48 protein-coding genes and 1 pseudogene (2 of these 49 cut by a window edge) are annotated in these 57,671 nt (G+C 53.7%); 22 read left to right on the top strand and 27 right to left on the bottom strand.

The genetic code is table 11. The features are described 5' to 3' along the window. The 5 genes from nirB to BZK42_RS13960 form a co-directional block, all read left to right on the top strand. Window positions 1–1,338, top strand: the 3' portion of a protein-coding gene (gene nirB, locus BZK42_RS13980) for an NADPH-nitrite reductase large subunit (protein ID WP_080859342.1). Its footprint begins 1,206 nt before the window's first position; 1,338 of the gene's 2,544 nt are visible here — the last part of the coding sequence; its start codon lies off the left edge, out of view; it ends in the stop codon at window positions 1,336–1,338. Beyond that, the gene (nirD, locus tag BZK42_RS13975; RefSeq protein ID WP_016154780.1) at window positions 1,335–1,661 is read left to right on the top strand and encodes a nitrite reductase small subunit NirD; all 327 of its coding nucleotides are present in this window, start codon (window positions 1,335–1,337) and stop codon (window positions 1,659–1,661) included. Before nirB ends, nirD begins: the two co-directional genes overlap by 4 nt. A gap of 139 nt (window positions 1,662–1,800) precedes the next feature. After that, entirely contained in the window at window positions 1,801–2,610 is an 810-nt protein-coding gene (nirC, locus tag BZK42_RS13970) for a nitrite transporter NirC (RefSeq protein WP_080859341.1), read from the top strand. Between the two features lie 11 nt (window positions 2,611–2,621). Further along, the gene (gene cysG, locus BZK42_RS13965) at window positions 2,622–3,995 is read left to right on the top strand and encodes a siroheme synthase CysG (RefSeq protein WP_016157628.1); all 1,374 of its coding nucleotides are present in this window, start codon (window positions 2,622–2,624) and stop codon (window positions 3,993–3,995) included. Between the two features lie 311 nt (window positions 3,996–4,306). Then, the gene (locus BZK42_RS13960; protein WP_016154783.1) at window positions 4,307–4,477 is read left to right on the top strand and encodes a YhfL family protein; all 171 of its coding nucleotides are present in this window, start codon (window positions 4,307–4,309) and stop codon (window positions 4,475–4,477) included. 77 nt (window positions 4,478–4,554) lie between these two features. Here the strand turns inward: BZK42_RS13960 and BZK42_RS29300 are convergent. From BZK42_RS29300 to BZK42_RS13895, 13 genes and pseudogenes are all read right to left on the bottom strand, one after another. Beyond that, a pseudogene (locus BZK42_RS29300) lies at window positions 4,555–4,632 on the bottom strand (hypothetical protein); the annotation flags it as partial. Between the two features lie 158 nt (window positions 4,633–4,790). After that, entirely contained in the window at window positions 4,791–5,795 is a 1,005-nt protein-coding gene (gene trpS / locus BZK42_RS13955) for a tryptophan--tRNA ligase (protein ID WP_016154784.1), read from the bottom strand. Then, window positions 5,788–6,546, bottom strand: a complete 759-nt coding sequence (gene gph / locus BZK42_RS13950) for a phosphoglycolate phosphatase (protein ID WP_016154785.1) — start codon at window positions 6,544–6,546, stop codon at window positions 5,788–5,790. The genes trpS and gph overlap by 8 nt, the downstream gene beginning before the upstream one ends. Next, window positions 6,539–7,216 carry a ribulose-phosphate 3-epimerase gene (gene rpe / locus BZK42_RS13945; RefSeq protein WP_003023561.1) on the bottom strand — a complete coding sequence of 226 codons (678 nt, stop codon included), beginning with the start codon at window positions 7,214–7,216 and terminating at the stop codon, window positions 6,539–6,541. The genes gph and rpe overlap by 8 nt, the downstream gene beginning before the upstream one ends. A 17-nt stretch (window positions 7,217–7,233) precedes the next feature. Further along, on the bottom strand, window positions 7,234–8,070 hold the full coding sequence (gene dam, locus BZK42_RS13940; protein WP_016154786.1) for an adenine-specific DNA-methyltransferase: 837 nt from the start codon (window positions 8,068–8,070) through the stop codon (window positions 7,234–7,236). A 117-nt stretch (window positions 8,071–8,187) separates the two neighbouring features. Then, window positions 8,188–9,474, bottom strand: coding sequence for a cell division protein DamX (gene damX, locus BZK42_RS13935; protein ID WP_075848121.1), 1,287 nt, complete (start codon window positions 9,472–9,474; stop codon window positions 8,188–8,190). A gap of 96 nt (window positions 9,475–9,570) precedes the next feature. Further along, a complete protein-coding gene (gene aroB, locus BZK42_RS13930) occupies window positions 9,571–10,659 on the bottom strand; it encodes a 3-dehydroquinate synthase (protein ID WP_016154788.1) in 1,089 nt (362 codons plus the stop codon). Between the two features lie 57 nt (window positions 10,660–10,716). Beyond that, window positions 10,717–11,238, bottom strand: coding sequence for a shikimate kinase AroK (gene aroK, locus BZK42_RS13925; RefSeq protein ID WP_003023552.1), 522 nt, complete (start codon window positions 11,236–11,238; stop codon window positions 10,717–10,719). Between the two features lie 404 nt (window positions 11,239–11,642). Then, window positions 11,643–12,890, bottom strand: coding sequence for a DNA uptake porin HofQ (hofQ, locus tag BZK42_RS13915; protein WP_016157631.1), 1,248 nt, complete (start codon window positions 12,888–12,890; stop codon window positions 11,643–11,645). After that, window positions 12,793–13,206 (bottom strand): HofP DNA utilization family protein, encoded by a 414-nt coding sequence (locus BZK42_RS13910; protein ID WP_016154790.1) that lies wholly within the window; start codon window positions 13,204–13,206, stop codon window positions 12,793–12,795. The genes hofQ and BZK42_RS13910 overlap by 98 nt, the downstream gene beginning before the upstream one ends. Further along, window positions 13,196–13,651: a HofO family protein gene (locus BZK42_RS13905; RefSeq protein ID WP_080859340.1), complete on the bottom strand. Its 456-nt coding sequence runs from the start codon at window positions 13,649–13,651 to the stop codon at window positions 13,196–13,198. Before BZK42_RS13905 ends, BZK42_RS13910 begins: the two co-directional genes overlap by 11 nt. Next, window positions 13,635–14,174 carry a PilN domain-containing protein gene (locus tag BZK42_RS13900; protein ID WP_080859348.1) on the bottom strand — a complete coding sequence of 180 codons (540 nt, stop codon included), beginning with the start codon at window positions 14,172–14,174 and terminating at the stop codon, window positions 13,635–13,637. The genes BZK42_RS13905 and BZK42_RS13900 overlap by 17 nt, the downstream gene beginning before the upstream one ends. Further along, window positions 14,174–14,953 carry a type IV pilus biogenesis protein PilM gene (locus tag BZK42_RS13895; RefSeq protein ID WP_080859339.1) on the bottom strand — a complete coding sequence of 260 codons (780 nt, stop codon included), beginning with the start codon at window positions 14,951–14,953 and terminating at the stop codon, window positions 14,174–14,176. Before BZK42_RS13895 ends, BZK42_RS13900 begins: the two co-directional genes overlap by 1 nt. A gap of 120 nt (window positions 14,954–15,073) precedes the next feature. On the opposite strand from BZK42_RS13895, the gene mrcA reads away from it, so the two are divergent. Next, the gene (gene mrcA / locus BZK42_RS13890; RefSeq protein WP_080859338.1) at window positions 15,074–17,626 is read left to right on the top strand and encodes a peptidoglycan glycosyltransferase/peptidoglycan DD-transpeptidase MrcA; all 2,553 of its coding nucleotides are present in this window, start codon (window positions 15,074–15,076) and stop codon (window positions 17,624–17,626) included. A gap of 58 nt (window positions 17,627–17,684) precedes the next feature. Here the strand turns inward: mrcA and nudE are convergent, their stop codons facing one another. Then, on the bottom strand, window positions 17,685–18,245 hold the full coding sequence (gene nudE / locus BZK42_RS13885; protein WP_016154795.1) for an ADP compounds hydrolase NudE: 561 nt from the start codon (window positions 18,243–18,245) through the stop codon (window positions 17,685–17,687). A 322-nt stretch (window positions 18,246–18,567) separates the two neighbouring features. Between nudE and igaA the strand changes: the two genes are divergently transcribed. The 4 genes from igaA (at window position 18,568) to hslO (ending at window position 22,749) form a co-directional block, all read left to right on the top strand. Next, on the top strand, window positions 18,568–20,703 hold the full coding sequence (gene igaA, locus BZK42_RS13880; RefSeq protein WP_080859337.1) for an intracellular growth attenuator protein IgaA: 2,136 nt from the start codon (window positions 18,568–18,570) through the stop codon (window positions 20,701–20,703). A gap of 62 nt (window positions 20,704–20,765) precedes the next feature. Beyond that, the gene (gene yrfG, locus BZK42_RS13875; RefSeq protein WP_016157638.1) at window positions 20,766–21,434 is read left to right on the top strand and encodes a GMP/IMP nucleotidase; all 669 of its coding nucleotides are present in this window, start codon (window positions 20,766–20,768) and stop codon (window positions 21,432–21,434) included. A gap of 10 nt (window positions 21,435–21,444) precedes the next feature. Continuing rightward, window positions 21,445–21,846: a ribosome-associated heat shock protein Hsp15 gene (gene hslR, locus BZK42_RS13870; RefSeq protein ID WP_016157639.1), complete on the top strand. Its 402-nt coding sequence runs from the start codon at window positions 21,445–21,447 to the stop codon at window positions 21,844–21,846. 24 nt (window positions 21,847–21,870) lie between these two features. After that, window positions 21,871–22,749 carry an Hsp33 family molecular chaperone HslO gene (gene hslO, locus BZK42_RS13865; protein ID WP_016157640.1) on the top strand — a complete coding sequence of 293 codons (879 nt, stop codon included), beginning with the start codon at window positions 21,871–21,873 and terminating at the stop codon, window positions 22,747–22,749. Between the two features lie 82 nt (window positions 22,750–22,831). Here hslO and BZK42_RS13860 read toward each other — a convergent pair whose 3' ends face one another. Further along, entirely contained in the window at window positions 22,832–24,550 is a 1,719-nt protein-coding gene (locus BZK42_RS13860) for a DUF4153 domain-containing protein (protein WP_080859336.1), read from the bottom strand. Window positions 24,551–24,928: 378 nt separating this feature from the next. Between BZK42_RS13860 and pckA the strand changes: the two genes are divergently transcribed. Beyond that, the gene (gene pckA / locus BZK42_RS13855) at window positions 24,929–26,551 is read left to right on the top strand and encodes a phosphoenolpyruvate carboxykinase (ATP) (protein ID WP_016154801.1); all 1,623 of its coding nucleotides are present in this window, start codon (window positions 24,929–24,931) and stop codon (window positions 26,549–26,551) included. A gap of 74 nt (window positions 26,552–26,625) precedes the next feature. Here the strand turns inward: pckA and envZ are convergent, their stop codons facing one another. Both envZ and ompR read right to left on the bottom strand, forming a co-directional pair. Beyond that, the gene (envZ, locus tag BZK42_RS13850) at window positions 26,626–27,978 is read right to left on the bottom strand and encodes a two-component system sensor histidine kinase EnvZ (protein WP_029139732.1); all 1,353 of its coding nucleotides are present in this window, start codon (window positions 27,976–27,978) and stop codon (window positions 26,626–26,628) included. After that, entirely contained in the window at window positions 27,975–28,694 is a 720-nt protein-coding gene (ompR, locus tag BZK42_RS13845) for an osmolarity response regulator transcription factor OmpR (protein ID WP_001157751.1), read from the bottom strand. Before ompR ends, envZ begins: the two co-directional genes overlap by 4 nt. 225 nt (window positions 28,695–28,919) lie before the next feature. Here ompR and greB point away from each other — a divergent pair, with 225 nt between their 5' ends. From greB to BZK42_RS13815, 6 genes are all read left to right on the top strand, one after another. Continuing rightward, on the top strand, window positions 28,920–29,393 hold the full coding sequence (greB, locus tag BZK42_RS13840) for a transcription elongation factor GreB (protein WP_016154802.1): 474 nt from the start codon (window positions 28,920–28,922) through the stop codon (window positions 29,391–29,393). A 98-nt stretch (window positions 29,394–29,491) separates the two neighbouring features. Beyond that, entirely contained in the window at window positions 29,492–31,825 is a 2,334-nt protein-coding gene (locus tag BZK42_RS13835) for a Tex family protein (protein WP_016154803.1), read from the top strand. 431 nt (window positions 31,826–32,256) lie between these two features. Further along, window positions 32,257–32,484, top strand: coding sequence for a ferrous iron transporter A (gene feoA / locus BZK42_RS13830; RefSeq protein ID WP_003023519.1), 228 nt, complete (start codon window positions 32,257–32,259; stop codon window positions 32,482–32,484). Between the two features lie 18 nt (window positions 32,485–32,502). Further along, window positions 32,503–34,821, top strand: a complete 2,319-nt coding sequence (feoB, locus tag BZK42_RS13825) for a Fe(2+) transporter permease subunit FeoB (protein WP_016157644.1) — start codon at window positions 32,503–32,505, stop codon at window positions 34,819–34,821. Window positions 34,822–34,832: 11 nt separating this feature from the next. Further along, complete coding sequence (gene feoC, locus BZK42_RS13820; protein WP_080859335.1) at window positions 34,833–35,069, top strand: [Fe-S]-dependent transcriptional repressor FeoC; 237 nt, start codon at window positions 34,833–34,835, stop codon at window positions 35,067–35,069. Between the two features lie 235 nt (window positions 35,070–35,304). Continuing rightward, entirely contained in the window at window positions 35,305–36,255 is a 951-nt protein-coding gene (locus BZK42_RS13815; RefSeq protein ID WP_080859334.1) for an Rpn family recombination-promoting nuclease/putative transposase, read from the top strand. Between the two features lie 44 nt (window positions 36,256–36,299). Here BZK42_RS13815 and bioH read toward each other — a convergent pair whose 3' ends face one another. Next, window positions 36,300–37,070 (bottom strand): pimeloyl-ACP methyl ester esterase BioH, encoded by a 771-nt coding sequence (gene bioH / locus BZK42_RS13810; RefSeq protein ID WP_016154806.1) that lies wholly within the window; start codon window positions 37,068–37,070, stop codon window positions 36,300–36,302. A 37-nt stretch (window positions 37,071–37,107) separates the two neighbouring features. Between bioH and gntX the strand changes: the two genes are divergently transcribed. The 3 genes from gntX to gntT all read left to right on the top strand — a co-directional run bounded on the left by gntX (window position 37,108) and on the right by gntT (window position 40,121). Beyond that, window positions 37,108–37,791 (top strand): DNA utilization protein GntX, encoded by a 684-nt coding sequence (gntX, locus tag BZK42_RS13805; protein WP_080859333.1) that lies wholly within the window; start codon window positions 37,108–37,110, stop codon window positions 37,789–37,791. Between the two features lie 58 nt (window positions 37,792–37,849). Next, window positions 37,850–38,425 carry a Fe-S biogenesis protein NfuA gene (nfuA, locus tag BZK42_RS13800; protein ID WP_003023509.1) on the top strand — a complete coding sequence of 192 codons (576 nt, stop codon included), beginning with the start codon at window positions 37,850–37,852 and terminating at the stop codon, window positions 38,423–38,425. A 379-nt stretch (window positions 38,426–38,804) separates the two neighbouring features. Next, window positions 38,805–40,121, top strand: coding sequence for a gluconate transporter (gntT, locus tag BZK42_RS13795; protein ID WP_003023507.1), 1,317 nt, complete (start codon window positions 38,805–38,807; stop codon window positions 40,119–40,121). An 80-nt stretch (window positions 40,122–40,201) separates the two neighbouring features. On the opposite strand, the gene malQ is transcribed toward gntT, so the two are convergent. Continuing rightward, window positions 40,202–42,289: a 4-alpha-glucanotransferase gene (gene malQ / locus BZK42_RS13790; RefSeq protein WP_047415957.1), complete on the bottom strand. Its 2,088-nt coding sequence runs from the start codon at window positions 42,287–42,289 to the stop codon at window positions 40,202–40,204. A 9-nt stretch (window positions 42,290–42,298) separates the two neighbouring features. After that, window positions 42,299–44,692 carry a maltodextrin phosphorylase gene (gene malP, locus BZK42_RS13785; protein ID WP_080859332.1) on the bottom strand — a complete coding sequence of 798 codons (2,394 nt, stop codon included), beginning with the start codon at window positions 44,690–44,692 and terminating at the stop codon, window positions 42,299–42,301. 629 nt (window positions 44,693–45,321) lie between these two features. Here malP and malT point away from each other — a divergent pair. Then, entirely contained in the window at window positions 45,322–48,027 is a 2,706-nt protein-coding gene (malT, locus tag BZK42_RS13780; protein WP_080859331.1) for an HTH-type transcriptional regulator MalT, read from the top strand. Window positions 48,028–48,068: 41 nt separating this feature from the next. On the opposite strand, the gene BZK42_RS13775 is transcribed toward malT, so the two are convergent. The 3 genes from BZK42_RS13775 to glpE form a co-directional block, all read right to left on the bottom strand. Continuing rightward, window positions 48,069–48,827, bottom strand: a complete 759-nt coding sequence (locus tag BZK42_RS13775) for a DeoR/GlpR family transcriptional regulator (protein WP_003023499.1) — start codon at window positions 48,825–48,827, stop codon at window positions 48,069–48,071. Between the two features lie 15 nt (window positions 48,828–48,842). Further along, window positions 48,843–49,673 carry a rhomboid family intramembrane serine protease GlpG gene (gene glpG, locus BZK42_RS13770; protein ID WP_080859330.1) on the bottom strand — a complete coding sequence of 277 codons (831 nt, stop codon included), beginning with the start codon at window positions 49,671–49,673 and terminating at the stop codon, window positions 48,843–48,845. Between the two features lie 169 nt (window positions 49,674–49,842). Next, window positions 49,843–50,169, bottom strand: coding sequence for a thiosulfate sulfurtransferase GlpE (glpE, locus tag BZK42_RS13765; RefSeq protein WP_016157651.1), 327 nt, complete (start codon window positions 50,167–50,169; stop codon window positions 49,843–49,845). A 198-nt stretch (window positions 50,170–50,367) separates the two neighbouring features. Between glpE and glpD the strand changes: the two genes are divergently transcribed. After that, window positions 50,368–51,876, top strand: a complete 1,509-nt coding sequence (gene glpD / locus BZK42_RS13760; protein WP_047358174.1) for a glycerol-3-phosphate dehydrogenase — start codon at window positions 50,368–50,370, stop codon at window positions 51,874–51,876. A gap of 108 nt (window positions 51,877–51,984) precedes the next feature. On the opposite strand, the gene glgP is transcribed toward glpD, so the two are convergent. The 4 genes in view from glgP to glgX are tightly spaced (at most 19 nt apart) and all read right to left on the bottom strand, a layout consistent with a single transcriptional unit that may run on beyond the window. After that, on the bottom strand, window positions 51,985–54,432 hold the full coding sequence (glgP, locus tag BZK42_RS13755; RefSeq protein ID WP_016154813.1) for a glycogen phosphorylase: 2,448 nt from the start codon (window positions 54,430–54,432) through the stop codon (window positions 51,985–51,987). Window positions 54,433–54,451: 19 nt separating this feature from the next. Continuing rightward, a complete protein-coding gene (gene glgA / locus BZK42_RS13750; protein WP_016154814.1) occupies window positions 54,452–55,885 on the bottom strand; it encodes a glycogen synthase GlgA in 1,434 nt (477 codons plus the stop codon). Then, window positions 55,885–57,180, bottom strand: a complete 1,296-nt coding sequence (gene glgC, locus BZK42_RS13745) for a glucose-1-phosphate adenylyltransferase (protein WP_016154815.1) — start codon at window positions 57,178–57,180, stop codon at window positions 55,885–55,887. The genes glgA and glgC overlap by 1 nt, the downstream gene beginning before the upstream one ends. A gap of 13 nt (window positions 57,181–57,193) precedes the next feature. Further along, a protein-coding gene (glgX, locus tag BZK42_RS13740) for a glycogen debranching protein GlgX (RefSeq protein WP_080859329.1) crosses the window boundary here: on the bottom strand, window positions 57,194–57,671 show its 3' portion. 1,499 nt of this gene lie beyond the right edge of the window; only the last 478 of its 1,977 coding nucleotides appear in the window; its start codon lies off the right edge, out of view; it ends in the stop codon at window positions 57,194–57,196.

Raw genomic sequence — 57,671 nt, 5'->3', positions numbered from 1 at the left:
CCAGCTCACGCGGGCAGCGGTAAGCCGTCTATCGGTGTCGATAAACTGCCGGACAGCGCGCAGATTTGCTCCTGCTTCGACGTCACCAAAGGCATGCTGATCGCCGCTATCAACAAAGGCTGCCACACCGTTGCGGCGCTGAAAGCTGAAACCAAAGCTGGTACCGGCTGCGGCGGGTGTATCCCGTTGGTAACGCAGGTCCTGAACGCTGAACTGGCGAAACAGGGGATCGAAGTTAACAACAACCTGTGTGAACACTTCCCGTACTCGCGTCAGGAACTGTTCCATCTGATCCGTGTAGAAGGAATTAAAACCTTCGAAGAGCTGCTGGCAAAACACGGGAAAGGCTACGGCTGTGAAGTGTGTAAACCAACCGTAGGTTCCCTGCTGGCCTCCTGCTGGAATGAGTACATCCTCAAACCACAGCACACGCCGCTGCAGGACACTAACGACAACTTCCTGGCGAACATCCAGAAAGACGGTACCTACTCCGTGATCCCGCGCTCCGCGGGCGGAGAAATTACTCCTGAAGGCCTGGTGGCCGTGGGCCGTATCGCGCGTGAATTTAACCTGTATACCAAAATCACCGGTTCTCAGCGTATCGGCCTGTTCGGCGCGCAAAAAGATGACCTGCCGGAAATCTGGCGTCAGCTGATTGAAGCGGGCTTTGAAACCGGTCACGCATACGCTAAAGCCCTGCGTATGGCGAAAACCTGCGTAGGCAGTACCTGGTGCCGTTATGGCGTCGGCGATAGCGTCGGATTCGGCGTGGAGCTGGAAAACCGCTACAAAGGCATTCGTACCCCGCACAAAATGAAATTCGGCGTCTCCGGCTGTACCCGTGAATGTGCGGAAGCTCAAGGCAAAGACGTGGGTATCATCGCCACTGAGAAAGGCTGGAACTTGTACGTTTGCGGTAACGGCGGGATGAAACCTCGTCATGCAGACCTGCTGGCAGCGGATATCGACCGCGAAACGCTGCTCAAATACCTTGATCGTTTCATGATGTTCTACATCCGTACCGCCGACAAACTGACCCGAACCGCACCATGGTTAGACAACCTGGAAGGCGGTATCGAATATCTGAAATCGGTCATCATCGACGACAAACTGGGGCTGAACCAGCACCTGGAAGAAGAGATGGCCCGTCTGCGTGAAGCGGTGGTCTGCGAGTGGACAGAGACGGTTAACACCCCATCCGCACAGGTTCGCTTCAAACACTTTATCAACAGCGATCAACGCGATCCGAATGTCCAGGTTTTTCCTGAACGTGAACAACATCGTCCGGCCACGCCCTATGAGCGTATCCCGGTGACTCTGGTGGAGGAAAACGCATGAGCCAGTGGAAAAACATCTGCAAAATCGATGACATTCTGCCTGCAACAGGCGTCTGCGCCCTGTTAGGTAGCGAGCAAGTTGCGATTTTCCGCCCGTATCACAGCGACCAGGTGTTTGCGATCAGCAACATCGACCCGTTCTTCGAGTCCAGCGTGCTTTCTCGTGGGCTGATTGCTGAACATCAGGGCGAATTGTGGGTCGCCAGCCCGCTGAAAAAACAGCGCTTTCGCTTAAGCGATGGTCTGTGCATGGAAGACGAACAGTTCTCCGTGAAACATTACGAAGCCCGAGTGAAAGACGGCACGGTGCAACTGCGCGGTTAATAACTTTTTGGGAGGCGCAACGCCTCCCCTTTTTTGACGTATTTGTAGGTCTTTTATTTGTAGGCCTGATAAGCGTAGCGCTATCCGGCCTACGGTTACGATTTCTTTTTATTGTTTGTACTTCAAGGATAATCAACACATGTTCACAGACACTATTAATAAGTGTGCGGCTAACGCTGCGCGCATCGCACGCCTCTCGGCTAATAACCCGCTCGGATTCTGGGTCAGTTCGGCAATGGCGGGGGCCTACGTCGGTCTCGGCATCATTCTTATTTTCACCCTCGGTAATCTGCTCGACCCGTCCGTTCGTCCTCTGGTAATGGGTGCAACCTTTGGTATTGCCTTAACGCTGGTTATTATCGCCGGTTCTGAACTGTTCACCGGACACACGATGTTCCTGACGCTTGGCGTTAAAGCGGGCACCATCAGTCACGGTCAGATGTGGGCAATCCTGCCAAAAACCTGGCTGGGTAACCTGGTCGGATCCGTGTTTGTCGCTCTGCTTTACAGTTGGGGCGGCGGTAGCCTGCTGCCGGTCGATACCAGCATCGTCCATTCGGTGGCGTTGGCGAAAACCACCGCGCCAGCAACGGTGCTGTTCTTTAAAGGCGCACTGTGTAACTGGTTGGTTTGTCTGGCAATCTGGATGGCAATTCGTACCGAGGGCGCAGCAAAATTCCTCGCTATCTGGTGGTGTCTGCTGGCGTTTATCGCTTCCGGTTACGAGCACTCGGTTGCCAACATGACGCTGTTTGCCCTCTCCTGGTTCGGTCACCACAGCGAAGCCTATACCCTGTCAGGAATTGGTCATAACCTGTTGTGGGTGACACTCGGTAATACTTTGTCCGGTGTCGTATTCATGGGATTGGGTTATTGGTATGCTACGCCAAAATCGGAGCGTCCTGTTCCGGCAAAAATCAACCAGCCAGAGGCTACTGCCAATAATTAAGGGGTAATGTCGTGGATCATTTGCCTATATTTTGTCAACTACGTGACCGCGACTGCTTGATCGTCGGCGGTGGTGATGTCGCAGAACGCAAAGCGCGGTTACTGCTGGAAGCGGGCGCCCGTATAACGGTTAATGCGCTGGCGTTTATTCCGCAGTTCACCGTATGGGCAGATGAAGGCATGCTGACGCTGGTTGAGGGACCGTTCGACGAGTCCCTGCTCGACACCTGCTGGCTGGCTATTGCCGCCACCGATGACGATGCCGTCAACCAAAGCGTCAGCACCGCCGCAGAATCACGTCGTATTTTCTGCAACGTGGTCGATGCGCCAAAAGCAGCCAGTTTTATCATGCCCTCCATTATCGACCGCTCGCCGCTGATGGTGGCGGTCTCCTCCGGCGGTACATCGCCGGTGCTTGCCCGTCTGCTACGTGAAAGACTTGAATCTGTGCTGCCTCAGCATCTGGGCCAGGTCGCGCAATATGCAGGCAAGTTACGCGCCCGAGTGAAAGAACAGTTTGCCAGCATGGGTGAACGTCGCCGCTTCTGGGAAAAATTGTTCGTGAATGACCGCCTGGCGCAGTCGCTGGCGAACAGTGACCAGAAAGCCGTCGAGGAAACCACCGAGCAGTTGCTCAGTGAACCGTTGGACCATCGAGGCGAAGTAGTGCTGGTTGGCGCCGGTCCTGGCGATGCCGGGCTGCTGACGCTGAAAGGTCTACAGCAGATCCAGCAAGCGGATGTCGTGGTTTATGACCGTCTGGTATCCGACGACATCATGAACCTTGTACGCCGCGATGCCGACCGGGTGTTCGTCGGTAAACGCGCGGGCTACCACTGTGTACCGCAGGAAGAAATTAACCAGATCCTGCTGCGTGAAGCGCAACAGGGCAAACGCGTCGTGCGCCTGAAAGGTGGCGACCCGTTCATCTTTGGCCGTGGTGGCGAAGAGCTGGAAACCCTGTGCCATGCCGGTATTCCATTCTCCGTTGTGCCAGGTATTACCGCAGCATCCGGTTGTTCCGCCTATTCCGGCATTCCACTGACCCATCGTGATTACGCCCAGAGTGTACGTCTGGTCACCGGGCACCTGAAAACCGGCGGCGAGCTGGACTGGGAAAACCTGGCGGCAGAGAAACAGACGCTGGTGTTCTACATGGGCCTCAATCAGGCGGCGACTATCCAGGAAAAACTGATCGAATTTGGCATGCAACCCGATATGTCTGTCGCGCTGGTAGAAAACGGTACCTCCGTGAAGCAACGCGTTGTTAACGGGGTGCTTTCGCAACTCGGCGAACTGGCGCAGCAGGTTGAAAGCCCGGCGCTGATTATCGTCGGCCGCGTGGTTGGACTACGCGATAAGCTGAACTGGTTCTCGAACCATTAATTTAACGCTGAAAAATGCCCTGATGTTGGACTGCCCCCATAAAGTTGGACAGTTCATATTCAGGGCATTTATTTATCTTCCGATAGAAATAAATCAAAAACCGATACACGCTATATACTCGCCTCAGTAGCCCGACCGTCAATCATTAATTAAATGTATTTTTAAAACATTTAAATTTATTGAAAGCATATTTTATATAAAACTTGTTATGTCCTAATCCGGACTACTTTAAGTTTATTTTAGTTGATATCTTAACCGCCGAGAAATGGATTTCATCCATTTAAAAATAGATATCTTACAAGGATTTTAACATGCTGAAATTTGCAAAAATCACTATCGTTGCTGGTGTTCTGGCTACGCTGACCGCGTGTACTGGTCATGTCGATAACAAAAAAGATAACTGCACCTACGATTACTTCCTGCATCCGGCAATTTCTATTTCTAAAATTATTGGTGGCTGTGGCCCGGCTGCAGATCTGTAACAGAAGCGATTGCGCAAATACAAAAAAACCGGGAAATCCCCGGTTTTTATATTTATAGGTTAAATGCTCATTCACACGTTACCGCACTTCTCGCCGAGCAAGTAGCGGGCCAGGGTTGTCAGTCCCTCCTCTCTCTTGATAAATATCCGACGCATTTTATATTCTCAGTAAATTGAATATTTATATCTTCATTAAATTGATTGATATAAGGAAATATGCAAACGGTGAGGCGCTTCATATTTTTTGAGATTCACCAGCGAACAGGCGAAAAAAAACCGGGTAGAACCCGGTTTCTTCAGCAACGCAGAGCGCATTACGGCTTGGCGACAAAACCAATCGCTTCGTAAACCGCTTTCAGCGTAACAGACGCGCGTGCGCTGGCTTTTTCAGCGCCATCTTTCATCACCTGCTGCAGGAAAGCTTCATCGTTACGGAAACGGTGATAACGCTCCTGAAGCTCGGTCAGCATGCCGGAAACGGCCTCTGCGACTTCACCTTTCAGATGACCATACATCTTGCCTTCAAAGTGTTGTTCCAGCTCCGGAATGCTCTGGCCGGTAACGGCAGAGAGGATATCCAGCAGGTTGGAAACACCCGCTTTATTCTGCACGTCGTAGCGTACAACAGGCGGCTCTTCGGAGTCGGTCATCGCACGTTTGATTTTCTTAACCACGGATTTCGGATCTTCCAGCAGGCCGATCACGTTGTTGCGGTTGTCATCCGACTTGGACATTTTCTTCGTCGGCTCCAGTAGCGACATCACGCGCGCACCGGATTTAGGAATGAACGGCTCAGGCACTTTGAAGATGTCGCCATACAGGGCGTTGAAGCGCTGGGCGATATCGCGGCTTAGTTCCAGATGCTGTTTCTGATCTTCGCCAACCGGTACCTGGTTGGTCTGATACAACAGGATGTCTGCCGCCATCAGCACCGGATAATCAAACAGACCGGCGTTGATGTTCTCCGCATAGCGTGCGGATTTGTCTTTGAACTGGGTCATACGGCTCAGCTCGCCGAAATAGGTGTAGCAGTTCAGCGCCCAACCTAACTGTGCGTGTTCCGGTACATGAGACTGGACGAAAATGGTGCTTTTTTCAGGATCGATACCGCATGCCAGATACAGCGCCAGCGTATCGAGCGTTGCTTTACGCAACTGCTGAGCATCCTGACGAACGGTGATGGCATGTTGGTCAACGATGCAGTAGATGCAATGGTAGTCATCCTGCATGCTCACCCACTGACGCAGCGCACCCATATAGTTGCCAATGGTCAATTCACCTGAGGGCTGTGCGCCACTAAAAACGATGGGCTTAGTCATTTTTTGATTCCTGATTTTCGCTATGCGGAAGCCCGAGAACGGGCAGTAGTTCATTAATACGGTCGTAAATAACGTCGGGTTGGCTCAGCGCGATCGACTCGCCGTAGTTGTAGCCATAAGTCAGGCCAACGGACGGACAGCCAGCAGCTTTTGCCGCCTGAATATCATTACGTGAATCCCCTACGAAGAGCAATTGCTCCGGCTTGATGCCAAGCTTGCTTGCTACCAGCAGTAGCGGATCCGGATGCGGTTTTTTATTCTGCACGTCGTCACCACCGATGACCACGCTAAAGTATTTGGCGATATCTAACGCCTCAAGCAATGGCGCGACAAACGGGGTCGGTTTGTTGGTCACCAGACCCAGCGGCAATCCTTTCGCATGCATCGCGCCCAGCGTGTCGGCAACATCAGGGAACAGGAATGTCCCCTCTTCTGCGACATCGCCGTAGTATCTGTCGAACAGCTTACGCAAAATACGCACCTGTTCTTCGGCAGGGATATCATCATCAACGGGCGGTTTACCCATTGTCTTACGTAGTGTGGCGCGCTCCTGACGCGACCACGCCAACGCGCGCTCCATCAGTACATCTGCACCGTTGCCAATCCAGGTGATAACGCGTTCTTCACCGGCAATCGGCAGTTCCAGCGCATACAGCGCCATATCCACCGCTGCGGTTAATCCCGGCGCGCTGTCGACCAGCGTACCGTCGAGGTCAAATGCAACGCCCCGAATATCCTGAAACTTATCCATGACTTACCTTCGCCAGTTCATTGCGCATTTCATCAATGACTTTTTTGTAGTCTGGTTGGTCGAAAATAGCAGAGCCTGCGACAAACATATCTGCACCCGCCGCCGCGATTTCACCAATGTTGTTCACCTTGACGCCGCCGTCCACTTCGAGGCGGATATCGTAGCCAGATTCATCAATACGACGACGCACTTCGCGCAGCTTATCCAGCGTTTGTGGGATAAAGGACTGCCCGCCAAAACCTGGGTTAACGGACATCAGCAGGATCACATCGAGCTTATCCATGACGTAGTCCAGATAGCTCAGCGGTGTTGCCGGGTTAAACACCAGGCCCGCTTTACAGCCATGCTCTTTGATCAGCTGTAAAGTGCGATCGACGTGCTCGGAGGCTTCCGGGTGAAAGGTAATGATGCTCGCGCCGGCGGCGGCGAAGTCCGGGACAATACGATCGACCGGTTTCACCATCAGATGAACGTCAATCGGGGCAGTAATGCCATATTTACGCAGCGATTTCAGTACCATCGGGCCGATGGTCAGGTTCGGTACGTAGTGATTGTCCATGACATCGAAGTGTACGACATCGGCACCGGCAGTCAGCGCTCTCGCGGTGTCCTCACCCAGGCGGGCAAAATCAGCCGACAGAATTGAGGGGGCGATCAAATACTGTTTCATCCGCTTCTCCTTGAGAATTATTTCTTCGCAGGCGTTACAACTCCTGGTTTATACAGTGCCAGCAGTTCGTTCACCTTTTTACGCGTGCCGCCATTGCTGCTAATGCTGCGCCGCACTTTGACCTGAAAATGTTTCGCCGATCGGTACCATTCGCGGGTATCGGGCGTGTCATGGTTCGAAATTAACACCGGGATCTGCTTACTGACCAGCTTTTCTGCCATCTCGGCCAGATGTGCCTGCTCTTTTGGGCTAAAGCTGTTGGTATGATACGCGGTGAAATTTGCCGTCGCCGAAAGCGGTGCATAAGGCGGGTCACAATAGACCACAGAGTTGCTATCCGCACGGTCCATGCACTCTTCATAGGAGAGACAATGGAACTCCGCATTCTGCGCTTTTTCAGCAAAATGGTACAACTCGGCTTCCGGGAAGTAAGGTTTTTTATAACGACCAAACGGTACATTAAACTCGCCGCGCAGGTTATAACGGCACAATCCGTTGTAACCAAAGCGGTTCAGATACAAGAACAGCACTGCACGGCGGAACGGATCCTGACTGGCATTAAATTCTTCTCTGAACCGATAGTACACCTCAGCCTGATTAGTTTCAGGCATAAACAGCTCACGCGAAGCCTGCACATACTCATCGGTACGTGTCTTCACGATGTTATAGAGACTGATGAGGTCGCTGTTGATATCGGCAAGAATATAACGAGAAAAGTCGGTGTTGAGAAACACCGACCCGGCACCCACGAAAGGTTCAATCAGGCATTCACCCTGAGGTAAATGCCGTTTGATATCATCAAGCAGGGGGTATTTTCCCCCTGCCCATTTCAAAAAAGCGCGATTTTTTTTCATGCTGACTAACTAATTACACCTTCTCCGGCTGTGGAGAAAGCTCCGACAGCATCCTGCGCTTTAGTCTTTGTCCCGCAATTGGGCGAAACAGCAAACCATTGCAGAACATATCCTATCTTACTTCAAATCGGCCTGAACCTGGTGCAGCGGTTTTGCCCACGGATTTTTCGCCTGAATATCGGCGGGTAGCGTAGACACTGCACGTTTCGCATCTTCTTTAGACGCATACACGCCTGTTACCAGAACATACCACGGTTGACCGTTACGCGTCGTCTGATACACCACGTAGTTCTTCAGGTTTTCTTTCTTCGCCCAACCGTTAAGGTTGTCGTAGTTAGAAGAACTGCTGAGTTGCAGCGTGTAATGGCTGGACGGCGCAGATTTTAACGCTCCGACATTTCCTGCACTTTTCGCTCCACCAGCAACAGGTGTTGACGTTGTTGCCGTCGCAGTTGGCGCAGGCGTTGTAGTCGCGGTAGCTTTCGGCTCAACGGTCGCCTTCGGCGTAGCGGTAACCACAGGTGCCTTGGTTGTGGTCGTCGGCGCAGTTGCAGTTGGTTTTGCCTGAGCAACAGGTTTCGGCTCTGTCTGCGTCGCTTTCACCGTAGTTTGCGGTTTGCTCTTCGGCTCAATAACGGCCTGTTTACGTTCCTGGTGTGTCGCAGCAGGGCGTTCAGTCGTTTCCGTTTTCGCAGTCTGGCGCACAGCATTACCATTACGAACTGGCGCAACGGTCGCAGGTTCGGTCGGCAGCGTAGAGTTAACCACTACATTGTTAACCTGCTCCTGGCCTTGCGGTTGCGTCAGAGCGTTGTTCAGATCGCCCTGCACTTCAACACGCTGCTGGCCTTCAGTTGCCGCAGGTGTCTGACCTTGAGTTGGGGTAGAGGAAATCGGCGGTAGGGAAACATCCTGCTGGGTATTGCCAGCGGTCTGCTCAGCGCCTGTTGCAGGCGTAGTCGTGCTCGCCTGATCCGTCGCGTTGTTGCCAGAAAGATCAATGCTCTTCTCGCCAGATCCAGCCTGCTCACTGGGAGATGATGAGGGGGCTTTCAGCGCAGAACCGATACCGATGATCAGCAGCAACAGCACCAGGACACCGACCCCCATCATCATATACTGACGAGAGGCAGGCTTGCTGGCGGGTTTCTTACGCTTGCGCGGACGGCGTTCTACACGCTCTTCATCCACGTCATCGTCATCAGACTCATACTCTTCTTCAATGTCCCGTTCTTCTTCACGCTCTTTACGTGCGCGCGCAGGACGGCGATCGTCAGCATCCAGATCAACATCATCAAAATTGATTTGCGGCTCATTATCACGTTCAGACGATTGACGAGAACGACCAGTACGACGATCGCTGGGATCGGGTTTCAGCTCGTCTTCTGGTTTGAATTCATCCATTTAACACCCCACTCAAAGGTTAATGCTTACGACTTTGCACATAACCTGAAGCTAAAAGACCTACGTTTCGCAACGCAAGCCAGACCTTTCTTGTTGTTACGCCGGCTGGCAATCAGCAATAGCGTTAAGAACCACCTCGTGCGACACTCCGCCGCGCACTTCACTCTTCCCTAATGCCAGCGGAAGCACTAAACGAATCTCTCCCGCTAACACTTTTTTATCTCGCAGCATGTGCGGCAGATAAGCCTCGCTGGACATTTCACGCGGTCCATTGACCGGCAAGCCCGCTCGCTGCAGCAGCGTAATGATGCGCTGCGTATCAGCGGAGGTAAACTGTCCAAGGCGTTCTGACGTACGAGCAGCCATTACCATACCTGCTGCAACGGCTTCACCATGTAACCAATTGCCATAACCCATTTCAGCTTCGATCGCATGGCCAAACGTGTGTCCCAGATTCAGTAAAGCACGTAAGCCCATTTCACGCTCGTCCGCTGCGACAACTTCTGCTTTCAGCTCACAACAACGACGAATACAGTACGCCATCGCCGGACCATCCAGACGCAATAACGCATCCAGATTTTCTTCCAGCCAACTGAAAAATTCACCGTCAAGGATGATGCCGTATTTGATCACTTCCGCCAGCCCCGATGCCAGCTCACGCGCAGGAAGCGTTTTCAGACAATCGAGATCCACCACCACGGACGCCGGTTGGTAAAACGCGCCAATCATGTTTTTACCGAGGGGATGGTTTACGGCGGTTTTGCCGCCAACGGAGGAGTCGACCTGCGACAACAGGGTTGTCGGGACTTGAATAAAACGAACACCACGCTGATAGCTGGCTGCCGCAAAACCGGTCAGATCGCCTATCACGCCGCCGCCAAGTGCGACTAACGTGGTATCACGACCGTGCGGTTTTTGCAGTAACGCAGTGAAAACCGTATCCAGAACCGTCAGGCTTTTATACTGCTCGCCATCGGGAAGGATAACGCTATCAACGTTAACACCCGCCTGTTCAAGTACGCCGCGAACCTTATCGAGATAAAGGGGAGCCAGGGTTTCGTTGGTCACCAACATAACCTGATCGCCCGATTTCAGCGGTAAGAATGAAGCTGGCTCATTAAACAAACCAGCCGCGATGGTGATAGGGTAACTACGTTCCCCGAGAGTGACTGTAATCCTCTCCATTACGCGACATCCACCTTAGTTACTTGTACCCGCAGACGAGTGTGTATTCAGCCAGAATTAGTTGCTTTCCAACATATGAATAATCTGGTTTGCTACGACTTTTGCGCTCTGATCGTCGGTGCGAATGGTCACGTCAGCAATCTCTTCGTACAGAGGATTGCGTTCGTCAGCCAACGCTTCCAGAACTTCACGAGGCGGCGATTCTACCTGCAGCAGCGGGCGTTTCTTGTCACGTTGAGTTCGCGCAAGTTGTTTTTCAATTGTCGTTTCAAGATAGACCACGACGCCACGCGCGGAAAGACGGTTACGTGTTTCACGTGATTTAACAGAGCCACCGCCAGTTGCCAGCACAATACCCTGTTTTTCCGTCAACTCGTTGATGACTTTTTCTTCGCGATCACGGAAGCCGTCTTCACCTTCTACATCGAAGACCCAGCCCACATCAGCTCCGGTTCGTTTCTCAATCTCTTGATCAGAATCGTAAAATTCCATATTGAGTTGTTGAGCTAACTGGCGCCCAATAGTGCTTTTTCCGGCACCCATAGGCCCAACCAGAAAGATATTGCGTTTCTCTGCCATTTTTTCGGTACTACTAAGACTATTCGTTAATGGTAAACCCGCTTCGCAGACACTCAGCGCAGCAGGACATGAACTGAAACCTCATAAGATATTGCGAGAGTCAGACTGAAAATTATCTCAATACTCAAGCGGGTTTGGCAACTGAATAAATCACCAAACCTTACGCATTTCTGGTCGTGGCAGGCATGCTACCCTGCAAACATCAGACCTGGCGACGTATCGCACAGCCAAATGACACCAAATAAGCCTATGACACACCACCAGAAAGGCAAAGCGTATTTACTGCCGCATAAGTAAAGAAAAGTACCGACACTCAAATCGGTACTCCTTGTATGCTAAATACACCCGCACGTCAAATCTCTGAAACGTGTTCAGTGCAAAAACAACGGCTTTTCATGCATAAGTTATTGCGTTGAAACCAGTCTGGGCGTAATAAAAACCACTAATTCACGCCGTTCGTCTTCTTTACCATCATGACGAAAGAGAGAGCCAAGCCAGGGGATGTCGCCCAACAGCGGCACGCTGTCGGCTGCGGATTTATTCTTATGTGAAAAAATCCCGCCCAGCGCAATCGTCTCGCCGCTTTTTACCTCGACCTGAGTTTCAATCTCCTGCTTATCAATAGCCAGAACTTCGCCATCCGCCTGCTGTAGCACCTGCCCGGGAACATTCTGGCTGATATGCAGTTTCAGTCTGATTCGTCCTTTCTGCAATACGGTGGGCGTGACTTCCATCCCTAATACAGCTTCCTTGAACTCGACGGATGTCGCGCCGCTTTCACCGCTGGAGACCTGATAAGGGATCTCACTACCCTGCTTAATACTGGCAGGTTGCAGGTGAGAAGCCAGTAAGCGTGGACTGGCGATGATGTCCAACTGCTGTTTTTGCTCCAGCGCAGACAGCTCCAGCTCGAGTAAACGACCGTTAATACGGCCAATGTTAAATCCCACACGGGATGTGGCTGTGGATACAGAAAGATCGCTGGCAAGCGTTGTGACGTTCCCCACAGCCCCCGATTGCTGTGCGTCAGCCAGCGACCACTTCACCCCCAGCTCACGCAAGCTTTTTTCATTAATCGTCACGATATGCGCCGCCAGTTCGACTTGTGCAACCGGCAGATCCATTTGCGCCACCCACGTTTCCAGTGCGTTAAGCGCAACGCTATTATCACGCAGCAGTAAGCGGTTGGTGCGTTTATCCACCGTCATACTTCCTTTGGCGCTGAGCAGCTTTTCTCCGGCTTTTGCCAGCTCGGAGGCATCAGCATATTGCAAAATGATACTGCGATGTTCCAACGGCAGGCTGGCCTGAAGCCGTGCCTGCTCATTGTCCTGACGAGCCGCATTTTCACTCTGCCATTGAACAGAATGCACATGCAGAATGTTGCCTTCCTGGCGTAATACCAGCCCGGCGCTTTTCACCACCGTTTGCAATGCCTGCTTCCAGGGCACATCCGTCAAATGCAGTGACAGCACACCGCTGACATCCGGTGAAACTACCAGGTTTTTCTTTTCCTGTTCGGCCAGCGCCTGCAATACCTGCACAACCGGCACATCATCGACCACCAGCGTCACGTTTTGTGATTTCGCCGCCAGTACGCTCTGAATCCCGACCACCAGTACGAGTACTATCCATGCCATCCATCGCTTCATTTATCGCTCCTTGTCGTTGCCACTGCCACTGCGACGGCTCGCAGTTTTTCCCTGTGTCGAGGGTTACGCTCTGGGCCGTTATCTGCGTAACCGTCCAACCGTTTTTCAGGACATCATTTCGCTCAACCCGCTGCCATTTTTTCTGGCTATCCTGAACAATGCCAATGGGTCGCGCGCCCTGGCTCAATATTCCCTGATAGCGCCATGCCGACAGCTCAGCAATTTGGCAGCGGTCCTCCGGCGGCAGGAAGGGATTACGCATACCGGTGAGTATCAGTACGCTTACGCACGCCAACAGCCAGCGTTCAACCATCATTCAGGCGCTCCAGTTGTAGTGTTAACAGCAGCTCCGCACCTTCTGCGTAAAGAGAAAACCGGCTGACGTTCATCCCTTGCTCCGCTAATTGGTCAAACATCGGCGGGATGGCATCCCAGCCTGGCTTCAGCGTCATTTCTCCTCCCTGTGCGGAGGGTTGCCAGTGGATAAGATGTGCAAGAGGAGTCTGAAACAGCAGTGGGGAGAACGGAATCAGCGTCTCTTCAAGCTCTTCTGGCGATGCCGCCAGCAGATATAAATTTCGCCATTGTGCCTGAATGGCCGCTCGTTGCTGATTTAGCGCCTCTTGTTGCATAACCCGTTTCTGCGCGGTGGAGCTGAGGCATAACATGACGACGATGAGCAGTCCCAGCATCCAGCCACCGCCGCAGATGAGCCGAAAGCGCGGCGACTGTGCTAACCAGCTATCACAAAGCGTTTTCATGCGCACCGCTCCGCATCAGTCGATAGTGGAATTGCCAGCGTCCCTGCGCATCCTGCTGCGTTTCGCCAGGGCTACCCAATTTAAACAGCGGCAGCTGGCGTAATTGCGCTTCCAGCGCCTTCAGCGCGGCAAAGCTCAGCGTGTTTCCCGTCAGTTCCAGTGTCTCCTGCTGCCAGGTTATTTTTGTTAACCACGCCCGCTCTGGCAGTAATTCCGCCAGCCCTTGCAAAACCCGCTGCCAGCTTCGGGTCTGCTCCCGCTGTTTGTTCCGCGCTTGAACCTGTTGCCATCGTTGCTGGCGCAGCTGCACACGCGGCTTTAGCGCCATTAAAGCCTCGGCCCGCGTCTTTTCGGCATCCGCTAACAACAATTCGACCTGGTTTTCTACGCTCAAAACGCTGTAATAGCGCAACAACACGCCGCTACTAAGCAGTAGCGAAGCGCCAAATAAAACACTCCAGAAGCGTAGGCAGGCGCGACGTCGCGTCTGGCGCCAGGGCAGAAGATTGATGGTCGCTATCATCAACATGTGCCTCCCATAGCGAGTCCCAGTGCAATGGTGAAGCGATGGCTTTGCGTTGGAATTGGCGGCTGGCGTACAGACACCACGCTTAAAGGATCGAAGCCGCTGGGATCGCATAGCGCAATGGCTGTCGTGGAAAGCGATAATGTCGCGGCAAGCTCGTCGATACAGCCAATATCGCCCGTTGATTTACGCCCCCATGCCGAACGGGTCGCCCATAGCCACTGGGTATCATCATGCCATACCAGACACTGATGACGTTCTGGCAGGTAAGGTATAAATCGCTGTAACGCGCTGGCATCCGGCGTAATCGCCGTAACCTGCACCTTCAACGTTTGGATAAGCGTCAGAAGCGCTGAAATCTCTTTGCTTTGCGCGGCAGTGACGTTAAACGCCGGGCTTAACGTGTCTTCGCTATAATCAAAATGCAGCGCATCCGGCGCCATATCCAGTTCACGCGCCATCGAGCCGGATAACCATGCGGCTTGCTCCGGCTCGCGCAGCATCATTTCCGGACGAGGGTACTTTTTTTGTAACGTCCTGTTGGCAGGAAAAGAGAGATGAATATGGTGTCGGCGAGGAAGTTCCCGGCTCCACGGCAGTAGCGCTGCGACAAGCTGTTCAGGCTCGCGAATGTGGCCATCGACGATAACCTGAGGCGTCAGCGGTATACGCCACCAGCGCTGGAGAAACCAACCGGATGCGTCGTGAACTACGGCGACAGCCAGCGCTTCATGTTGCTGAATATGCAGACCAATTTTCCAAATATTGAAAGCCATTGCTGATGATCTCCTTATCACCCGTTGCTTTAACGGGTATATCAATGCGTCTGGCTTGCCTTTATACTACCGCGCGTTTGTTTATAAACTGCCCAAATGCCACTAAATGGGAAATCTCCAGTGAAGTTCGTAAAGTATTTATTAATCCTTGCAGTATGTTGCATCCTGCTGGGAGCAGGCTCGATTTATGGCCTCTACCGCTATATTGAGCCGCAATTACCTGACGTCGCGACGCTCAAAGATGTGCGTTTACAGATCCCGATGCAGGTTTACAGCGCTGATGGCGAGCTGATCGCGCAATATGGCGAGAAACGTCGAATCCCGGTCACCCTGGATCAGATGCCGCCGGTAATGGTTAAAGCCTTTATCGCTACCGAAGACAGTCGTTTTTATGAGCACCACGGGGTAGACCCGGTGGGGATATTCCGTGCTGCCAGCGTCGCGCTGTTCTCCGGCCATGCATCGCAAGGGGCCAGCACCATTACCCAACAGTTGGCGAGAAACTTCTTCCTGAGCCCGGAACGTACGCTGATGCGTAAGATCAAAGAAGTGTTCCTGGCGATCCGCATTGAACAACTGCTGAGTAAAGATGAGATCCTCGAACTGTATCTGAACAAGATTTACCTGGGGTATCGCGCTTATGGCGTAGGTGCTGCCGCGCAGGTCTATTTCGGTAAGACAGTTGATCAGCTCAGCTTAAGTGAAATTGCGGTGATTGCCGGTCTGCCAAAAGCGCCGTCAACCTTCAACCCCCTCTATTCGATGGAAAGGGCAACCGCGCGACGTAACGTCGTACTGTCGCGTATGTTGAGCGAAAACTACATCACGCAGGCCCAGTACGATCAGGCGCGCGGAGAAGCCATTGACGCCAACTACCACGCGCCGGAAATCGCCTTCTCCGCGCCGTATCTCTCTGAGATGGTGCGCCAGGAGATGTATAACCGTTATGGCGAGAAAGCCTATGAGGACGGGTATCGCATCACCACCACCATTACGCGCAAAGTACAGCAGGCGGCTCAGCAGGCAGTACGTAACAACGTGATGGATTACGACATGCGCCATGGTTACCGCGGCCCGTCGAACGTGCTGTGGAAAGTGGGCGAAAGCAGTTGGGACAGCAAGAAAATCACCGATACGCTGAAAGCGCTACCGACTTATGGTCCCCTGCTACCGGCGGTTGTTACCAGCGCCACTCCGCAGGAAGCCATTGCCGCGCTGGCGGATGGTACGTCAGTGTCATTACGGATGGATGGCATGCGCTGGGCGCGTCCTTACCGCTCGGATACCCAGCAAGGCCCGACGCCGCGCAAAGTGACTGATGTGGTGCAAACCGGGCAGCAAATCTGGGTACGCCAGGTTGGCGATTCCTGGTGGCTGGCGCAAGTACCGGACGTCAACTCCGCACTGGTCTCCATCAATCCGCAAAACGGCGCGGTGCTGGCGCTGGTCGGTGGTTTTGACTTCAACCAGAGCAAGTTTAACCGTGCAACCCAGGCGTTACGTCAGGTGGGTTCCAACATCAAACCATTCCTGTATACCGCCGCGATGGATAAAGGTCTGACGCTGGCGAGCATGCTCAACGACGTGCCGATCTCCCGCTGGGATGCCGGCGCGGGTTCCGACTGGCAGCCGAAGAACTCACCGCCGCAATACGCCGGTCCTATCCGCTTACGTCAGGGGCTGGGTCAGTCGAAAAACGTGGTGATGGTACGCGCCATGCGCGCGATGGGCGTGGATTACGCGGCAGAGTATCTGCAACGTTTCGGCTTCCCGGCACAGAACATTGTGCACACCGAGTCGCTGGCGCTGGGTTCTGCCTCATTCACGCCGTTGCAGGTGGCGCGCGGTTATGCAGTGATGTCGAACGGCGGCTTCCTGGTCGATCCGTATTTCATCAGTAAAATCGAAAGCGATATGGGCGGCGTTATCTTCGAGGCGAAGCCGAAAATTGCCTGTCCGGAATGCGATATTCCGGTGATTTATGGTGATACCCAGAAATCTAACGTGCTGGAAAACAGTAACGTCGAAGATGTCGCCGTCTCGCAGGAACAGCAGAATGCCGCCGTGCCTATGCCTCAGCTTGAGCAGGCAAACCAGGCGCTGGTCGCGCAAAGCGGCACGCAGGAGTACGCTCCACATGTGATCAACACGCCGCTGGCCTTCCTGATTAAAAGCGCCCTGAACACCAATATCTTTGGTGAGCCGGGCTGGATGGGAACCGGTTGGCGTGCAGGTCGCGATTTACAGCGCCATGATATCGGCGGGAAAACCGGGACCACCAACAGCTCTAAAGATGCATGGTTCTCTGGCTACGGGCCAGGCGTGGTGACGTCGGTATGGATCGGGTTTGATGATCATCGCCGCAATCTCGGACACACGACGGCTTCTGGGGCGATCAAAGACCAGATCTCCGGCTACGAAGGCGGCGCAAAGAGCGCACAGCCTGCCTGGGATGCCTATATGAAGTCCGTGCTGGAAGGCGTGCCTGAGCAGCCGCTGACGCCGCCGCCGGGTATCGTGACGGTCAATATCGATCGCAGCACCGGTCAACTGGCAAGCGGTGGCAACAGCCGCGCAGAATACTTCATTGAAGGCACTCAGCCGACGCAACAGGCGGTGCATGAGGTGGGGACGACCATTATCGATAATGGTGAGACGCACGAACTGTTCTGATTCCTGACCGATCAAAAAAAGGCGCTTCGGCGCCTTTTTTATTATTCGTGAAGAGAAATTAAAGCCGTCCTTGTCCTTTCAGCCATTCGCGCACGAGGAACAGCGCACTCACATTACGCGCTTCATGAAAATCAGGATCTTCCAGCAGATCCATCAAATGCGCCAGCGGCCAGCGCACCTGCGGTAATGGTTCAGGCTCATCACCTTCCAGCGATTCAGGATATAAGTCCTCCGCCACCACGATGTTCATTTTGCTGGAGAAATAGGACGGCGCCATGCTGAGTTTCTTTAAAAACGTCAGATCTTTTGCGCCAAATCCCACCTCTTCTTTCAGCTCCCGATTCGCCGCTTCGTACACGCTTTCGCCAGGATCGATTAACCCCTTGGAAAAACCCAGTTCGTAAGATTCGGTCCCGACCGCGTATTCGCGGATGAGGATCAGGTGGTCGTCCACAATCGGCACAATCATTACCGCTTCACGCGTGGACGGGCGCATACGTTCATAAACGCGGCGTACGCCATTGCTGAACTCAAGGTCCACGCTTTCGACTTTAAACAGCCGGGATTGGGCGACGGTTTCCACTTTCAAAATCGTGGGTTTCTGTAATGATTTGCTCATTGTGAGGATCTTTGCTGTGAAATCTGGGGTTATTGTGCGATATACCGCACGGTTTCGGCAATGTGAATTGCCGTTTATTTACATTTATGTAACGTACTAAAAGTTAATCCCTATTTCAAATTAAAAGTCAATAGGTTGAAATAACTCCAGGAATTTGCTGATATTCCATTTTTAGTGATTTTGCTATGATTCGCATTTACTGGGCTGTACTTAAAGATGCTCAAGTTCGACTCCACACTTGCCGATAGCCAACCACAGAATCACGAATATTGAACAGGGTGCGACTGACCACGCCTGACAGACTAAGTAAGATGGGGAAAGCATGAGCACCATTCTGATTTTTTTAGCTGCTTTGCTGGCCTGCTCATTGCTTGCAGGATGGCTACTCAGAACGAAATCCAGACGGAAAAATTTACCCTTGAGCAACGTCTTCTCAGACGCCTCGAAGCGTAAACTCACGCCTGAAGAGCGCAGTGCAGTCGAAAACTATCTCGAAAGCCTTAGTCAAATTCAGCAGGTACCTGGTCCAACGGGCGCCAGCTCCGCGCCGGTGTCATTAACGCTGAATGCCCAAAGTAATAGCGTCATCGTACTTACGCACGCGATTACACGTTACGGCATTACTACCGACGATCCTAACAAATGGCGTTACTATCTTGATTCCGTTGAGGTACATCTTCCCCCTTTCTGGGAACAATACATCAATGACGAAAACAGCGTTGAGCTAATCCACACCAATACGATACCGCTGGTTATCTCCCTGAACGGCCATACGCTGCAGGAATATATGCAGGAAGCGCGTGGCTATGCGTTACAGCACACCGCCTCTACCCAGGCGTCCATTCGCGGTGAAGAAAGCGAGCAGATTGAACTGCTGAATATTCGCCAGGAAACCCATGAAGAATATGCGCTTAGCCGCCCATCGGGATTGCGCGAGGCGTTACTGATTGCCACATCGTTCCTGCTGTTCTTTTTCTGTTTGATAATCCCGGATACGTTTGTTCCGTGGACAGTTGGTGGCGCGGTGCTGCTACTGGCTGCGGGTCTGTGGGGGCTGTTTGCCCCACCGTCTAAAACCGCCCTGCGGGAAATTCATTGTCTGCGCGGTACGCCGCGTCGCTGGGGGCTGTTTGGCGAAAACGACCAGGAGCAAATTAATAATATCTCGCTAGGTATTATTGATCTGATTTATCCACCGCACTGGCAACCTTACATCGCACAAGATCTTGGCCAGCAAACGGATATTGATATTTATCTCGATCGCCACGTTGTTCGCCAGGGACGTTTTTTATCGCTGCATGACGAAGTCAAAAACTTCCCGTTACAGCACTGGCTGCGCAACGCCGTCATCGCGGGCGGCTCGTTGCTGGTGCTGCTGATGCTGCTGTTTTGGATCCCGCTGGATATGCCGATAAAGCTTACGCTTTCCTGGATGAAGGGCGCACAAACTATCGAAGCCACCAGCGTTAAACAGCTTGAAAACGCGGGCGTTCGCGTGGGTGACACGCTGCATCTGAGCGGTACGGGTATGTGTAACATTCATACCCAGGGGAGCTGGAATGCGCAGCCTTCCGCGCCGTTTATGCCTTTCGATTGCACGCAAATTATCTGGAATGACGCGCGCGCATTACCGCTGCCTGAGTCCGATCTGGTGAATAAAGCCACCGCGCTCACGCAGGCGGTGAACCGCCAACTGCACCCCAAAGCGGATGATGACTCTCGCGTCAGCGCATCGTTACGCTCGGCAATTCAAAAATCCGGAATGGTGTTACTGGACGATTTTGGCGAGATTGTCCTGAAAACGGCCGATCTGTGCGCGGCCAAAGATGAATGTGTACGTTTAAAAAATGCACTGGTTAACCTTGGTAACAGTAAAGACTGGACAGCGCTGGTGAAACGGGCGAACGCAGGCAAACTGGATGGTGTGAACGTGCTGCTGCGTCCGGTAAGCGCGGAGTCGTTGGATAATCTGGTGAATACCTCTACGGCGCCGTTTATTTCACGCGAGACTGCGCGAGCGGCCCAGACGCTGAATAGCCCAGCCCCTGGCGGTTTCCTGATTATCAGCGACGAAGGCAGCGATCTGGTCGATCAGCCGTGGCCGACAACCTCGCTATATGACTATCCCCCACAGGAACAGTGGAACGCCTTCCAGCGCCTGGCGCAGATGCTGATGCAGACGCCGTTTCGCGCGGAGGGGATCGTCACCAATATTTCGACCGACGCCAATGGCACCCAGCACATTGGCCTGCACCGTATCCCGGATCGTTCAGGATTATGGCGCTACCTTGGCACGACGCTGCTGATGCTCTCCATGCTCGGATGCGCTGTCTACAACAGCATACAGGCTTTCAGACGCTACCAGCGTCACCGCTCCCGCATCACGGAAATTCAGAGCTACTACGAAAGTTGCCTGAATCCAACGCTGATTGACAACCCGGAAAGCCTGATTCGATAACACGCTCGCGCGACAGGATATGCTACCCTGTCGCGCATCATGTTTTCTTCTGGGGAGTTTCCATGCAGATCAATATTGCCTGGCAGGATGTCGATACCGTGTTGTTAGATATGGACGGCACGCTGCTCGACCTGGCATTCGATAACTATTTCTGGCAAAAACTGGTGCCGGAAACCTATGGCGCGAAACAGGGTATCTCTCCCCAGGAAGCCCAGGACTATATTCGTCAGCAGTATCATGCCGTGCAGCATACGCTAAACTGGTACTGCCTGGATTACTGGAGCGAATGCCTGGATCTTGATATTTGCGCCATGACAACGGAACAGGGACCGCGCGCCGTTTTGCGTGAAGATACCGTACCGTTTCTTGATGCCTTAAAAGCCAGCGGCAAGCGCCGTATTTTGCTCACCAACGCGCATCCCCATAACCTGGCGGTGAAGCTGGAGCATACCGGTCTGGCCTCACACCTTGATTTATTACTTTCCACCCACACATTTGGTTATCCCAAAGAGGATCAGCGGTTATGGCACGCTGTGGCTGAAGAAACGGGAATGAGTGCAGAGAAGACGCTGTTTATTGACGACAGCGAACCCATTCTCGACGCCGCTGCTCTGTACGGTATTCGTTACTGCCTCGGCGTGACCAATCCCGACTCAGGCATCGCGGAAAAACAGTACGCACGCCATCCGTCACTGAATGACTACCGCCGACTGATCCCCTCACTGATGTGAAGGAGACGCCATGAAAGAAAAGCCCTCTGCTGAAGTCAGGCTGGATAAATGGCTGTGGGCTGCACGCTTTTACAAAACGCGTGCGCTAGCCCGCGAAATGGTTGAAGGCGGTAAGGTGCATTACAACGGCCAGCGCAGCAAACCGAGCAAGATTGTCGAGCTGAACGCCACCCTCACCCTGCGCCAGGGAAATGACGAGCGAACGGTCATTATCAAGGCTATTACCGAGCAGCGTCGCCCGGCCACGGAAGCCGTTACGCTGTATGAAGAAACCGCGGAAAGCGTAGAAAAACGCGAAAAAGTGGCGCTGGCGCGTAAACTTAACGCGTTAACCATGCCGCACCCGGACAGGCGACCGGACAAGAAAGAGCGCCGCGACCTGTTACGATTTAAACATGGCGACAGCGAGTGACTGTCACCTGCAAGAGAGATGATTATGCCGCAACATGACCAATTACATCGTTATCTGTTTGAAAACTTTGCCGTGCGCGGCGAGCTGGTGACCGTTTCGGAAACCCTGCAACAGATCCTCGAAAATCATACTTACCCGCAGCCGGTCAAGAACGTGCTGGCTGAACTGCTGGTCGCCACCAGCCTGCTCACCGCCACGCTGAAGTTTGCCGGTGATATCACCGTACAGCTGCAGGGCGATGGTCCGCTGAGCCTGGCCGTCATTAACGGCAACAACAATCAGCAGATGCGCGGCGTGGCCCGTATGCAGGGCGATATCCCTGAAGGCGCTGATCTCAAAACGCTGGTAGGCAACGGCTACCTGGTGATTACCATTACCCCAGAAGAAGGCGAGCGCTATCAGGGCGTGGTTGGTCTGGAAGGCGACACGCTGGCCGCCTGTCTGGAAGATTACTTCATGCGTTCTGAACAGCTGCCGACACGTCTGTTTATCCGTACTGGCGACGTCGATGGCAAACCCGCTGCTGGCGGGATGCTTCTGCAGGTAATGCCGGCGCAAAACGCGCAGGCAGATGATTTCGATCACCTGACAGCCCTGACCGAAACCATCAAAACTGAAGAGCTGTTAACGCTCCCGGCCAACGAAGTGCTGTGGCGCTTGTACCACGAAGAAGAGGTTACTCTCTACGATCCGCAGGACGTTGAGTTCAAATGCACCTGTTCACGCGAACGCTGCGCTGGCGCACTGAAAACGCTGCCGGACGAAGAAGTGGACAGCATTCTGGCGGAAGAAGGCGAGATCGATATGCACTGCGATTACTGCGGGAGCCACTATCTGTTTAACGCCATGGACATTGCTGAGATCCGCAGCAACGCTTCCCCGGCGGACCCGCAGGTACATTAATCACCACCGCCTATCCGGCCCACTATCGTCGACCGGATAGGCGTTCGCACCGCCATCCATCAAAACGCTATCCGCAACACGCTCACTCGTTGTAATAATTCATCGGCAATCGGGTGCCACCAATGGTGATATCACGCCAAACTCTGGGGGCTGAATTCAGTTGATGATTCGCCACCGCCTGCAGCAGTTTATCCTTATTGAATCCTGCAGGTAGCTGACCTGATGCGATGAGTTCCCATTTATCCTCTTTCCTGGCAAAGACCAGACTCTCACCATCGCCAAAAGCATACAGCACCTGCTCAGGCTTACCATCCGCATTGAGGTCCTGATCGACCAGGACGCAAGCATCCTGCTCAACGCAGGATGTAATGCGGTAGCTCTGCCCTTTGACAAACGCCCAGAAGGTCTCATCGGGTTGCCTGCTACCTGGAGCGATCATCACTTTCGGCGCTAGTTGAGTGGCAGTCAGGTTCTGAATGGGATCGCGACGTCCTTGCAGCAGAGAATTTAAGTCGCGCCGGCGCTTACTGTCTTGGTTAAACGCCGCATCTTTTTGTAATGCCTCCAACGCCGCACGTCCCGGTTTTCCGCTATTACCCAACATATACAGGCTGACCTGATCCGGCTTAATTTTGCCGCTGTGATACAGCCCCATATGGCTGTTGACGCTGATGCGCCAGGCATCAATAACCGGCGACGACAGCAAAATCAACAGCCCCAACGCCAGCAACGACACGCAAAGAATCACCTTCCCCTGAAGCTCAAGCGGATTGCGCCCACGGCGTAAAATACTCGCCAGATAGCCAAACGACCAGAGCAGCAGCACGCAGACCACCAGCACGCCATATAAGCGCTCGGGCGTCCAACCGTACTGTTGAATTCGCACCCACAGTGACCAACCGGCAATCAGCATATAGATGGGCGCGACAACCAGGGCGCATTTGATCAGGTAGCGTAACGCGGCTGGATAGGGAAGCGCCTCTTTCTGCGGCTCGCGAACGATAGCCATCAACAGCAGCAGGAGCAGCGCCAGCGTTGACATCAACCCGGCCGCAGACACCCGCTGCGAGATAGCCTCCAGGCCGGTGAAGGGCAAGGTCAGCACAAACATCAGCGCCAGCAGCGCGACCAGAGGTAACAGACCGGTGGCGATCAAAGTCAGTAACTTTTGGACCGCCGCAACCAGACGCGACTGCGTGCGGGTCAGTACCACCGCCAGTGCGGTAACCAGGCCAAAGGCCACGTAGCCAAACCAGTCGGTATCAAAGAAAAGCGTGTCGAAGAAGGTAATACCAACGAGCTTAAACATCTCGCTCCATAGCAGGAGCACCATCCAGAACAGACCGTTGGCGACAAAGACAATCAGTAACGTCAGCGCATTAAGCCACAAACTAGCATAAAACTGCGCATAGCGGGCCTGCTGGCGGGATGCGTGGAGCGAGTACTGAATCCATGGCAATGCCAGCATCGCCATCAGCAGTAAACGCCAGCCGTACAACATAAAAATATCATTTTGCCGCCACTTATCGCTGCCCTCGACTTGCCACTTTAGCCAGACGCTCATCGCCAGCACGACAACAAAGATCAGCGCCATCCAGTACCACAGCGCACGTTGTTTGAAAGAGACAACGGTGAGTAAAAGCGCCGAAGAGAGAGCAATTGTCGCGGGCATGCCATAGAACAGCCAGCCGTCATTATGCGGCACCAGATATGTCATCAGCAGGTAGCACAATATCCCCTGTAACAGGCCGATAGATATCATGCCCCAGCGAGTAGTACGTGAAAGTTCAACACTATCCATGTCGTCACCCAGAATGAAGAGAAAAGGTAATTATTGCATCAACTTCACAATTTTGAGCATTGATAGGCCGATCCCGGACCACTGCGACGGGAAGTGAATCGATATTGTTTATGTATGAGTTACGTTATTTTCTTACGTGAATGCGATTACACTCACAAGTTTCCCGCCAAAAACACTCTCTATTAACGTTTTAAGAACATTTTCCACAACAAAAAAGGGTTTCCTGCCATAATATCCGCCTCTTTGTGACAGGAGTCGCAGCGCATTCGGTTATCCGTGATTTTCCCGGATGCGTAAATCTATGAGCCTTGTCGCGGTTAGCAATCCCTAAAAAACCTTACTATTCCAGGTAATACATATTGGCTAAGGAGCAGTGAAATGCGTGTGAACAACAGTTTAACCCCGCAAGATCTCAAGGCTTATGGTATCAATGACGTTCAGGATATCGTTTACAATCCAGACTACGACACGCTTTTCCAGGAGGAACTTGATCCAAACCTGGAAGGTTATGAGCGTGGCGTGTTAACAAACCTGGGCGCCGTTGCCGTTGATACCGGTATCTTTACCGGACGTTCGCCAAAGGATAAGTATATTGTCCGTGACGACACCACGCGCGACACGCTCTGGTGGTCCGACAAAGGTAAAGGTAAGAACGACAACAAACCGCTCTCCCCGGAAACCTGGCAGCATCTGAAAGGATTAGTCACCCAGCAGCTTTCCGGCAAGCGTCTGTTTATCATTGATGCATTCTGCGGCGCTAACGCCGATACCCGCCTTTCCGTACGCTTCATTACCGAAGTAGCCTGGCAGGCGCATTTTGTTAAAAACATGTTCATCCGCCCAAGCGACGAAGAGCTGGTTGATTTCAAACCTGATTTCATCGTGATGAACGGCGCTAAATGCACTAACCCGCAGTGGAAAGAGCAGGGTCTGAACTCCGAAAACTTCGTGGCTTTCAATCTGACTGAGCGTATCCAGTTGATTGGTGGTACCTGGTACGGCGGCGAAATGAAGAAAGGTATGTTCTCCGTAATGAACTACCTGCTGCCGCTGAAAGGCATTGCCTCCATGCACTGCTCGGCAAACGTCGGGGAAAAAGGTGATGTGGCAGTCTTCTTTGGCCTGTCCGGTACGGGTAAAACAACGCTGTCCACCGATCCGAAACGCCGCCTGATTGGCGATGACGAACACGGCTGGGATGACGACGGCGTATTTAACTTTGAAGGCGGTTGCTACGCGAAGACCATCAAACTGTCTAAAGATGCCGAGCCGGAAATCTACAACGCAATCCGTCGTGACGCGCTGCTGGAAAACGTCACCGTGCGCGCAGATGGTTCCATCGACTTCGACGACGGTTCCAAAACCGAAAACACCCGCGTGTCCTACCCGATTTATCACATCGATAACATCGTTAAGCCGGTGTCAAAAGCAGGTCACGCCACCAAAGTGATCTTCCTGACCGCCGACGCGTTTGGCGTGCTGCCGCCGGTCTCTCGTCTGACGGCAGACCAAACCCAGTACCACTTCCTGTCTGGCTTCACCGCCAAACTGGCCGGTACCGAACGTGGCGTCACCGAACCGACCCCAACCTTCTCAGCCTGCTTTGGCGCAGCATTCCTGTCACTGCACCCAACGCAGTACGCAGAAGTACTGGTGAAACGTATGCAGGCGGCAGGTGCGCAGGCATATCTGGTTAACACCGGCTGGAACGGTACCGGCAAGCGTATCTCTATCAAAGATACCCGCGCGATTATCGACGCTATCCTGAACGGTTCGCTGGATGACGCAGAAACGTTCCGTCTGCCGATGTTTGACCTGGCTATCCCAACCGAGCTGCCGGGCGTAGATACTCGCATTCTCGATCCGCGTAATACCTATGCTTCTCCGGAGCAGTGGCAGGAAAAAGCCAACGCGCTGGCGAAACTGTTTATCGAGAACTTCGAGAAATACACCGATACCCCTGCGGGTGAAGCGCTGGTTAGCGCCGGACCGAAGCTGTAACGAAGAGTGCCGGATGGCGGTTTCGCCTTATCCGGCCTACAGCAACAAAAAGGGAGGCATTTCGCCTCCCTTTCTTATGCGTCTTTCGTGATGCCCTGCGCGCGAGTGAAGGGAACCGGAAGCCAGGCGCGGATCGACAACCCTCCTCGTTCACTGGTGCCAATTTCCAGCATACCGTTATGGTTATCGATAATACGCTGCACAATCGCCAGACCCAGGCCCGTGCCGCTGGTACTACGCGCGCTGTCGCCGCGGACAAACGGCTGGAACAGGTGTTTACGCTGCTCCGGCTTGATGCCCGGACCATCATCTTCTACCTGGAACCAGGCGCGATGCGTCTCCGTACCGCTGCTGACCTTAATCCAGCCGTTGCCGTAACGGGCGGCGTTAACCACCATATTGGCAACCGCACGCTTGATCGACAGCGGGTGCATTTTCACCTGAATGCTACCCGGCAGCAGCGCAGTTTCGATTTCACGTTCATAGCCGCTTTCCGCTGCGACCACTTCGCCTAACACCGAGTTCAGATCCGCCATCTCCATCGGCATCTCCTGACCGGTACGCAGATAATCGATAAACTGCTCGATAATGGCATTACACTCTTCGATGTCCTTATTGATGGACTCCGCGAGATAACCATCCTCTTCGCCCATCATTTCGGTCGCCAGACGAATACGCGTCAGCGGAGTACGTAAATCGTGGCTCACGCCCGCCATTAACAGCGTACGGTCATCGGCCAGTTGCTTCACACCCGCGGCCATATGGTTAAAGGCACGGGTAACAGAGCGCACCTCTGAAGCGCCATACTCACGCAGCGGCGGCGGAATGATACCTTTCCCCACCTGCAGCGCTGCATGTTCAAGATCCACCAGCGGTCGGTTCTGGATACGGATAAACAGCCACGCGCCACCGATAGCCAACAGCATAATCGCCAGCGTGTAGCGGAACAGCGGTGAGAAATCGCCCTGATGGATCTCCGTCAGCGGCACGCGTACCCAGATATTGGGCGACAGCCAGGTTTTCAGCCATACGACCGGCGAGCTTTTGTTCACCTCAACGCGGACTTCCGTCGGACCGCCCAGCTGCTGCGCCATCTGATGGCTTAAGAATTCATAGTGTTGCGCCCAACGCAGTCCAGCTTCTTCAGCGGCCTCGTTGGAATAGAGGGAAATACCCAGCTCACGATAAATTTCCCGGCGGAATGCGGGCGGCACCACCAGTTGCGTACCGTCCTCCAGCTGCAGTTTATCGGTCATCAGCATACGAACTTCGTAGGCCAGGACCTTATTAAACTGCTGGAGGCTCGGCAGTATCGCGAAGTTCAGCACTACCAGGTAAGTCGTCACCAGGCTGGCAAACAGCAAGGTGACGATGAGCAATAACGTGCGGGCAAACGAACTTCGTGGCGAGAAGCGCATTCGCCTCATGCTTTAGAACCGTCCGGAACAAAGACGTAGCCGAGACCCCACACGGTCTGAATGTAGCGCGGATGCGCCGGGTCCTCTTCCACCATACGACGCAGGCGAGAAATCTGGACGTCGATAGACCGCTCCATCGCTGAATATTCACGACCACGGGCCAGGTTCATCAGCTTGTCGCGGGACAGCGGCTCGCGCGGGTGGCTTACCAGCGCTTTCAGTACCGCAAATTCCCCGCTGGTGAGCGGCATTGGCTCATCTTCACGGAACATTTCACGCGTACCGAGGTTCAGTTTAAACTTACCAAAAGCAATGACCGCTTCTTCCTGAGAAGGCGCGCCCGGCAGTTCGTTCGCCTGACGACGCAGTACAGCGCGAATACGCGCCAGCAGTTCTCGCGGGTTAAACGGTTTCGGAATGTAATCGTCAGCGCCGATTTCCAGCCCAACGATACGATCGACTTCTTCACCCTTCGCCGTGACCATAATGATCGGCATCGGGTTGCTTTGACTGCGCAGGCGACGGCAAATAGACAGGCCATCTTCTCCCGGCAGCATTAAATCCAGCACCATCAGGTGAAAGGACTCACGGGTCAGCAGACGATCCATCTGCTCAGCGTTAGCGACGCTTCGAACCTGGAAGCCCTGCTCGGTCAGATAACGCTCCAGAAGCGCACGCAAGCGCATGTCGTCATCGACCACCAGAATCTTATAGTTCTCTTGCATTGTTATTACTCCCAAAGGTTCGCAACAATTAAGTGTATATTCTTAAGAAAGCTAACGTGAGTCACCAGCGAATTCTGGTATGAATTCCAGGCTAAATTGTTACAAAGCATATTAAACAGCAGCTTAAGTATACAATGTTTCTCGCAATACATTATTTATTCTGTTGATATGCTCGCGTAATACTAATTGTGCGCATCATCACAGAGTCGAAGGTAAAACAATAAGATGAAAACGCCCCTGATAACCCGCGAAGGGTATGAAAAACTCAAACAAGAGCTGAATTACCTCTGGCGTGAAGAGCGCCCAGAAGTCACCAAAAAGGTTACCTGGGCCGCAAGTCTGGGTGACCGCAGCGAAAATGCCGACTACCAGTATAATAAAAAGCGTCTGCGTGAGATCGACCGCCGTGTCCGTTATTTGACCAAGTGTATGGAGAATTTGAAAATCGTCGATTACTCCCCGCAGCAAGAGGGCAAAGTCTTCTTTGGCGCGTGGGTCGAGATTGAAAATGACGATGGCGACATCCGTAAATTCCGTATTGTCGGCTACGATGAGATCTTCGGTCGTAAAGATTACATTTCTATCGACTCACCGATGGCGCGGGCGCTGCTGAAAAAAGAGGTCGGCGATCTCGCGATAGTCAACACCCCTGGTGGTGAAGCCAGCTGGTACGTGAACGAAATTGAATACGTTAAGTGAGACCGGAACAATCCGAAGCCCCGGTAGATGACTGGCATTTTTGCCAGTCAATCCGTATAACTATCCCCTGATTTTTTATCCTATAGACGAAGCTATCCATGATGAATGATTCTTTCTGCCGCATTATCGCAGGTGAAATTCAGGCTCGTGCTGAACAGGTAGAAGCTGCCGTTCGCCTGCTTGACGAAGGGAACACCGTGCCGTTTATCGCACGTTATCGTAAGGAAATCACCGGCGGTCTGGACGATACGCAACTGCGTAATCTGGAGACCCGTCTGGGATATCTGCGTGAACTGGAAGACCGCCGTCAGGCAATCCTGAAATCTATCGGCGAGCAAGGCAAACTGACCGACGATTTGGCGAACGCGATCAACGGCACGTTAAGTAAGACCGAACTCGAAGATCTCTATCTGCCGTACAAACCTAAGCGCCGCACCCGTGGGCAGATAGCCATTGAGGCCGGACTGGAGCCGCTGGCAGATCTGCTGTGGAACGAACCGTCCCATGACCCGGAAACCGAAGCCGCAAAATATCTCAACGCCGAAAACGGCGTGGCCGATACCAAAGCTGCCCTCGATGGCGCACGCTACATTCTGATGGAGCGCTTCGCCGAAGACGCTGCGCTGCTGGCAAAAGTGCGTGATTATTTGTGGAAAAACGCCCATCTGGTTGCCGCCGTGGTTAGTGGCAAAGAAGAGGAAGGCGCTAAGTTCCGCGATTACTTCGATCACCACGAACCTATTTCTACCGTTCCATCCCACCGTGCGCTGGCCATGTTCCGTGGTCGTAACGAAGGCGTGTTGCAGCTTTCACTAAATGCCGATCCGCAATTCGATGAGCCGCCAAAAGAGAGCCACGGCGAGCAGATTATCCAGGATCACCTGGGACTGCGCCTGAACAACGCCCCCGCTGACAGCTGGCGTAAAGGCGTTGTTAGCTGGACGTGGCGCATCAAAGTGCTGATGCACCTTGAAACTGAGCTGATGGGTACCGTGCGTGAACGTGCGGAAGATGAAGCGATCAACGTCTTTGCCCGTAACCTGCATGACCTGCTGATGGCCGCCCCGGCCGGGCTGCGCGCCACAATGGGTCTCGATCCGGGTCTGCGTACCGGTGTAAAAGTGGCGGTGGTTGACGGTACCGGCAAGCTGGTCGCGACCGACACTATTTATCCGCATACCGGCCAGGCAGCCAAAGCCGCCGTTGCCGTGGCGGCGTTGTGTGAAAAATACAACGTTGAGCTGGTCGCGATTGGTAACGGCACGGCGTCGCGCGAAACCGAGCGTTTCTTCCTCGACGTGCAGAAACAATTCCCGAAAGTGACCGCGCAGAAAGTGATTGTCAGCGAAGCCGGGGCATCGGTTTACTCTGCTTCCGAGCTGGCGGCGCTGGAGTTCCCGGATCTCGACGTTTCACTGCGTGGCGCGGTGTCTATCGCCCGTCGTTTGCAGGATCCGTTGGCGGAGCTGGTGAAAATCGATCCGAAATCTATCGGCGTGGGCCAGTATCAGCACGATGTAAGCCAGACGCAGCTGGCGCGCAAGCTGGATGCGGTGGTGGAAGACTGCGTGAATGCCGTCGGCGTCGATCTGAATACCGCTTCCGTGCCGCTGCTGACCCGCGTTGCTGGCCTGACGCGCATGATGGCGCAAAACATCGTCGCCTGGCGCGATGAGAACGGTCAGTTTCAGAACCGTCAGCAACTGCTAAAAGTTAGCCGCCTGGGGCCAAAAGCCTTTGAACAATGCGCGGGCTTCCTGCGTATCAACCATGGCGATAACCCACTGGATGCATCTACCGTTCACCCGGAAGCTTATCCGATTGTGGAACGCATTCTGGCCGCAACCGAGCAATCGCTGCGTGACCTGATGGGCAACAGCAACGAACTACGCAATCTGAAAGCAGCCGATTTTACCGACGAACGCTTCGGGGTGCCGACCGTCACTGACATCATCAAAGAGCTGGAAAAACCGGGCCGCGACCCGCGTCCTGAATTTAAAACCGCGCAGTTTGCTGATGGCGTAGAAACCATGAACGATCTGCTGCCGGGAATGATTCTGGAAGGGGCAGTCACTAACGTCACGAACTTCGGCGCGTTTGTTGATATTGGCGTTCATCAGGATGGTCTGGTGCATATCTCTTCATTGTCGAATAAGTTCGTCGAAGATCCACACACCGTGGTGAAAGCGGGCGACATTGTAAAGGTGAAAGTGCTGGAAGTTGACCTGCAACGTAAGCGTATCGCACTGACCATGCGTCTGGACGAGCAGCCGGGTGAAACCAATGCGCGTCGCGGCGGCGGGAATAACGATCGCACTCAAAGCAATCGCCCGGCACCAAAAGCCGCGAAACCTCGTGGTCGTGACGCACAGCCTGCGGGTAACAGCGCCATGATGGATGCGCTGGCGGCGGCAATGGGTAAAAAACGCTAGTGTAACTTTTGTGCCGGATGGGGGGGTAACCTCCTTATCCGGCTAACTTGTCGCAATTAATTTGTAAGCCGGATAACACGCGTGAGCGTCGCCATCCGGCATATTTAGTCTCTTTCCCGCTTTCTACCGCCATATATTTATCACTTCATTAACAGATGAAACCTTAATTAAACATTAAGATCCTCACTAATTATTTCCGCGAATCATTCGTTCCCAACCAGAATAAATATTGAGGAATATCAAAATTGGCGCAAATTATTATCCAATTGTACATTCCGTCACATTTATTCTATTGATGATAGAAACCATTCTCATTATCATTGATCTGTTGATTATTTACTCTTTCCTTACGTTGGCTAATCATCTGGCCTCATGCCGCCTTGCCGCCCCATGAGGTAATCATCCAGTTAGCGAGATATAAGTAGGTCCCTATGCAATTCACTCCTGACAGTGCGTGGAAAATTACCGGTTTTGCCCGTGAAATCAGCCCGGCTTATCGTCAGAAACTGTTGTCACTTGGCATGCTACCCGGCTCCTCTTTCAACGTGGTACGCGTCGCCCCACTCGGCGATCCTATCCATATCGAAACGCGTCGCGTAAGTCTGGTATTGCGTAAGAAAGATCTGGCGTTATTAGAAGTGGAAGCGGTTTCCTGTTAATACAGTGAGTCTATAAAAATGAAAAAACTAACCATTGGTTTAATTGGCAATCCTAATTCCGGCAAGACTACTTTATTCAACCAGCTTACCGGCGCACGCCAGCGTGTAGGCAACTGGGCTGGCGTTACCGTTGAGCGTAAAGAAGGTCATTTCGCAACGACGGACCACCAGGTCACGCTGGTTGATTTACCCGGCACCTATTCTCTGACGACAATCTCATCTCAGACCTCTCTCGATGAGCAGATCGCCTGTCACTATATTTTAAGCGGCGACGCGGATCTCTTGATCAACGTGGTCGATGCTTCAAACCTTGAACGCAACCTCTACCTGACGTTGCAACTGCTTGAGCTGGGCATCCCCTGCATCGTCGCGTTGAATATGCTGGATATTGCCGAGAAGCAGCAAATCCGTATTGATATCGATGCCCTCTCCGCTCGCCTTGGCTGCCCGGTGGTTCCGCTGGTATCCACCCGCGCCCGCGGCATTGAAGCGCTGAAACTGGCGATCGATCGCTACAAAGAAAACGACACCGTCGAGCTGGTTCATTATGCCCAACCGCTGCTGCAGGAAGCGGATTCCCTCGCCGATGCGATGGCCAAAGATATGCCGTTAAAACAGCGCCGCTGGCTGGGCCTGCAGATGCTGGAAGGCGATATCTACAGCCGGGCCTACGCGGGGGATGCCGCGCAAAACCTTGATGCCGCCATTGCACGTCTGAGCGAGACAATGGACGATCCGGCACTGCATATCGCCGATGCGCGCTATCAGTGCATTGCCGCTATCTGCGATACCGTCAGCAACACCCTGACGGCAGAGCCAAGCCGCTTCACCACCGCAGTAGATAAAATCGTCCTCAACCGCTTCCTCGGGCTGCCGATTTTCCTGTTCGTGATGTACCTGATGTTCCTGCTCGCCATCAACATTGGCGGCGCGCTGCAACCGTTGTTTGACGTCGGCTCCGTAGCGCTCTTTATCCATGGTATTCAGTGGATTGGCTACACGCTGCACTTCCCGGACTGGCTCACTATCTTTTTGGCGCAAGGTCTTGGCGGCGGGATAAACACCGTGCTGCCACTGGTACCGCAAATCGGCATGATGTACCTGTTCCTCTCCTTCCTGGAAGACTCCGGTTACATGGCGCGCGCCGCGTTTGTAATGGACCGTCTGATGCAGGCGCTGGGACTGCCGGGCAAATCGTTTGTCCCGCTGATCGTCGGCTTTGGCTGTAACGTACCGTCAGTGATGGGCGCACGTACGCTGGACGCCCCGCGTGAACGTCTGATGACCATCATGATGGCGCCGTTTATGTCCTGTGGCGCTCGCCTGGCGATTTTCGCCGTCTTTGCCGCAGCGTTCTTTGGTCAGAACGGTGCGCTGGCGGTCTTCTCACTGTACGTACTGGGTATCGTTATGGCGGTATTGACCGGTCTGATGCTCAAACACACCATCATGCGTGGCGAAGCAACGCCGTTCGTGATGGAGCTGCCGGTGTACCACGTGCCGCACATTAAGAGTCTGATTATTCAGACCTGGCAACGCCTGAAAGGCTTCGTTCTGCGTGCGGGTAAAGTCATCATCATCGTCAGCATTTTCCTCAGCGCGTTTAACAGTTTCTCGCTGAGCGGAAAAATCGTCGACAACATCAACGACTCTGCTCTGGCCTCCGTCAGCCGCGTAATCACGCCGGTCTTCAAGCCGATTGGCGTTCATGAAGATAACTGGCAGGCAACCGTAGGTCTGTTCACCGGCGCGATGGCGAAAGAAGTGGTTGTCGGTACGCTGAACACGCTCTATACCGCAGAAAACATTCAGGAAGAAGAGTTCAACCCGGCAGATTTCCACCTCGGTGACGAGCTGCTCGGCGCGGTAGATGAGACCTGGCAAAGCCTGAAAGACACCTTCAGCCTGAGCGTACTGGCTAACCCTATTGAAGCCAGCAAGGGCGACGGTGAAATGGCTACGGGTGCAATGGGCGTGATGGGCGAAAAATTTGGCAGCGCTGCCGCCGCTTACAGCTACCTGATTTTCGTGCTGCTGTATGTGCCGTGTATTTCGGTAATGGGCGCTATTGCACGTGAATCCAGCCGTGGCTGGATGAGCTTCTCGATTCTGTGGGGCCTGAACATCGCCTACTCTCTGTCGACGCTGTTTTATCAGGCGGTCAGCTACAAAGAGCACCCGACCTACAGCCTGGTGTGCATTTTAGCTGTCATCCTGTTTAACATTGTGTTGCTGGGCCTGCTGCGTCGAGCTCGCAGTCGCGTGGATCTCGCACTGCTGGCGACCAACAGGACGGCAAGCTCCTGCTGTTCCAGCACCACTGGCGACTGCCACTAAGGTTATCGACAATGGCATCGCTTATTCAGGTTCGTGATTTATTGGCTTTGCGGGGACGCATGGAGGCAATTCAGATTAGCCACACGCTGCACACCCCGCAGCCCATGATTGACGCCATGCTGAATCAGTTAGAAAAGATGGGCAAAGCGGTGCGGATTCAGGAAGATGCCGACGGGTGTCTTTCCGGAAGCTGCAAGAGTTGTCCGGAAGGTAAAGCCTGCCTGCGCGAGTGGTGGGCTTTGCGCTAGTTCGATGCCGGATGGCGCTACGCTTCCGGTCTAAAAATGACTGCAAACGTCCTGGCCGATAAAGCGTTTATGCTGATATCCGGCTTTTTGCGTAATGGATTCCACAAAGATGTCTCTGTTTCAGCAAAGCAGATCTATCCTCCAGCCTGGCGCGCATCGTTATCAACTCGTGGATGATTACTGGCGACCAGGGAAGTAGAGTCTCGTCATCTTGTTTCTCAGGTGACGGATCGCCATGAATACTGACACGACTGCTACGCCGCATGACGCGATTTTTAAAACGTTCTTAAACCACCCTGCTACCGCACGCGACTTTATTCGGCTCCATCTTCCAGCCTCTTTGCAAAAACTGTGCGATCTGAAAACGCTACAACTGGAATCGGGCAGCTTTATTGAGGACGATTTGCGCGCGTACTATTCCGATGTGCTGTGGTCATTAAAAACCCGCGAAGGCGATGGCTATATTTACACCATCATTGAGCATCAGAGCACCGCCGATGCCCATATGGCATTTCGGCTGATGCGTTATGCCATTGCGGTCATGCATCGTCATTTGGCTGCAGGTCACAAGAAACTCCCGCTGGTGATACCCATGCTTTTTTATCATGGCGCGGCAAGCCCATACCCCTACTCACTCTGCTGGCTGGACGAATTTGACGACCCAAAGGCCGCCAGACAACTTTATACCTCAGCGTTTCCACTGATCGATATCACCGTGGTTCCCGATAACGAGATCATGCAGCATCGCCGGATGGCGCTATTGGAACTCATCCAAAAACATATTCGTAAACGCGATTTGATGGGGCTGGTAGAAAAACTGGCCATCCTGATTATTAAAGGACACGCTAATGACAGCCAGTTGAAAGCCTTGTTTAATTATCTAATGCAGGTCGGGGACACCACACATTTTACCGAGTTTCTTCATGAGGTCGCCGAACGTTTACCCCAACATAAGGAAAAGTTGATGACTATCGCCGAAAGATTACGACAAGAAGGGCATCTTAATGGTCTTCAGGAAGGCCATATGAAAGGGTTACAAGAGGGGTTACAAACGGGCTTGCAACAAGGTAAACGAGAGGAAGCTTTACGTATTGCATCAACCCTGCAGGCTGATGGTATCGATCCGCTGACCATCTTCAGAATTACCGGACTGACCGCTGAGGATCTGGCTACGCGTAGCCATTAATCTCAAGCCCGGTAAGCGTGGCTCTACCGGGCAACACAACAGATTTATAGGCGTTTTTTTAACGCCACCAGCGCTGCACAGAACTCCGCAGGATGCGAGATAAACGGTGCATGCGCCGCTTTAGCAAATATCAACGACTCGCTATGCGGCCACAGGGCATCGAGCATTGGGACCACTTTGCGCGGAACCAGTCCATCGAGATAGCCGTACAACCGCAGAAAAGGCATGTCCACAGCGCACAGAGGCTCACGCAGATCGACCGTTTTCAGGATCTCCAGTCCGCCATTGAGCACCTCGACATTCGGCATGGGTAACGCCAGCACTGTTTTCTTCAGTGCCCGCGCATCCTGACGCGCGGTGTCCGTGCCCATCGTCTGCAACGCCAGAAAACGTTCCACCGTACGCTGGAAATCTTCGCTCAACTGCTGCTGGAAACCTGCCAGCACTTCTGGCTTGATACCCGGCCACTCGTCACGCGCGCTAAAGCAAGGGGAAGACGCCACGGTCACCAGCGCCTGAACACGTTCAGGATGGGTTAACGCCACCTGGCTTGCGACCAGCCCGCCCAGACTCCAGCCGAGCCAGATGGCTTTCTCCGGTGCCTGTTTTACTACCCGCTCAGCCATCTCTTCCAGCGACATTGCGCCGAACCCCTGGCTGCGACCAAATCCCGGTAAGTCGACAAGATGCAGCGTGAAATGCGAACTCAGTTCCTCGCTTATGCAATGCCACACTTGCGCATTCAGTCCCCATCCGTGCAGCAGCACAAGATGGCAATTTCCCGAACCCTGGGTCTGCCACCAGATGTCATTCATCAGTTATTGTTCTCTTTTAGCCTGAAAGGATGCTTCTATGCTAACAGTACCGGGATTGTGCTGGCTATGCCGAATGCCCCTGACGTTAGGGCATTGGGGGATCTGTTCAGTCTGCACACGGGCAACGCATCAGCACGTCAGCCGGTGCCCTCAATGTGGACTCCCTGCCGCACATACCGTCGTTCCCTGCGGGCGCTGTCTGCAAAAACCACCGCCGTGGCAGCGACTGGTTACCGTCAGCGACTATGCTCTGCCGTTGAGCGGGCTTATCCACCAGCTCAAGTTTTCCCGACGTGGCGAAATGGCCCCCGCCCTTTCACGCTTGCTGTTGCTGGAGGTATTACAGGCCCGGCGCGTCAGCGGTCTTCCTCTGCCGGACAGGCTCGTCAGCGTCCCGCTCTGGCAGCGCCGGCACTGGCGCAGAGGGTTTAATCAGAGCGACTTACTGTGTCGTCCCCTGGCTCGCTGGCTAGACTGCGACTGGGACAGCCGGGCCATCACGCGGGTTCGGGCAACCGCCACACAGCACCATCTCAGCGCCCGATTACGTAAACGTAACCTGAAAAACGCCTTTCGCCTTGAATTGCCAGTGCAGGGACTCCATATGGTCATTGTGGATGATGTCGTCACTACCGGAAGTACCGTCGCGGAAATCGCGCAGCTGCTTTTACGCAACGGCGCGGCGACTGTCCAGGTATGGTGCCTGTGTCGAACCTTGTAGAGCCTCGATGATGGGCGTATTATAACCAAGTAAAATAGTCAACTATTAGGCCATTACTATGATCCATATTTCCGATGCTGCACAAGCGCACTTTGCCAAACTGCTGGCAAATCAGGAAGAAGGGACACAAATCCGCGTATTTGTGATTAATCCCGGCACGCCTAACGCTGAATGCGGCGTTTCTTATTGTCCGCCGGACGCCGTGGAAGCAACCGACACCGCCATTAAATTTGACCTGCTGACCGCATATGTTGATGAACTGAGCGCACCGTATCTGGAAGATGCAGAAATCGATTTCGTTACCGACCAGTTAGGCTCCCAACTGACCCTGAAAGCACCAAACGCCAAAATGCGTAAAGTTGCCGATGATGCGCCGCTGATGGAACGCGTGGAGTACATGTTGCAATCGCAGATCAACCCACAGCTGGCAGGTCACGGTGGTCGCGTCTCTCTGATGGAAATCACCGATGAAGGCTACGCTATTCTGCAGTTTGGCGGCGGATGTAACGGCTGTTCAATGGTAGATGTAACGCTGAAAGAAGGTATCGAGAAGCAGCTGCTGGCTGAATTCCCTGAACTGAAAGGCGTTCGCGATTTAACCGAACACCAGCGCGGCGAGCACTCTTACTACTAACGCCTCAACCTGTCGAGTTTCCGTAGGCCCGTTAAGACGCATCCGCGCCGCCATCGGGCATTGATGCCGGATGGCAGCGTAATCGCTTTATCCGGCCTACAACCTTGCATTTCTCCGCATATTTCCTGCAACAATCCCCTTCATAATTTGACCAGCCTCTCATAATTTAAATTTTGCCTGCCCAGGTGATTTTCAAGCGCCGCATGTTACCCGTATCATTCGCATCAGCACCTAACACACACATAACAGCCAGCTAAACTGATTAGTTTTGAAGGCAACCAGCATTGGTGCTGAGAATGCTCTGTTCCCGGTCGGGACAATCGGAATTTGTCATCTAAACACTGACGTTACCCATAACAAAGTAAAGGCCAGGTAAATCATGCCATTAGTCATCGTTGCTATCGGTGTAATCTTGTTACTCCTCCTGATGATCCGTTTCAAAATGAACGGCTTCATCGCTCTCGTCCTGGTGGCGCTTGCTGTCGGATTGATGCAAGGGATGCCACTGGATAAAGTCATCGGTTCGATTAAAGCCGGCGTCGGCGGAACCCTTGGCAGCCTCGCCCTGATTATGGGTTTTGGCGCCATGCTGGGCAAAATGCTGGCGGACTGCGGCGGCGCACAACGCATCGCAACCACCCTGATTGCTAAATTCGGCAAAAAACATATTCAGTGGGCGGTGGTATTAACCGGCTTCACCGTCGGTTTTGCCCTGTTCTACGAAGTCGGCTTCGTGCTGATGCTGCCGCTGGTGTTCACCATCGCCGCTGCTGCCAACATCCCGCTGCTGTATGTTGGCGTGCCGATGGCTGCTGCGCTGTCCGTAACTCACGGCTTCCTGCCGCCGCACCCAGGTCCGACCGCTATTGCCACCATTTTCCATGCAGATATGGGTAAAACCCTGCTGTTTGGTACGATTCTGGCAATCCCGACCGTTATTCTCGCCGGTCCGGTGTACGCTCGCTTCCTGAAAGGCATCGATAAGCCAATCCCGGAAGGTCTGTACAGCGCGAAAACGTTTACCGAAGAAGAGATGCCTGGCTTTGGCGTCAGCGTCTGGACCTCCCTGGTACCGGTTATCCTGATGGCAATGCGCGCCGTGGCGGAGATGATTCTGCCAAAAGGCCACGCTTTCCTGACGGTGGCAGAATTCCTGGGTGACCCGGTTATGGCAACGCTTATCGCGGTGCTGATTGCAATGTTCACTTTTGGTCTGAACCGTGGACGTTCGATGGATCAGATCAACGACACGCTGGTGTCCTCCATCAAAATCATCGCGATGATGCTGTTGATCATTGGTGGTGGCGGTGCCTTCAAACAGGTCCTGGTGGATAGCGGCGTGGACAAGTACATCGCGTCAATGATGCACGGTTCAAACGTTTCTCCGCTGCTGATGGCATGGTCTATCGCTGCGGTACTGCGTATCGCACTGGGCTCCGCAACCGTAGCGGCGATCACCGCTGGTGGGATTGTGGCACCGCTGATTGCAACGACCGGCGTAAGCCCTGAGCTAATGGTTATTGCGGTTGGTTCCGGCTCCGTCATTTTCTCCCACGTGAACGATCCGGGCTTCTGGCTGTTCAAGGAGTACTTCAACTTGACCATCGGTGAAACCATCAAGTCATGGTCAATGCTGGAAACCATTATCTCCGTCTGCGGTCTTGTAGGGTGTCTGCTGCTGGGTATGGTGGTCTGATAAAACTGTGCCGGGTGGCGCTTCGCTTACCCGGCCTAACTGCTATCACCCTAAAAAAGCCGGGGAAATCCCCGGCTTTATTACTTCTTCTTCGCGGCCGCTTTTCGGCGCTTATCCAAATCCTTAATCAGCTTGTTCACACCGTCATCGGCAAACATCTGCTCCAGCGTGGCGGTGAGCTTACGCCGCCAGTTTTTGTACTGATCGCTGGTCCCGGGAATATTGACCGGCTCAGCCATATCCAGCCAGTCTTCCGGTTGCAGGCCCAACAGCGCACTGTTGCTGTCAGCGATGTAGCGTTGCATGCCGCGATTAAGAATCGGCGTCATCGACATCAGTGACGCCTTGTGACCAGCACGTTTTGGCAGGCACCCGTATTTGTGCAGCGCGTCCAGCAGCCCCTGTTTCGCCAGTTCTCTGTCCTGATACAACCCACGCAGCACGACTTCATCCGGGTACAGACCCAGCGCCTTACCCAGCGTCAGATCGCCGCTATCCCAATAACCTTTAAGCGTAGGAAGGTCATGCGTCGCCGCGACTGCCATTGATTGTTCCGGGTACGCTTTCGGCGCGCGGAAATTTTTCTCATGGTCATTCTCAAAATAAAGCACTTTGTAGGAGTACACGCCGCTGTCACGCAGCTTGCTGACGATCTCTACCGGCACAGTCCCCAGATCTTCACCAATTACCATGCAGTGATGACGTTTACTTTCCAGCGCCAGAATTGAAAGCAGATCGTCGACCGGATAATGCACGTAGGCGCCGTGATCGGCAGTTTCACCGTAAGGGATCCACCACAGACGCAGCATCGACATAACATGGTCGATACGCAACGCACCGCAGTTCTGCATATTGGCACGCAGCAGTTCGATAAACGGTTCGTAAGCGCGTGCCGTGATGATATGCGGATCCATCGGCGGCAATCCCCAGTTTTGCCCGAGCGGACCGAGAATATCCGGCGGTGCGCCAACCGAGGCTTTCAGGCAATACAACTCGCGGTCGCACCAGGTTTCCGCCCCGCCTTCGGCTACGCCGACAGCCAGATCGCGATATAATCCAATCGGCATCGCAAAGCCCTGGCTGGTTTTCCAGCAATCAGCAAACTGGGTATACGCCAGCCACTGCAACCACAGGTAGAAATCCACTTCATCACGATACTCTTCGCAAAAGCGTTTTACCTCTGGCGAATCCACCGACTGGAAAGCTTGCGGCCACACCGGCCAGCCCCAGCGCAGTGCGTCCTCTTTCACCTGATGCGCATGCAGCGCGTCAAAGGCCGCCTGCCAGTACAGGCTATCCCCTTCCTGAGTCACAAACTGGCGAAATGCCGCCATCTGCTCATCGTCACGTGCAGAGAAGCTTTTCCATGCCATACGCAGCGCTGTCATCTTCAATGCGGTAACGGCAGAATAATCAACCCACTCGGTATCACGCGCGCGTTGCAGAGCTTGCTGAGTCGCGGGTTTCTGCCACCAGGCCTGCGCCTCTTTACTCAGGCGAAAATCGTCTACTGCGTTCACATCTATATAAATAACGTTCAGCCAGCGGCGTGACGACGGGCTGTACGGACTGGCACTCTCCGGGTTCGCCGGATACAGCGCGTGAATCGGATTCAGGCCGATAAACGCGCCGCCGCGTTGCGCCACCTCCACCAGCATGGCACGGAGATCGCCAAAGTCGCCAATCCCCCAGTTTTTTTCTGAACGCAGGGTATAGAGCTGAACGCATGCGCCCCACAGCTTCTGCCCGGCTAACAGAGCCTGCGGCTCATAGCAGCGTTTCGGCGCGACGATGATGCGGCAATGGGTACGCAACTCCCCCTGGGTGAGGGTAAGCGTGTGATACCCTTCCGGCAGCTTCGCCGGAAGGTTGAACGATTTACCGCCGACGGCATGCCCTTTGTGCTGCACGCCCTCTTCGGTGGTCAGCAGCCAGGTAAACTCTCCGCGTCCCTCAACTGCCAGCGGCATTTTCTTACCAGCGGTATAAACCATGACATTCGGCACCGGGGTCACCGCCACCTGAGCGGTGGCGGTGGAGCGATGCATAGCGTCAAGCAAACGCCGCTTGGTTTCGACGCCAATAGACTGCGGTTTACCGTGGGCATTAATGTAATTGGGGCTGATCCCCGCCGCCAACGCGGCATTATCCAGACGTTTGCTTTCCATCGCGATTCCTTAACGTTTCGCCTGCCAGATACGAGTCTGATAATCGCGGATGGAGCGATCCGAACTGAACATGCCGCAACGCGCGGTATTCAGAATCGCCGCCCGGGTCCAGGCTTCCTGGTCACGATACAACACGTCAACCTGCTTCTGGGCTTCAACGTAGGCCGCGAAGTCCGCCATTACCAGATACGGGTCACCGCCCTGCTTGCCAATACTGTGCAGCATCTGGTCGAAAGCATGTTTATCACCGTCGCTGTATTTCCCGCTTTCCAGCTCTTTCAGAACAGCATCAAGCACTTTATCTTTCTTACGCCATTTCACCGGGTCGTAACCTTTGGCCTTGAGCGCCTTCACCTCTTCCACGGTATGACCAAAGATAAAGATATTCTCGTCACCTACCTTCTCGGCGATTTCGACGTTTGCGCCATCCAGCGTACCGACGGTTAACGCACCGTTCAGCGCCAGCTTCATGTTACCGGTGCCGGAAGCCTCTTTCCCTGCGGTGGAGATTTGCTCAGAGATATCCGCCGCTGGGATCAACATTTCCGCCGCCGAGACACAATAATCCGGCAGGAATACGACCTTCAGCTTGTCGCCCACTTGCGGGTCGTTATTGATGGTTTCTGCAACCTTGTTAATGGCGAAGATGATATTTTTCGCCAGGTAGTAACCCGGAGCGGCTTTCGCGCCAAACAGGAATACGCGCGGCACGCGATCGGCCTGCGGGTTCTCACGGATTTCTTTGTATAACGCCAGAATATGCAGCAAGTTGAGGTGCTGACGCTTGTACTCATGCAGGCGTTTAATCTGAATATCAAAGAGAGCGTTAGTCGTTATCTCAATACCGGTACGCGCTTTAATAAACTTCACCAGACGCACTTTGTTCGCCAGCTTGATGTCACGATACTGCTGACGAAACTTCGCGTCGTCGGCGTATTTTTCCAGGTTAATCAACTGATCGAGGTCGTTGGCCCACTCTTTTTTCAGCGATTTATCCAGCAGCGCGGCAAGTGCCGGGTTGCACTGCTTAATCCAGCGACGCGGAGTAATCCCGTTAGTGACGTTATGGAATTTGTTCGGCCAGAGCTGATGATATTCCGGGAACAGATCCTTCACTACCAAATCGGAGTGCAGCGCCGCCACGCCGTTAACCGCAAAGCCGCTGACCACGCACATGTTGGCCATACGCACCTGTTTGTTGTGCACCACCGCCAGCTTCGCCCAAACGTCAGCGTCACCCGGCCAGGTTTTATCGACCAGCGTCTTAAAGCGGTCGTTAATCTCTTTGATGATTTGCATATGGCGCGGCAGTAGTGCTTTCACCAGCTTCTCGTCCCAGCACTCCAGCGCCTCTGGCATCAAAGTGTGGTTGGTATAAGCAAAGGTCTTACTGGTAATAGCCCACGCATCGTCCCAGCTCATCTGGTGCTCATCAATCAGTACACGCAGTAGCTCAGGGATGGCGATGGTCGGGTGAGTATCGTTGAGCTGAATCACCTCAAAATCAGCCAGCTCATGCAGTTTACGCCCTGCCAGATGATGGCGGCGCAGAATGTCAGCTACGGAGCAAGCGCACTGGAAGTATTGCTGCATCAGGCGCAGCTTTTTACCCGCGGTGTGGTTGTCGTTCGGGTACAGCACTTTGGTGAGTTTTTCAGCGTCGATGCCCTGCTGCTCTGCGCGCAGGAAATCGCCGTCATTAAATTTGGTCAGGTTAAACGGATGCGCGTGACTGGCCTGCCACAGACGCAGCGGTTGCGCCACGCCGTTACGGTAGCCGAGAACCGGTAGATCCCAGGCCTGGCCGGTGATAACAAACCCCGGCTCCCAGTGCCCTTCTTTGGTGACCTTGCCGCCAATCCCTACTTGCACATCCAGTGCCTCGTTGTGACGGAACCACGGATAGCTGCCGCGATGCCAGTCATCCGGGGCTTCCATCTGCTGTCCATCGGCAAATGACTGACGGAACAGGCCGTACTGGTAGTTGAGACCATAGCCCGTCGCCGATTGACCGACTGTCGCCATCGAATCAAGGAAGCAGGCCGCCAGGCGTCCCAATCCACCGTTACCCAGCGCCGGGTCGATCTCTTCTTCCAGCAGGTCGGTCAGGTTGACGTCATGCGCTTTCAGCTCATCGCTCACCGCCTGATACCAGCCGAGATTGAGTAAGTTGTTGCCAGTCAGACGGCCAATCAAAAACTCCATCGAGATGTAGTTAACATGGCGCTGATTTTTTGCCGGCTTCGCCGCAGGCTGGGCGCTGAGTAACTCAGCCAACGCCCCACTCACTGCCTGCCACCACTGGCGCGACGTCATTTCTTGAGCCGACAGTAAACCGAAGCGCTGCCACTGACGCGTCAGGGCAGCCTGAAATTGATCTTTGTTGAAAGTAGGCTGTGACATAGGGGTTCCAGATCCTTAGGTAATAAAACAACGTTATCGCTAGTTTGCCAGGCTCGTTGTTGACCTTCCTCATCCTGGCATGGATTAGGCAGGGAGGAGGAGCGGGGATGAGCATAAAAGTGTGATCGCTGCCACTTAAAGAGGGTGTTATCGCCCGTAAATTCGCGTAAGTCCGGCATAACGCCCCTGTAATGCCCAACGGACGACGCATTAATAACAAGAGATAAATCGACAATATCAAATAGAGGGGTGACGATGGGAAACAATCTGTAAACAGAGAAATAGTTTCTAACCTGAAATATCCAAGGTGGATAAGATAATTCACATAAAACTTTTAAGTCGGCCACAAAATTCGGCTCTTTACATTAAGCAACTGAGTAACCTTATAAAAAGGGAGGTATTTTTCGGCTCAGCCAAAATACCGACGGATCCAGTCGCCACGCCTGTTGTGACTCTTTAAAGCAATTAATGTAATAGATGTTTAGATTTGTGACATAGTGCAAAATCAGACACACAAAAAGTCCGCTTAGCTTGCATAAAACACTAATCTGGCCGACCTTATATCTATTAATTACGAAGCGCAAAAAAAATCATTTTTCCCCATTTTCACACAGTGAAGTGACTAACTTATGTTGATTCCGTCTAAATTAAGTCGTCCGGTTCGACTCGACCATACGGTGGTTCGTGAGCGCCTGTTGGCTAAACTTTCCGGCGCGAACAATTTCAGGCTTGCCCTGATAACAAGTCCTGCTGGTTATGGAAAAACAACGTTGGTTTCACAATGGGCAGCGGGGAAGAACGACTTAGGCTGGTACTCTCTGGATGAAGGCGATAATCAACAAGAGCGCTTTGCCAGCTATCTGATCGCCGCTATCCAACAGGCAACCGGTGGACACTGCACCACCAGCGAAGCGATGGTGCAAAAGCGCCAATACGCCAGCCTGACGTCACTGTTTGCACAGCTATTTATTGAACTGGCCGAGTGGCACCGCCCGCTCTACCTGGTAGTGGATGATTATCATCTCATCTCCAATCCGGCAATTCACGAAGCGATGCGTTTCTTCCTGCGTCATCAGCCTGAGAACCTCACGCTGGTCGTGCTGTCGCGCAACCTGCCGCAGTTGGGTATTGCCAACCTGCGAGTACGCGATCAGTTGCTGGAGATAGGCAGCCAACAGCTGGCGTTTAACCACCAGGAAGCCAAACAATTTTTCGATAGACGTTTGTCCTCGCCTATCGAAGCGGCAGAAAGCAGCCGGATGTGCGATGACGTTGCTGGCTGGGCCACGGCGTTACAGCTGATTGCCCTCTCCGCCCGCCAGAACAACCATTCTGCGCATCAGTCCGCACGCAGCCTCGCCGGGATCAACGCCAGCCATCTGTCCGATTATCTGGTTGATGAAGTGCTGGACAGCGTCGACCTCGGCACCCGTCATTTCCTGCTGAAAAGCGCCATTCTGCGCTCAATGAACGACGCACTGATCGTCCGGGTCACCGGGGAAGAAAACGGCCAGATGCGGCTGGAGGAGATTGAACGCCAGGGATTATTCTTGCAGCGGATGGATGACGTCGGTGAGTGGTTCAGCTATCACCCGCTGTTTGGCAGCTTTTTACGCCAGCGCTGTCAGTGGGAACTGGCAAGCGAACTGCCCGAAATACACCGCGCCGCCGCTGAAAGCTGGATGGCGCAAGGTTTCCCCAGCGAAGCTATCCACCACGCGCTGGCGGCAGGCGACGCCCATATGCTACGCGATATCCTGCTTAACCATGCGTGGGGACTGTTTAACCACAGCGAACTGACATTACTGGAAGAGTCGCTGAAAGCTCTGCCGTGGGAAAGTCTGCTGGAAAATCCGCGTCTGGTTCTGCTGCAAGCCTGGCTGATGCAAAGCCAGCACCGCTACGGCGAGGTTAATACCCTGCTGGCACGCGCTGAGCAGGAAATGAAAGGCGACATGGAACCGACGCTGCACGCCGAATTTAACGCCCTGCGTGCGCAGGTCGCGATTAACGACGGCAATCCTGACGAAGCCGAGCGCCTGGCAAAGCTGGCGCTGGATGAGTTACCCATCGCCTGGTTCTATAGCCGTATCGTCGCCACCTCGGTACACGGTGAAGTCCTGCACTGTAAGGGCGATCTCACGCGTTCTCTGGCGTTGATGCAGCAAACCGAGCAAATGGCGCGCCACCATGACGTCTGGCATTACGCGCTGTGGAGTTTAATTCAGCAAAGTGAAATTTTGTTTGCCCAGGGCTTTTTACAGGCCGCCTGGGAGACTCAGGAAAAAGCGTTTCAGTTGATCAAAGAGCAGCATCTGGAACAGTTGCCGATGCACGAGTTCCTGGTGCGTATTCGCGCGCAGCTGCTGTGGGCATGGGCGCGCCTGGACGAATCGGAAGCGTCTGCCCGCGCGGGTATTGAACTGCTTTCCACATTCCAGCCGCAGCAACAGCTACAGTGCCTGGCGCTGCTGATTCAATGTTCGCTGGCCCGGGGGGATCTGGATAATGCGCGTAGCCTGCTCAACCGCCTGGAAAACCTGCTGGGTAACGGTCACTATCACACTGACTGGATCTCGAACGCCGATAAGGTACGGGTGATTTACTGGCAAATGGTGGGCGACAAAAATTCGGCCGCCAACTGGCTGCGCCACACGCCGAAACCGGAATTCGCCAATAACCACTTTCTGCAAAGCCAGTGGCGCAACATCGCCCGCGCGCAGATCCTGCTGGGCGAGTTTGAACCGGCTGAGATTGTGCTGGAAGAGTTGAATGAAAATGCGCGCAATCTGCGCCTGATGAGCGATCTGAACCGTAACCTGCTGCTGCTTAATCAGCTCTACTGGCAGGCAGGACGCAAAAATGACGCACAGCGCGTGTTACTCGACGCGCTGCAGCTGGCGAACCGCACCGGATTTATCAGTCACTTTGTCATTGAAGGTGAGGCCATGGCGCAGCAACTGCGTCAGCTGATTCAGCTCAATACCTTACCGGAACTCGATCAGCACCGCGCCCAGCGTATTTTGCGTGAGATTAACCAGCATCACCGCCATAAATTCGCCCACTTCGATGAAGGGTTCGTTGAGCGTCTGCTTACTCACCCGGAAGTACCGGAGCTTATCCGGACCAGCCCGCTGACCCAGCGCGAATGGCAGGTTCTGGGGCTGATTTATTCGGGCTACAGCAACGAGCAGATCGCCGGAGAATTGGCCGTCGCGGCAACGACCATCAAGACGCACATCCGCAATTTGTATCAAAAGCTCGGCGTCGCACACCGCCAGGATGCAGTGCAACATGCGCAGAAACTGCTGAAAATGATGGGGTATGGGGTTTAGTTAATGCCTGATACGCTACGCTTATCAGGCCTGGAATTAACTTAGCACAGCTCTAACTGAATATGATGGTCCGCAATAACCTGCATCACGCCAGCTGGCGGCAGCGTGTCGGTATACACCGCATCCACCATGCTGATACTGCCCATATTCACCATCGCGTTACGCCCAAACTTCGAGTGATCCACCACCAGCATCACATGCCGTGAATTCTCAATAATCGCGCGCTTGGTGCGAACTTCGTGATAATCAAACTCCAGCAGGGAGCCATCGCTATCGATACCGCTAATCCCTAAGATGCCGAAGTCCAGGCGGAACTGAGAAATAAAGTCGAGGGTCGCTTCGCCCATAATACCGCCGTCGCGGCTACGCAGTTCGCCACCGGCGAGTATGATGCGGAAATCCTCTTTCGCCATCAGCGTATTCGCCACATTGAGGTTGTTGGTCACAATGCGTAAATTGCTGTGATTGAGCAGCGCGTGAGCCACCGCTTCCGGCGTAGTGCCGATATCAATGAACAACGTAGAACCGTTCGGGATCTGCGTGGCAACTTTGCGGGCAATGCGCTCTTTTTCCGCCGTCTGTGTCGCTTTACGGTCATGCCACGGGGTGTTGACCGAGCTGGAGGGCAGCGCCGCGCCACCGTGATGGCGCAAAATCATGTTCTGATCGGCCAGATCGTTAAGATCGCGGCGAATCGTCTGCGGGCTGACGGAGAAATGCTCCACCAGCTCCTCGGTACTGACGTATCCCTGTTTCTTTACCAGCTCGATGATCGCGTCATGTCGTTGTGTTTGCTTCATTATTGTTCCCTGAAATTACGTTCGTTTTCGTACATTCATAGTATCGGCAAACGCCATTGCCAGACCCACGGCCAGCCCGGCGATATGTGCGCCGTTCGCCATCGACATGCCGAACACATCAAACCAGCCGGCAACAATCCAGATCAAAGCAAAGATAATCAAACCACGCTGCAGGAAAATACCACTTTGTGGATCGCGCTCGCCACGCAACCACACATAACCCATCAGCGCATATACCACGCCAGACAGCCCACCAAACCACGGGCCGCTAAATTTCTGCTGAACGTAGCCGCTTAGCAGGGCGCTGATCACGGTAATTACAATCAGTTTTCCGCTGCCCAGACGCTTTTCTACCGCACCGCCGAGATACCACCACCACAGCAGGTTGAACAGAATATGCATCAGCGAGAAGTGCATAAAAGCGTGGGTAAAATAACGCCAGAATTCAAATTTCAGCGAAGGGTCAAACGGCCATGCCAGCCAGAGCATCACGGTCTGGTCGCCCAGCGTGTTCATCGCGATAAACACCAGCACACACGCGGCCATCACCACCCAGGTCACCGGGCCTGCGCGTTCGCGCAAAGTTGCCAGGAACGGATAACGCTGATAGCGCAGACCGCTGTCGGTATGACCCGACTGCCAGCTTGCCGCGAGGTAACGCGGATCGCCTGGATTCTCCAGAAACCGCGCCAGCTCAGCATGCACGCGCTCAGCCTGGGCCTCATCCGCCAGCCAGACATCCGTTTGCTGATGTTGTTGAATCGTCAGGATAACGCCCTGTGTCGCCATATAATCAACAAATGCCTGCGCCACGCGGGGGTTAGCAAAAGAGGTAATCATCAACATGGTTGCTGTCGCTTATTCCACACAAAAGAGGACAGTATATATACCCTTCTTACTTCGAGCTGCATCTTTGTTGGCTTTCCTCACTCACTCCGGTCAGATACTGTTCGTACGCGCCCGGAGATTTGCTGCGTCGCCGTCGCGATGCAACTCGAATTATTTGGGTATAGTCTTACGAACCGTATGCCACTTCTGCCGGAAAATGTCGATGCCAGGCGTCGAAGCCGCCGTCAACACTGTAAACCGCGTCATAGCCCTGCTGAAGAAGATATTGCGCCGCGCCTTTACTGCTGTTGCCGTGATAACACATTACTAACACGGCGGTGTCGAAATCATGCTCGCGCATAAATGACCCCAGCGTGTCGTTCGTCAGATGAAACGCCTGCGGGGCGTGACCCATCGCATAGCTTTGCGGGTCGCGGATATCCACTAACACCGCGGTCCCCTGGTGCAGCTTCTGATGCGCTTCTTCGACATTAATACATTCAAACTGATCCATTGCTCTCTCTTCTTTATATTGCAGGTGACGCTTTTCAGACATGTTACTTCTTAGTGTACGTCCCGACGGCAGTTAAACGCCATAATGTTATATGTATCACTGTAAATTGTTTATCCGATGTTACCAATGGCGCGATTCTTTGCTACTATGCTCGATAACGAACATTAATGAGCCATAACGAAAGTGCGAGAGGCCAGCATGGAAACCAAAGATCTGATTGTGATAGGTGGAGGCATCAACGGTGCCGGTATCGCGGCAGATGCCGCTGGACGCGGTTTATCCGTGCTGATGCTGGAAGCGCAGGATTTAGCCTGCGCCACCTCCTCCGCTAGCTCCAAACTCATCCACGGTGGCCTGCGCTACCTGGAACACTACGAATTTCGCCTGGTGAGCGAAGCGCTGGCCGAACGTGAGGTGTTGTTGAAAATGGCACCGCATATCGCCTTCCCGATGCGCTTTCGTCTGCCCCATCGCCCGCACCTGCGTCCAGCGTGGATGATCCGTATTGGTCTGTTTATGTACGATCATCTGGGCAAACGCACCAGTTTGCCGAGTTCGACCGGCTTGCGTTTTGGCGCAGATTCCGTAATGAAACCTGAGATTGTGCGCGGTTTCGAATATTCTGACTGCTGGGTAGACGATGCGCGGCTGGTTTTGGCAAACGCCCAAATGGTCGTACGCAAAGGCGGAGAGGTGTTAACCCGCACTCGCGCTACCTCCGCTCGCCGTGAAAACGGTTTGTGGATTGTTGAAGCTGAAGATATCGATACCGGTAAAAAGCACACCTGGCAGGCGCGTGGTCTGGTCAATGCCACCGGCCCATGGGTGAAAGAGTTCTTCGACGACGGCATGCATCTGCCATCGCCGTACGGTATTCGTCTGATTAAAGGCAGTCACATCGTAGTGCCGCGCGTCCATACCCAGAAGCAAGCTTATATACTGCAAAACGAAGATAAACGTATTGTGTTTGTCATCCCATGGATGGACGAATTCTCGATCATCGGGACGACTGACGTCGAATACAAAGGCGATCCGAAAGCGGTAAAAATTGATGAGAGTGAAATCAATTACCTGCTGAAGGTCTACAACGCGCACTTTAAGAAACAACTGGGCCGTGACGATATCGTCTGGACCTACTCGGGCGTACGTCCGCTGTGCGATGACGAGTCCGACTCGCCGCAGGCTATCACCCGTGATTACACGCTGGATATCCACGACGAAAACGGCAAAGCGCCGCTGCTGTCGGTCTTTGGTGGTAAGCTAACGACCTATCGTAAGCTGGCCGAACACGCGATGGAAAAACTGGCGTCGTACTATCAGGGAATCGGTCCGGCGTGGACAAAAGAGTGCATTCTGCCAGGCGGTGACATCGGCGGCGATCGTGAAGATTACGCGGCCAAACTGCGCCGTCGCTACCCGTTCCTGACCGAGTCGCTGGCGCGCCATTATTCGCGCACCTACGGCAGTAACACCGAATGGATTATCGGGAAAGCCACCTCGCTTGCCGAGTTAGGTGAAGACTTCGGCCATGAGTTCTATGAGGCCGAGCTGAAATATCTGGTCGATCACGAATGGGTGCGCCGTGCGGAAGATGCGCTGTGGCGTCGCACGAAAGAAGGTATGTGGCTGAACGCTGAACAGCAGTCGCGCATGACCCAGTGGCTGGCGGAGTACATTGAGAAACAGCAGCTGTCGCTGGCGTCTTAAGACACTCGATATAAAACTGTAGGCCCGGTAAGCGTCAGCGCTACCGGGCCTTTTGCCGGATGGCGGCTAACGCCTTATCCATCCGGCCTACAGATCGTCCTGCCCTTGTTACAACCGCACCGAGTCGATATGCCAGATGTTTTCGGCGTACTCTTTGATCGTCCTGTCCGACGAGAAGTAGCCCATGTTGGCGATATTAATCATCGACTTGGTGGTCCACTCTTCCGGGTGGCGATACAGTTCGTCAACCTTATCCTGGCAGTCAACGTAGCTGCGATAATCCGCCAGAACCTGATAGTGGTCGCCAAAGTTGATCAGCGAGTCAACCAGGTCACGATAGCGCCCCGGCTCCTCAGGGCTGAATACACCGCTGCCGATCTGCGTCAGCACCTGGTGCAGCTCTTCGTCTTTCTCGTAATACTCACGCGGCTTGTAGCCCTGGCTGCGTAAGGCTTCGACCTCTTCCGCCGTATTACCAAAGATAAAGATATTTTCTGCGCCCACATGCTCCAGCATCTCGACGTTGGCACCGTCCAGCGTCCCAATAGTCAGCGCGCCGTTGAGGGCAAACTTCATATTACTGGTACCAGAGGCTTCGGTCCCGGCCAGCGAAATCTGCTCAGACAGGTCGGCAGCAGGAATAATCACCTGCGCCAGGCTGACGCTGTAGTTAGGAATAAACACCACTTTCAGCTTGTCACCAATTTGCGGATCGTTGTTGATCACTTTCGCGACGTCGTTGATCAGGTGAATGATGTGCTTCGCCATGTAATAGGCCGAAGCCGCTTTACCGGCGAAGATATTCACACGCGGCACCCACTCGGCGTCAGGATCGGCCTTAATGCGGTTGTAGCGGGTGATCACATGCAGCACGTTCATCAACTGGCGTTTGTACTCGTGAATACGCTTGATCTGCACATCAAACAACGATTTCGGGTTCACCACCACGTTAAGCTGCTGGGCAATGAGCGTTGCCAGACGCTTTTTATTCTCCAGCTTCGCACGGCGCACCGCCTGATTTACTAGCGGGTAATCGCAGTGCTGTTCAAGCTCGCTTAGCTGGCTGAGATCGGTTCGCCAGGTGCGGCCAATGTTCTCATCCAGCACCTCAGAGAGCGATGGGTTAGCCAGCGCCAGCCAGCGGCGCGGCGTCACGCCGTTGGTGACGTTACAGAAGCGAGTCGGGAAAATCTTCGCAAAGTCAGCAAACAGCGACTGCACCATCAGGTTGGAGTGCAGCTCAGAAACGCCGTTAACCTTGTGGCTCACCACCACTGCGAGCCATGCCATACGCACCCGGCGGCCATTGGATTCATCGATAATCGACGTCCGTCCCAGCAGACTGGTATCGTTCGGATACTGTTCCTGCAACGTCTTCAGGAAGTAGTCGTTAATCTCAAAGATGATTTGCAGATGGCGCGGCAGAATTTTGCCCAGCATATCGACAGGCCAGGTCTCCAGCGCTTCGCTCATCAAGGTGTGGTTGGTATACGAGAAGACCTGGCAGCAGACCTCAAACGCATTATCCCAACTGAATTTGTGCTCATCGATCAGTAGACGCATCAGCTCAGGAATCGACAGTACCGGATGGGTGTCGTTGAGGTGAATGGCGATCTTATCTGCCAGGTTGTCGTAGGTTTTGTGCAGCTGATAATGACGGTTCAGGATGTCCTGCACCGTGGAGGAGACCAGGAAATACTCCTGGCGCAAACGCAGCTCGCGTCCGGAATAGGTGGAGTCATCCGGATACAGCACGCGGGAGACGTTCTCGGAGTGGTTTTTATCTTCCACCGCCGCAAAGTAGTCGCCCTGGTTAAATTTACCGAGGTTGATTTCGCTACTGGCCTGGGCATTCCACAAGCGCAGCGTATTGGTGGCGTCTGTGTCATAACCGGGAATAATTTGGTCGTAGGCTACCGCGAGGATCTCTTCAGTTTCTATCCAGCGCGTTTTCTTGCCTTCCTGCTGAATACGCCCGCCAAAGCGCACTTTGTAGCGCGTATTGTGGCGTTTGAATTCCCACGGGTTACCGTATTCCAGCCAGTAGTCCGGTGACTCTTTCTGTCGGCCATCAACAATGTTCTGTTTGAACATGCCGTAGTCATAACGAATACCGTAGCCGCGTCCCGGCAGACCCAACGTAGCCAGTGAGTCCAGGAAGCAGGCCGCCAGGCGCCCGAGGCCACCGTTGCCAAGACCAGGGTCGTTTTCTTCATCGATCAGATCTTCAAGATCCAACCCCATACCTTCCAGCGCATTTTTGACATCGTCATAAATACCCAACGATAACAGTGCATTGGAAAGTGTGCGGCCAATCAGAAACTCCATTGACAGATAATAAACCTGTCGAGTTTCCTGGGATAATTGCGCACGGTTAGAACGCAGCCAGCGCTCCACGAGACGATCGCGCACCGCGAACAACGTGGCGTTCAGCCACTCATGTTTATTGGCAATGACCGGGTCTTTACCAATCGTGAACATCAGCTTGTAGGCGATAGAATGCTTAAGTGCCTCTACGCTGAGTGTGGGCGATGCATAAGTAAATGGAGCATTCATATAGGTGATTCCTGGATATCTATTTCAAACGATAGTAAAGCTCACGGTATGACTTCGCCGCGACTTGCCAGCTAAAATCCATGGTCATGGCCTGACGTTGTACAAACCGCCACAGCGAAGGCCGGGACCACAATACGAAAGCACGCCGAATCGCGCGTAGCAGCGACCAGGCATTACTATCTTCAAATACAAACCCACTGGCGATACCATCCGCCAGGTTTTCCAGCGAACTGTCAGAGACCGTATCAGCCAGCCCACCGGTGCGCCGCACCAGCGGCAGCGTGCCGTACTTCAGTCCATACAACTGCGTTAAGCCACACGGCTCAAAACGGCTGGGGACCAATATAACGTCGGCCCCACCCATGATGCGGTGCGAGAAGGCTTCGTGATAGCCAATCTGTACGCCCACCTGTCCAGGATGTTCCGCCGCCGCGGCGAGGAAACCTTCCTGTAAAACCGGATCGCCCGCACCAAGCAATGCCAGCTGTCCACCCTGCTCTAACAACCCCGGTAGCGCTTCCAGCACCAGATCCAGCCCTTTCTGACTGGTCAGGCGGCTGACTACGGCAAATAACGGCACTTTGTCGTTAACCTTAAGTCCCATCGCGATCTGTAGCTGGCGTTTGTTCTCCGCCTTCTCTTCCAGCGTTTCACGCGTATACCGCGACGCCAGCAGCAGATCGGTTTCCGGGCTCCAGATTTTTTCATCAACGCCGTTCAGCACACCGGAAAGACGTCCTTCACGATGACGCTGCTGCAACAGACCTTCCATGCCGTAGGCAAACTGCGGCTCGGTAATTTCCCGCGCGTAGGTCGGACTGACCGCCGTAATGTGGTCGGCGTAGTACAACCCGGCCTTCAGGAAAGAAATCTGCCCGTTAAACTCCAGTCCGTGCACGTTAAAGAACGACCATGGCAATTGGATGTCATCCATATGCTTTGCATAAAACATGCCTTGATACGCCAGGTTGTGCACGGTGAACACCGATTTCGCCGGATGGCCGCGCGCCGCCAGATACGCCGGGGCCAGACCGGCATGCCAGTCGTGCGCATGCACCACATCCGGGCGCCAGAATGGGTCAAAGCCACAGGCCATTTCACTGCCGACCCAACCCAGCAGCGCAAAACGCAGCACGTTATCGGTATATGCAAACAGGTTAGTGTCGTGATACGGGCTACCGGGACGGTCATAGAGATGCGGCGCGTCAATCAGGTAAATGCCCACACCGTTGAAATGCCCGAACAACAGCGTAATACGTCCGGCGAAGGTATCGCGACGCGTCACTACCTGCGCATCGGGAATGCCGCGACGGATATCAGGAAACGCCGGGAGCAGCACGCGGGCATCCACACCGTCCGCGATTTGCGCTGCGGGTAACGCCCCAATAACATCCGCCAGTCCCCCGGTTTTTAACAAAGGGAACATCTCTGAACAAACGTGTAAAACCTGCATTATCGCTCCTGTTTGATCTGCAGTTTGCGCAGCATTTCACGCGTGACCAGTACAATACCTTCCTCTGAACGGTAGAAACGACGAGCATCTTCTTCCGCGTTTTCACCAATCACCATGCCTTCAGGAATAACGCAGGCGCGGTCGATAATGCAACGACGTAAGCGGCACGAACGTCCCACCCACACTTCAGGTAACAACACTGCCGAATCAATGTTACAGAATGAATTCACCCGCACTCGCGGGAACAGAACGGACTGCACTACTACCGAACCAGAAATAATACAGCCGCCGGAAACCAGCGAGTTCAGCGTCATTCCATGGCTACCGGAACGGTCCTGAACAAATTTCGCCGGCGGCAGTGATTCCATATGTGTACGGATTGGCCAGTCCTGGTCGTACATATCCAGTTCAGGCGTCACCGAAGCCAGATCGAGGTTTGCTTTCCAGTAGGCTTCCAGCGTTCCCACATCGCGCCAGTACGGCTCGGATTCCGGGTCAGACTGTACGCAGGACAATGGGAATGGATGAGCATATGCCATGCCAGCTTCGGTGATTTTCGGGATGATGTCTTTGCCAAAATCGTGACTGGATTTTTCATCGAGGTCATCTTCCGCCAGCAGTTCATACAGATAATCGGCGTCGAAGATGTAGATCCCCATACTGGCAAGCGATTTAGTCGGATCATTAGGCATCGCTGGCGGGTTGGCAGGTTTTTCAACGAATTCGATAATTTTATCGGTGTCGTCCACGTCCATTACGCCAAACGCGCTGGCCTCTTCAATAGGCACTGGCATACAGGCCACCGTGCAACGCGCGCCTTTCTCAACGTGGTCGATCAGCATGCGTGAGTAGTCCTGCTTATAAATATGATCGCCCGCGAGGATCACCACATATTCCGCTTTATAGCGTCGAATGATGTCCAGGTTTTGGGTCACCGCATCCGCCGTACCGCGATACCAGTTTTCACCCTGCATCCTCTGCTGGGCAGGCAGCAGATCGACGAACTCGTTCATCTCTTCACTAAAGAACGACCAGCCGCGCTGAATATGCTGCACCAGCGTGTGTGACTGGTACTGAGTGATCACGCCGATACGGCGGATCCCGGAATTAAGACAGTTGGATAAGGCAAAATCGATAATGCGGAACTTACCGCCAAAGTGCACGGCAGGCTTGGCACGCTTATTGGTTAAATCTTTCAGGCGAGTACCGCGGCCACCGGCCAGGATCAGGGCAACAGATTTTAATGGCAGCTGGCGCGCCAACATTACACGATCGTTCTTCTCTAAACTTACCATGACTAACTCCTTTTTATCTTCTCTGGAACACACACAGTCCGTGCGCAGGTCCCTGCCAGACCGCCGTAAGCACCGGATTATCCTCTCCGGCAAATGGGGGAATGGCGTGCCATTCCCCTTCAGGTAAAACGATATCTGTCACCTCAAGCGTGGCGTTTATTGCAATCAGGAAACGATCTGAAAGCAGGATTTGCATCTGCCTCGGGCCGTTATGCCACTCATCCGCACTTAAGGGTTGTGCGTACTTATTCAGCCAACGAACATTGCCATCGCCCTCTTCCCACCAGCAATCGCCTGTTAATGCAGGTATTTGCCGGCGCAGATGAATCAACGCGGCGGTAAATGTGGTTAGCCCACTGTTTGCCTGCTGCCAGTCCAGCCAGGTTAAGGCGTTATCCTGGCAGTAAGCGTTATTATTACCGTGCTGGCTATGACCATGCTCATCACCCGCCAGCAGCATCGGCGTCCCCTGGGAGAGCAACAGCGTGGTT

The organism is Citrobacter braakii (assembly GCF_002075345.1).
Lineage (GTDB): Bacteria > Pseudomonadota > Gammaproteobacteria > Enterobacterales > Enterobacteriaceae > Citrobacter > Citrobacter braakii.
This window is presented reverse-complemented; position numbering and strand designations above follow the sequence as displayed.

Coding starts and splice junctions, on each gene's coding strand:
- ompR (WP_001157751.1), bottom strand. CDS start 28,694: ATGCAAGAGAACTATAAGATTCTGGTGGTCGATGACGACATGCGCTTG.
- trpS (WP_016154784.1), bottom strand. CDS start 5,795: ATGACTAAGCCCATCGTTTTTAGTGGCGCACAGCCCTCAGGTGAATTG.
- feoC (WP_080859335.1), top strand. CDS start 34,833: ATGGCATCGCTTATTCAGGTTCGTGATTTATTGGCTTTGCGGGGACGC.
- hofQ (WP_016157631.1), bottom strand. CDS start 12,890: ATGAAGCGATGGATGGCATGGATAGTACTCGTACTGGTGGTCGGGATT.
- glpE (WP_016157651.1), bottom strand. CDS start 50,169: ATGGATCAGTTTGAATGTATTAATGTCGAAGAAGCGCATCAGAAGCTG.
- malQ (WP_047415957.1), bottom strand. CDS start 42,289: ATGGAAAGCAAACGTCTGGATAATGCCGCGTTGGCGGCGGGGATCAGC.
- aroK (WP_003023552.1), bottom strand. CDS start 11,238: ATGGCAGAGAAACGCAATATCTTTCTGGTTGGGCCTATGGGTGCCGGA.
- BZK42_RS13815 (WP_080859334.1), top strand. CDS start 35,305: ATGAATACTGACACGACTGCTACGCCGCATGACGCGATTTTTAAAACG.
- pckA (WP_016154801.1), top strand. CDS start 24,929: ATGCGTGTGAACAACAGTTTAACCCCGCAAGATCTCAAGGCTTATGGT.
- BZK42_RS13910 (WP_016154790.1), bottom strand. CDS start 13,206: ATGATGGTTGAACGCTGGCTGTTGGCGTGCGTAAGCGTACTGATACTC.
- glpD (WP_047358174.1), top strand. CDS start 50,368: ATGGAAACCAAAGATCTGATTGTGATAGGTGGAGGCATCAACGGTGCC.
- nudE (WP_016154795.1), bottom strand. CDS start 18,245: ATGAGCAAATCATTACAGAAACCCACGATTTTGAAAGTGGAAACCGTC.
- yrfG (WP_016157638.1), top strand. CDS start 20,766: ATGCAGATCAATATTGCCTGGCAGGATGTCGATACCGTGTTGTTAGAT.
- gntX (WP_080859333.1), top strand. CDS start 37,108: ATGCTAACAGTACCGGGATTGTGCTGGCTATGCCGAATGCCCCTGACG.
- nirC (WP_080859341.1), top strand. CDS start 1,801: ATGTTCACAGACACTATTAATAAGTGTGCGGCTAACGCTGCGCGCATC.
- BZK42_RS13860 (WP_080859336.1), bottom strand. CDS start 24,550: ATGGATAGTGTTGAACTTTCACGTACTACTCGCTGGGGCATGATATCT.
- glpG (WP_080859330.1), bottom strand. CDS start 49,673: ATGTTGATGATTACCTCTTTTGCTAACCCCCGCGTGGCGCAGGCATTT.
- BZK42_RS13900 (WP_080859348.1), bottom strand. CDS start 14,174: ATGATAGCGACCATCAATCTTCTGCCCTGGCGCCAGACGCGACGTCGC.
- damX (WP_075848121.1), bottom strand. CDS start 9,474: ATGGATGAATTCAAACCAGAAGACGAGCTGAAACCCGATCCCAGCGAT.
- igaA (WP_080859337.1), top strand. CDS start 18,568: ATGAGCACCATTCTGATTTTTTTAGCTGCTTTGCTGGCCTGCTCATTG.
- BZK42_RS13775 (WP_003023499.1), bottom strand. CDS start 48,827: ATGAAGCAAACACAACGACATGACGCGATCATCGAGCTGGTAAAGAAA.
- nirD (WP_016154780.1), top strand. CDS start 1,335: ATGAGCCAGTGGAAAAACATCTGCAAAATCGATGACATTCTGCCTGCA.
- bioH (WP_016154806.1), bottom strand. CDS start 37,070: ATGAATGACATCTGGTGGCAGACCCAGGGTTCGGGAAATTGCCATCTT.
- glgP (WP_016154813.1), bottom strand. CDS start 54,432: ATGAATGCTCCATTTACTTATGCATCGCCCACACTCAGCGTAGAGGCA.
- BZK42_RS13895 (WP_080859339.1), bottom strand. CDS start 14,953: ATGGCTTTCAATATTTGGAAAATTGGTCTGCATATTCAGCAACATGAA.
- nfuA (WP_003023509.1), top strand. CDS start 37,850: ATGATCCATATTTCCGATGCTGCACAAGCGCACTTTGCCAAACTGCTG.
- glgA (WP_016154814.1), bottom strand. CDS start 55,885: ATGCAGGTTTTACACGTTTGTTCAGAGATGTTCCCTTTGTTAAAAACC.
- feoA (WP_003023519.1), top strand. CDS start 32,257: ATGCAATTCACTCCTGACAGTGCGTGGAAAATTACCGGTTTTGCCCGT.
- glgC (WP_016154815.1), bottom strand. CDS start 57,180: ATGGTAAGTTTAGAGAAGAACGATCGTGTAATGTTGGCGCGCCAGCTG.
- BZK42_RS13905 (WP_080859340.1), bottom strand. CDS start 13,651: ATGAAAACGCTTTGTGATAGCTGGTTAGCACAGTCGCCGCGCTTTCGG.
- aroB (WP_016154788.1), bottom strand. CDS start 10,659: ATGGAGAGGATTACAGTCACTCTCGGGGAACGTAGTTACCCTATCACC.
- dam (WP_016154786.1), bottom strand. CDS start 8,070: ATGAAAAAAAATCGCGCTTTTTTGAAATGGGCAGGGGGAAAATACCCC.
- malT (WP_080859331.1), top strand. CDS start 45,322: ATGTTGATTCCGTCTAAATTAAGTCGTCCGGTTCGACTCGACCATACG.
- BZK42_RS13835 (WP_016154803.1), top strand. CDS start 29,492: ATGATGAATGATTCTTTCTGCCGCATTATCGCAGGTGAAATTCAGGCT.
- rpe (WP_003023561.1), bottom strand. CDS start 7,216: ATGAAACAGTATTTGATCGCCCCCTCAATTCTGTCGGCTGATTTTGCC.
- envZ (WP_029139732.1), bottom strand. CDS start 27,978: ATGAGGCGAATGCGCTTCTCGCCACGAAGTTCGTTTGCCCGCACGTTA.
- hslR (WP_016157639.1), top strand. CDS start 21,445: ATGAAAGAAAAGCCCTCTGCTGAAGTCAGGCTGGATAAATGGCTGTGG.
- greB (WP_016154802.1), top strand. CDS start 28,920: ATGAAAACGCCCCTGATAACCCGCGAAGGGTATGAAAAACTCAAACAA.
- gntT (WP_003023507.1), top strand. CDS start 38,805: ATGCCATTAGTCATCGTTGCTATCGGTGTAATCTTGTTACTCCTCCTG.
- feoB (WP_016157644.1), top strand. CDS start 32,503: ATGAAAAAACTAACCATTGGTTTAATTGGCAATCCTAATTCCGGCAAG.
- hslO (WP_016157640.1), top strand. CDS start 21,871: ATGCCGCAACATGACCAATTACATCGTTATCTGTTTGAAAACTTTGCC.
- malP (WP_080859332.1), bottom strand. CDS start 44,692: ATGTCACAGCCTACTTTCAACAAAGATCAATTTCAGGCTGCCCTGACG.
- BZK42_RS13960 (WP_016154783.1), top strand. CDS start 4,307: ATGCTGAAATTTGCAAAAATCACTATCGTTGCTGGTGTTCTGGCTACG.
- gph (WP_016154785.1), bottom strand. CDS start 6,546: ATGGATAAGTTTCAGGATATTCGGGGCGTTGCATTTGACCTCGACGGT.